This is a genomic window from Jeotgalibaca dankookensis (assembly GCF_002005405.1).
Lineage (GTDB): Bacteria > Bacillota > Bacilli > Lactobacillales > Aerococcaceae > Jeotgalibaca > Jeotgalibaca dankookensis.
Genome location: NZ_CP019728.1, coordinates 346029 through 403699 on the forward strand (window position 1 = coordinate 346029; position 57671 = coordinate 403699).

The 57671-nt window shown below is 36.9% G+C and carries 58 protein-coding genes, 2 pseudogenes, 1 riboswitch and 2 other annotated features (2 of these 63 cut by a window edge); of the genes and pseudogenes, 58 read left to right on the forward strand and 2 right to left on the reverse strand.

The genetic code is table 11. From position 1 onward, the window contains the following. The 20 genes from pepA to BW727_RS01770 form a co-directional block, all read left to right on the forward strand. On the forward strand, positions 1 to 612 hold the 3' portion of the coding sequence (gene pepA, locus BW727_RS01675; protein ID WP_062468450.1) for a glutamyl aminopeptidase. The gene continues 462 nt to the left of window position 1, outside the view; 612 of the gene's 1074 nt are visible here — the last part of the coding sequence; its start codon lies beyond the left edge, outside the window; its stop codon occupies positions 610 to 612. A gap of 10 nt (positions 613 to 622) precedes the next feature. After that, a complete protein-coding gene (locus BW727_RS01680; RefSeq protein ID WP_077795697.1) occupies positions 623 to 958 on the forward strand; it encodes a thioredoxin family protein in 336 nt (111 codons plus the stop codon). After that, positions 958 to 1572, forward strand: a complete 615-nt coding sequence (gene ytpR, locus BW727_RS01685) for a YtpR family tRNA-binding protein (protein WP_062468446.1) — start codon at positions 958 to 960, stop codon at positions 1570 to 1572. Before BW727_RS01680 ends, ytpR begins: the two co-directional genes overlap by 1 nt. 29 nt (positions 1573 to 1601) lie before the next feature. Continuing rightward, positions 1602 to 2054: a hypothetical protein gene (locus BW727_RS01690; protein WP_062468443.1), complete on the forward strand. Its 453-nt coding sequence runs from the start codon at positions 1602 to 1604 to the stop codon at positions 2052 to 2054. 121 nt (positions 2055 to 2175) lie between these two features. After that, on the forward strand, positions 2176 to 3507 hold the full coding sequence (gene murC / locus BW727_RS01695; RefSeq protein ID WP_062468442.1) for a UDP-N-acetylmuramate--L-alanine ligase: 1332 nt from the start codon (positions 2176 to 2178) through the stop codon (positions 3505 to 3507). A gap of 135 nt (positions 3508 to 3642) precedes the next feature. Continuing rightward, complete coding sequence (locus BW727_RS01700; RefSeq protein WP_062468441.1) at positions 3643 to 4098, forward strand: MaoC/PaaZ C-terminal domain-containing protein; 456 nt, start codon at positions 3643 to 3645, stop codon at positions 4096 to 4098. 20 nt (positions 4099 to 4118) lie between these two features. Further along, positions 4119 to 6770 (forward strand): DNA polymerase I, encoded by a 2652-nt coding sequence (gene polA / locus BW727_RS01705; protein WP_062468440.1) that lies wholly within the window; start codon positions 4119 to 4121, stop codon positions 6768 to 6770. Between the two features lie 17 nt (positions 6771 to 6787). Further along, on the forward strand, positions 6788 to 7639 hold the full coding sequence (gene mutM / locus BW727_RS01710; protein WP_062468439.1) for a DNA-formamidopyrimidine glycosylase: 852 nt from the start codon (positions 6788 to 6790) through the stop codon (positions 7637 to 7639). Positions 7640 to 7644: 5 nt separating this feature from the next. Continuing rightward, complete coding sequence (coaE, locus tag BW727_RS01715) at positions 7645 to 8241, forward strand: dephospho-CoA kinase (protein ID WP_062468438.1); 597 nt, start codon at positions 7645 to 7647, stop codon at positions 8239 to 8241. A gap of 55 nt (positions 8242 to 8296) precedes the next feature. Continuing rightward, positions 8297 to 8779: a transcriptional regulator NrdR gene (gene nrdR / locus BW727_RS01720; protein WP_062468436.1), complete on the forward strand. Its 483-nt coding sequence runs from the start codon at positions 8297 to 8299 to the stop codon at positions 8777 to 8779. After that, positions 8776 to 10185 (forward strand): replication initiation and membrane attachment family protein, encoded by a 1410-nt coding sequence (locus BW727_RS01725; RefSeq protein ID WP_062468434.1) that lies wholly within the window; start codon positions 8776 to 8778, stop codon positions 10183 to 10185. The genes nrdR and BW727_RS01725 overlap by 4 nt, the downstream gene beginning before the upstream one ends. After that, a complete protein-coding gene (gene dnaI / locus BW727_RS01730) occupies positions 10185 to 11111 on the forward strand; it encodes a primosomal protein DnaI (RefSeq protein ID WP_062468432.1) in 927 nt (308 codons plus the stop codon). The genes BW727_RS01725 and dnaI overlap by 1 nt, the downstream gene beginning before the upstream one ends. A 170-nt stretch (positions 11112 to 11281) precedes the next feature. Then, positions 11282 to 11497 (forward strand) — a binding site (T-box leader). 69 nt (positions 11498 to 11566) lie between these two features. Further along, a complete protein-coding gene (thrS, locus tag BW727_RS01735; RefSeq protein WP_062468430.1) occupies positions 11567 to 13501 on the forward strand; it encodes a threonine--tRNA ligase in 1935 nt (644 codons plus the stop codon). Between the two features lie 14 nt (positions 13502 to 13515). Next, entirely contained in the window at positions 13516 to 14724 is a 1209-nt protein-coding gene (locus BW727_RS01740) for an amidohydrolase (RefSeq protein ID WP_217994410.1), read from the forward strand. A 45-nt stretch (positions 14725 to 14769) separates the two neighbouring features. Then, positions 14770 to 14906: a sequence feature (ribosomal protein L20 leader region), on the forward strand. Positions 14907 to 14930: 24 nt separating this feature from the next. After that, positions 14931 to 15452, forward strand: a complete 522-nt coding sequence (infC, locus tag BW727_RS01745; RefSeq protein ID WP_062468426.1) for a translation initiation factor IF-3 — start codon at positions 14931 to 14933, stop codon at positions 15450 to 15452. Positions 15453 to 15477: 25 nt separating this feature from the next. After that, positions 15478 to 15678, forward strand: coding sequence for a 50S ribosomal protein L35 (gene rpmI, locus BW727_RS01750; RefSeq protein ID WP_062468424.1), 201 nt, complete (start codon positions 15478 to 15480; stop codon positions 15676 to 15678). A 52-nt stretch (positions 15679 to 15730) separates the two neighbouring features. Next, positions 15731 to 16090 carry a 50S ribosomal protein L20 gene (rplT, locus tag BW727_RS01755; RefSeq protein WP_062468422.1) on the forward strand — a complete coding sequence of 120 codons (360 nt, stop codon included), beginning with the start codon at positions 15731 to 15733 and terminating at the stop codon, positions 16088 to 16090. A 128-nt stretch (positions 16091 to 16218) separates the two neighbouring features. Continuing rightward, on the forward strand, positions 16219 to 17655 hold the full coding sequence (locus tag BW727_RS01760; RefSeq protein ID WP_062468420.1) for a protoporphyrinogen/coproporphyrinogen oxidase: 1437 nt from the start codon (positions 16219 to 16221) through the stop codon (positions 17653 to 17655). Between the two features lie 94 nt (positions 17656 to 17749). Beyond that, complete coding sequence (locus tag BW727_RS01765) at positions 17750 to 18478, forward strand: MBL fold metallo-hydrolase (protein WP_062468414.1); 729 nt, start codon at positions 17750 to 17752, stop codon at positions 18476 to 18478. A 21-nt stretch (positions 18479 to 18499) separates the two neighbouring features. After that, positions 18500 to 19513: a lipoate--protein ligase gene (locus BW727_RS01770; protein ID WP_062468413.1), complete on the forward strand. Its 1014-nt coding sequence runs from the start codon at positions 18500 to 18502 to the stop codon at positions 19511 to 19513. A gap of 45 nt (positions 19514 to 19558) precedes the next feature. On the opposite strand, the gene trpS is transcribed toward BW727_RS01770, so the two are convergent. Further along, a complete protein-coding gene (gene trpS, locus BW727_RS01775) occupies positions 19559 to 20542 on the reverse strand; it encodes a tryptophan--tRNA ligase (protein WP_077795699.1) in 984 nt (327 codons plus the stop codon). 312 nt (positions 20543 to 20854) lie between these two features. Between trpS and spxA the strand changes: the two genes are divergently transcribed. The 30 genes and pseudogenes from spxA to BW727_RS01925 all read left to right on the forward strand — a co-directional run. After that, positions 20855 to 21256 (forward strand): transcriptional regulator SpxA, encoded by a 402-nt coding sequence (spxA, locus tag BW727_RS01780; RefSeq protein WP_062468411.1) that lies wholly within the window; start codon positions 20855 to 20857, stop codon positions 21254 to 21256. A gap of 190 nt (positions 21257 to 21446) precedes the next feature. Further along, positions 21447 to 21602, forward strand: a riboswitch (adenosylcobalamin (AdoCbl) riboswitch). Positions 21603 to 21964: 362 nt separating this feature from the next. Further along, positions 21965 to 22309 (forward strand): BMC domain-containing protein, encoded by a 345-nt coding sequence (locus tag BW727_RS01785; protein WP_062468410.1) that lies wholly within the window; start codon positions 21965 to 21967, stop codon positions 22307 to 22309. A 19-nt stretch (positions 22310 to 22328) separates the two neighbouring features. After that, on the forward strand, positions 22329 to 22769 hold the full coding sequence (locus tag BW727_RS01790; protein ID WP_062468408.1) for a EutP/PduV family microcompartment system protein: 441 nt from the start codon (positions 22329 to 22331) through the stop codon (positions 22767 to 22769). Continuing rightward, a complete protein-coding gene (locus BW727_RS01795; protein ID WP_062468407.1) occupies positions 22769 to 23353 on the forward strand; it encodes a cob(I)yrinic acid a,c-diamide adenosyltransferase in 585 nt (194 codons plus the stop codon). The genes BW727_RS01790 and BW727_RS01795 overlap by 1 nt, the downstream gene beginning before the upstream one ends. A gap of 174 nt (positions 23354 to 23527) precedes the next feature. Next, positions 23528 to 24661 (forward strand): 1-propanol dehydrogenase PduQ, encoded by a 1134-nt coding sequence (locus tag BW727_RS01800; RefSeq protein ID WP_062468406.1) that lies wholly within the window; start codon positions 23528 to 23530, stop codon positions 24659 to 24661. Positions 24662 to 24703: 42 nt separating this feature from the next. After that, positions 24704 to 25030 (forward strand): BMC domain-containing protein, encoded by a 327-nt coding sequence (locus tag BW727_RS01805; RefSeq protein WP_062468457.1) that lies wholly within the window; start codon positions 24704 to 24706, stop codon positions 25028 to 25030. Between the two features lie 17 nt (positions 25031 to 25047). After that, complete coding sequence (locus BW727_RS01810) at positions 25048 to 25620, forward strand: ANTAR domain-containing response regulator (protein WP_062468404.1); 573 nt, start codon at positions 25048 to 25050, stop codon at positions 25618 to 25620. Continuing rightward, the gene (locus BW727_RS01815) at positions 25613 to 27064 is read left to right on the forward strand and encodes a sensor histidine kinase (RefSeq protein WP_062468403.1); all 1452 of its coding nucleotides are present in this window, start codon (positions 25613 to 25615) and stop codon (positions 27062 to 27064) included. Before BW727_RS01810 ends, BW727_RS01815 begins: the two co-directional genes overlap by 8 nt. 104 nt (positions 27065 to 27168) lie before the next feature. Beyond that, on the forward strand, positions 27169 to 28599 hold the full coding sequence (gene eutA / locus BW727_RS01820; protein ID WP_062468402.1) for an ethanolamine ammonia-lyase reactivating factor EutA: 1431 nt from the start codon (positions 27169 to 27171) through the stop codon (positions 28597 to 28599). 20 nt (positions 28600 to 28619) lie between these two features. Then, entirely contained in the window at positions 28620 to 29990 is a 1371-nt protein-coding gene (locus BW727_RS01825; protein WP_062468400.1) for an ethanolamine ammonia-lyase subunit EutB, read from the forward strand. Between the two features lie 26 nt (positions 29991 to 30016). Next, positions 30017 to 30934 carry an ethanolamine ammonia-lyase subunit EutC gene (eutC, locus tag BW727_RS01830; RefSeq protein WP_077795700.1) on the forward strand — a complete coding sequence of 306 codons (918 nt, stop codon included), beginning with the start codon at positions 30017 to 30019 and terminating at the stop codon, positions 30932 to 30934. A gap of 13 nt (positions 30935 to 30947) precedes the next feature. Beyond that, positions 30948 to 31601 (forward strand): ethanolamine utilization microcompartment protein EutL, encoded by a 654-nt coding sequence (gene eutL, locus BW727_RS01835; protein WP_062468396.1) that lies wholly within the window; start codon positions 30948 to 30950, stop codon positions 31599 to 31601. Positions 31602 to 31617: 16 nt separating this feature from the next. After that, on the forward strand, positions 31618 to 32154 hold the full coding sequence (locus BW727_RS01840) for a BMC domain-containing protein (protein WP_062468394.1): 537 nt from the start codon (positions 31618 to 31620) through the stop codon (positions 32152 to 32154). Continuing rightward, a complete protein-coding gene (locus BW727_RS01845; protein WP_062468392.1) occupies positions 32151 to 33626 on the forward strand; it encodes an acetaldehyde dehydrogenase (acetylating) in 1476 nt (491 codons plus the stop codon). The genes BW727_RS01840 and BW727_RS01845 overlap by 4 nt, the downstream gene beginning before the upstream one ends. A gap of 62 nt (positions 33627 to 33688) precedes the next feature. Further along, positions 33689 to 33973 (forward strand): BMC domain-containing protein, encoded by a 285-nt coding sequence (locus BW727_RS01850; RefSeq protein ID WP_062468390.1) that lies wholly within the window; start codon positions 33689 to 33691, stop codon positions 33971 to 33973. A 185-nt stretch (positions 33974 to 34158) separates the two neighbouring features. Beyond that, entirely contained in the window at positions 34159 to 34869 is a 711-nt protein-coding gene (locus BW727_RS01855; protein WP_062468388.1) for a hypothetical protein, read from the forward strand. Beyond that, on the forward strand, positions 34866 to 35501 hold the full coding sequence (gene eutD, locus BW727_RS01860; RefSeq protein WP_149025708.1) for an ethanolamine utilization phosphate acetyltransferase EutD: 636 nt from the start codon (positions 34866 to 34868) through the stop codon (positions 35499 to 35501). The genes BW727_RS01855 and eutD overlap by 4 nt, the downstream gene beginning before the upstream one ends. 4 nt (positions 35502 to 35505) lie before the next feature. Further along, positions 35506 to 36141, forward strand: a complete 636-nt coding sequence (locus BW727_RS01865; protein WP_062468386.1) for a hypothetical protein — start codon at positions 35506 to 35508, stop codon at positions 36139 to 36141. Beyond that, positions 36141 to 36416, forward strand: coding sequence for a EutN/CcmL family microcompartment protein (locus BW727_RS01870; RefSeq protein WP_062468384.1), 276 nt, complete (start codon positions 36141 to 36143; stop codon positions 36414 to 36416). Before BW727_RS01865 ends, BW727_RS01870 begins: the two co-directional genes overlap by 1 nt. Before the next feature lie 33 nt (positions 36417 to 36449). After that, complete coding sequence (locus BW727_RS01875) at positions 36450 to 37556, forward strand: ethanolamine utilization protein EutH (RefSeq protein WP_062468382.1); 1107 nt, start codon at positions 36450 to 36452, stop codon at positions 37554 to 37556. 13 nt (positions 37557 to 37569) lie between these two features. After that, positions 37570 to 38025 (forward strand): cupin domain-containing protein, encoded by a 456-nt coding sequence (locus tag BW727_RS01880; RefSeq protein ID WP_062468380.1) that lies wholly within the window; start codon positions 37570 to 37572, stop codon positions 38023 to 38025. Positions 38026 to 38129: 104 nt separating this feature from the next. Then, positions 38130 to 39251, forward strand: coding sequence for an oxidoreductase (locus BW727_RS01885; RefSeq protein ID WP_062468378.1), 1122 nt, complete (start codon positions 38130 to 38132; stop codon positions 39249 to 39251). Beyond that, positions 39248 to 40324, forward strand: coding sequence for an oxidoreductase (locus BW727_RS01890; RefSeq protein ID WP_062468376.1), 1077 nt, complete (start codon positions 39248 to 39250; stop codon positions 40322 to 40324). The genes BW727_RS01885 and BW727_RS01890 overlap by 4 nt, the downstream gene beginning before the upstream one ends. 734 nt (positions 40325 to 41058) lie before the next feature. Then, positions 41059 to 42171: pseudogene (gene ald, locus BW727_RS01895) on the forward strand (alanine dehydrogenase). A 110-nt stretch (positions 42172 to 42281) separates the two neighbouring features. Then, a complete protein-coding gene (locus BW727_RS01900) occupies positions 42282 to 42893 on the forward strand; it encodes a DUF975 family protein (protein ID WP_062468374.1) in 612 nt (203 codons plus the stop codon). A 297-nt stretch (positions 42894 to 43190) separates the two neighbouring features. Then, on the forward strand, positions 43191 to 44024 hold the full coding sequence (gene licT / locus BW727_RS01905; RefSeq protein ID WP_062468372.1) for a BglG family transcription antiterminator LicT: 834 nt from the start codon (positions 43191 to 43193) through the stop codon (positions 44022 to 44024). Between the two features lie 104 nt (positions 44025 to 44128). Next, complete coding sequence (locus BW727_RS01910; RefSeq protein ID WP_062468370.1) at positions 44129 to 46012, forward strand: beta-glucoside-specific PTS transporter subunit IIABC; 1884 nt, start codon at positions 44129 to 44131, stop codon at positions 46010 to 46012. A gap of 13 nt (positions 46013 to 46025) precedes the next feature. Next, a complete protein-coding gene (locus BW727_RS01915; RefSeq protein WP_062468368.1) occupies positions 46026 to 47459 on the forward strand; it encodes a 6-phospho-beta-glucosidase in 1434 nt (477 codons plus the stop codon). Between the two features lie 439 nt (positions 47460 to 47898). Further along, positions 47899 to 48510 carry a sugar O-acetyltransferase gene (locus BW727_RS01920; protein ID WP_062468366.1) on the forward strand — a complete coding sequence of 204 codons (612 nt, stop codon included), beginning with the start codon at positions 47899 to 47901 and terminating at the stop codon, positions 48508 to 48510. A gap of 139 nt (positions 48511 to 48649) precedes the next feature. Further along, positions 48650 to 48988, forward strand: a pseudogene (locus tag BW727_RS01925) (ABC transporter permease subunit); the annotation flags it as partial. Positions 48989 to 49102: 114 nt separating this feature from the next. On the opposite strand, the gene BW727_RS01930 reads toward BW727_RS01925, so the two are convergent. Further along, a complete protein-coding gene (locus BW727_RS01930) occupies positions 49103 to 50113 on the reverse strand; it encodes an amidase family protein (protein ID WP_062468364.1) in 1011 nt (336 codons plus the stop codon). A 188-nt stretch (positions 50114 to 50301) separates the two neighbouring features. Between BW727_RS01930 and BW727_RS01935 the strand changes: the two genes are divergently transcribed. The 8 genes from BW727_RS01935 to BW727_RS01970 form a co-directional block, all read left to right on the forward strand. After that, positions 50302 to 51651 carry a serine hydrolase gene (locus BW727_RS01935; protein ID WP_217994409.1) on the forward strand — a complete coding sequence of 450 codons (1350 nt, stop codon included), beginning with the start codon at positions 50302 to 50304 and terminating at the stop codon, positions 51649 to 51651. A gap of 253 nt (positions 51652 to 51904) precedes the next feature. Then, positions 51905 to 52270, forward strand: a complete 366-nt coding sequence (locus BW727_RS01940; RefSeq protein ID WP_062468362.1) for a DUF2620 domain-containing protein — start codon at positions 51905 to 51907, stop codon at positions 52268 to 52270. Between the two features lie 27 nt (positions 52271 to 52297). Then, positions 52298 to 53596 carry a YhfT family protein gene (locus BW727_RS01945; RefSeq protein WP_062468361.1) on the forward strand — a complete coding sequence of 433 codons (1299 nt, stop codon included), beginning with the start codon at positions 52298 to 52300 and terminating at the stop codon, positions 53594 to 53596. A gap of 73 nt (positions 53597 to 53669) precedes the next feature. Beyond that, positions 53670 to 54551 carry a phosphotriesterase family protein gene (locus BW727_RS01950; protein ID WP_062468359.1) on the forward strand — a complete coding sequence of 294 codons (882 nt, stop codon included), beginning with the start codon at positions 53670 to 53672 and terminating at the stop codon, positions 54549 to 54551. A gap of 19 nt (positions 54552 to 54570) precedes the next feature. Next, positions 54571 to 55659: a hypothetical protein gene (locus BW727_RS01955; RefSeq protein ID WP_062468357.1), complete on the forward strand. Its 1089-nt coding sequence runs from the start codon at positions 54571 to 54573 to the stop codon at positions 55657 to 55659. Between the two features lie 24 nt (positions 55660 to 55683). Then, a complete protein-coding gene (gene yhfZ, locus BW727_RS01960) occupies positions 55684 to 56607 on the forward strand; it encodes a GntR family transcriptional regulator YhfZ (protein ID WP_062468355.1) in 924 nt (307 codons plus the stop codon). A 25-nt stretch (positions 56608 to 56632) separates the two neighbouring features. Next, positions 56633 to 56995, forward strand: a complete 363-nt coding sequence (locus BW727_RS01965; protein ID WP_062468353.1) for a PRD domain-containing protein — start codon at positions 56633 to 56635, stop codon at positions 56993 to 56995. Between the two features lie 6 nt (positions 56996 to 57001). Continuing rightward, positions 57002 to 57671: the 5' portion of a YhfX family PLP-dependent enzyme gene (locus tag BW727_RS01970; protein WP_062468351.1), read on the forward strand. 488 nt of this gene lie beyond the right edge of the window; only the first 670 of its 1158 coding nucleotides appear in the window; it begins with the start codon at positions 57002 to 57004; its stop codon lies beyond the right edge, outside the window.

Consider the following 57671-nt stretch of genomic DNA (forward strand, 5'->3'; position numbering starts at 1 on the left):
CCCGGTGACGCCATTGTTCCACAAGCAGAAACCATTTGGACAGCCAATAAGAAAAAAATTATCGCTAAGGCCTGGGACAACCGTTATGGAAACGTAGTCGTTTTAGAAGCTTTAGAAGCATTGCAGGGTGAAGATTTACCCAATACCTTAATTGTCGGATCAAATGTGCAAGAAGAGGTCGGTTTAAGAGGGGCTAAGGGTGCGGTTAGCAAATTTAATCCGGATTTATTTTTTGCGGTCGATTGTTCACCTGCTAATGATATAAAAACGAAAAAAGATACATTTGGACATTTAGGTGAAGGGTTTCTTTTGCGCATTCAAGATCCTGGCATGATTACCTTACGGGGGATGCGTGAGTTTTTATTAGATACAGCAGAGACCCATCACATTCCGTATCAATATTTTGTATCAAAAGGTGGTACGGATGCTGGTGCTGCACATACGATGAATCAAGGTGTGCCGAGTGCAGTAATTGGAGTATCCGCACGTTATATTCACACGCATCAGTCTATGTTCCATATTGATGACTATGCAGCAGCTAAAGAAATGGTCATCCAAGTCGCTAAAACGCTTGATAAAAGTACCTATGAAACCATTATGAAACGCAATTAGGAGAGATTATGTGGAAAAATTACAAGCAAATCAACTAGAGGAATTAACTGCAGACGAAAAAACTGTTTTTGTTTTCACAACCTCTTGGTGTGGCGATTGCCACTATATCCGACCCTTTATGCCTGAAATCGAAGAAAAATTTGCTGACTTTACCTTTATAGAAGTAGACCGCGATGAACACCTCGATTTGGCCCAAAAAAATAATGTGTTAGGTATTCCAAGTTTCATTACTTATAATCGTGGAAAAGAAATCAGTCGTTGGATTAGTCCAAATCGTAAAACACAAGTAGAGATTGAACAGTATTTAACAGAGACAAACGAAAAAATCAAAGGGAGCAATAAATAATGTGGCTAAGTTTTTATAATAAAGAACATGTTGGAGATACCTTATTACTAACGAGCGGTGAAATTACCCGCGAGGAACTAGATACCCAGTCGTCCAAAAATGTAACACGTATTTTCAATCGTCAGACAGATGAAACAGTCAGTTATAACATTTTTGAGATTTCAAAAACATTTACACCCGATGGGAATGGTCCGGTCCTTTTAACAGAAGACCAAGTTGAAAAAGTAAATGAAATCATTAAAGATGCTGGGTTCACTGACACAATTACCCAAGACGCTTCACCAAAGTTCGTAGTAGGTTATGTGAAAGAATGTGTTCCCCATGAAGATTCGGATCATCTAAAAATCACACAAACAGAAGTAGACCATGGCGAAGTTTTACAAATTGTTTGTGGTGCAAGTAACATCAAAAAAGGACAAAAAGTTGTCGTTGCTAAGCCAGGAGCAGTTATGCCAGATGGCTTAATCATTTGGCCGGGTGAACTACGCGGCGTCGCGAGTCAAGGTATGATTTGTTCAGCCAAAGAATTACAAGTAGACAATCCAACCGGTAAAAAAGGGATTTTGGTATTAGATTCAGAAGCAGAGACGGGAAAAGCATTTTTCTCTGAGTAAGTAAGGGATAAAAGGAAGGAGAATGAACCATGGTTCATAAGCGAGGGACATTTCCAAATTATTTACAAAAAAAGCATGATGAAGACATAAAGATGCGCGATAAAGAACACGAACCACATGCATCGGCTTTTTCTGCGGGTAAGCTACATAATACGGAACCTTCCGTTCCTTTTTTACGGCAGCAGAAAGACGATTCTAAGCGTCCTCAATTGCACCATACAGAAGAAAATAATCGGTTCCGTCGACAATCAACACCTTTGTCACGCCAAACGTTTTCTTTTTATAAAAGTCGTCGACCTTTTAAACCAACCGATTATCCCTCTGTGTGGGATACCTTGCGCGAAGAGGAGAAACAAGCGCAAGCAATCAACTACGGGAGAATTAAAGAGCAACTATCTGTTTCAGCTGAAGACTTAATTTTAATTGAACGCAGCAAAAAACAACAGCTTTTAAATAAAAAATGGCGAATATCAAGTTCTTAATCTTTTTTTGAACCACAATAACCGTACTTGTTTGTTTTTATATTAATGCGTGGTATACTTTCTTAGTCAATTTTTCTTAGACTTCTTTGATGCTAGGGACTTAAAATAGTGGAGGAATAAAATGAATAACCAAAATATATATCACTTCGTTGGTATAAAAGGATCCGGTATGAGTGCCTTAGCCTTAATTTTGCATGGCAAGGGACAACAGGTTCAAGGATCTGATGTTGAAACTTACTTTTTTACTCAAAAAGGCTTGGATGATTTAAAAATACCTATTTACCCATTTAATGAAGAAAACATCAAACCAGGTATGACTGTTATTGCAGGAAATGCTTTTCCGGATACTCATGAAGAAATTGTGCGTGCGAAAGAATTAGGTCTTGAAGTGATTCGTTATCATAACTTTATTGGTGATTTTATAAAAAACTTTACCAGCATTGGAATAACGGGATCACATGGGAAAACATCAACAACCGGTCTTTTATCTCATGTACTTGGTGGGATTGAACCAACGAGTTATTTAATCGGTGATGGAACGGGATATGGTCGTGAAGACGCAGATTATTTTGTTTTAGAAGCCTGTGAATACCGCCGTCATTTTCTAGCCTATCAACCAGATTATGGTATTATTACCAATATCGATTTTGATCATCCAGATTATTATAAAGATATTCAAGATGTTGTATCTGCATTTGAAAGCTTTGCCTCACAAGTAAAAAAAGGACTCATTCTCTGCGGAGATGATCCTTATATGGATCAAATTCAAACAAACCTTCCAACTTATTTATACGGAACACAATCTAAAAACGATGTCGTTGCAAGTAACATCGAAAAAACAACAAATGGCTGTTTATTTGATGTGACAATTAAAGGTGACTTTTATGGTCGGTTTAGTATTCCGCTTTTTGGCAATCATAATATTTTAAATTCGCTCGCAGTTATTACCTTTACTTATTTAGAGGGATTACCAAAACAGGCTGTACAAGCACAATTAGAAACATTTGGTGGCGTAAAACGTCGCTTTACCGAAAAAGCTGTGGGGGATATGATTATTATTGATGATTATGCCCATCACCCGCAAGAAATTAAAGCAACCTTGGATGCGGCCCATCAAAAATATCCGAATAAAGAAATCGTGGCTGTTTTCCAACCACACACCTTTACACGAACCATTGCACTATTAGATGAGTTTGCTGAGGCTTTAAATGTGGCGGATGCAGTCTATCTGTGCGAAATATTTGCTTCTGCGCGTGAAAAAGGAGCTACTATTTCAGTTCAAAATTTAGCGGATAAAGTAGAAAAAGGTGCTGAGATTCTTACTTTGGAAAACCTCTCACCACTCCTTCAATATGAAGATGCAGTTATTCTATTTATGGGAGCTGGCGACGTTCAAAAATTTGGACATGCTTATGAAGAATTGTTAAGTCGTAGTATTAAACGCGTTAATTAAATGAGCTTGAACAGGCTGGGACCCGTGTCTCAGCCTGTTTTCTCGTCTATGCTAGAATGAGTAGGCTTGCTTTTATTCCCGCGCGTAGTTTGTTAAAATAGAAATAATGATTGAAACCGTGAAAGGTTGGATAAAATGGCTCTAAGAGATATAAAGATAGGCAAAACAATTGATGAAATTAAAGAAGGCGATTCCTTATCGGTTACCGAGATAATCGAAACAAAAGATATTCTCCTCTACTTAGGACTGACTAATGACACCAATCCCTTGTACCTCCAATATGACTATTCACAAGAAACGTATTATAAAAAACCGATCGTGCCGACTGTTTTACTGGTCGGGATTTTAACCAGTAACGTTTCCAAACACCTACCGGGACCCGGTTCTCATGTGGTCGATATAGAAATTAATATGGTTCAACCCGTCTATCATAACGCAACGGTGACATTTGATTTTAAAGTCAAACGCTTAGATAAACGCCGTGAACAAGTCATAATAGGGGTAGAAGGAAAAGATATTAAAGGCGAACCTTTGCTGCAAGCAGAACTAATCGTGATTGCACCAAGTAAATTAGCAATCGTAACAGAATAAAGAAGTGAGGATGTTGCAAAATGGCAGATAAAAAAAAGTTACTATTACTAGATGGCAGTAGTCTCGCTTTTCGATCCTTTTATGGATTGTTAGATTTAAATAATTTTAGAAATCAAAATGGACTTCACACGAATGCACTTTTTGGTTTTAACCGCATCTTAACCCGCTTATTTGAAGTAGAAAATCCTACTCATATGTTAGTTGCTTTCGATGCAGGGAAGACAACGTTTCGAACAGAGTTATTTGACGACTACAAAGGTGGCCGACAAAAAATGCCATCAGAGTTGGCAGAACAATGGCCCTATTTTAGTGTATTAATTGATGCAATGGGGAGTAAAACCTATGAACTCGCTAATTATGAAGCAGATGATATTATCGGAACCTATGCACGTCAAGCAGAAGCTGAAGGATTTGAAGTAGTCATTGTTACGGGCGATAAGGATTTGGTTCAGTTAGCAACCGATCAAACACGTGTTGATATAACTGTCAAAGGTGTTTCAGATTTGAAAGCTTATACCCCAGAAATTATCCGAGAAGAAATGGGAATTGAACCCTTACAGATTATTGATATGAAGGGCTTAATGGGTGATTCTTCTGACAATTACCCAGGCGTTACCAATGTTGGTGAAAAAACAGCTTTAAAATTATTAAAGCAATATGACTCAATCGAGAATCTATACGCACACATAGATGATTTGAAAAAGAGCAAGATGAAAGAGAATTTGATGAATGAAAAAGACCTCGCATTCTTATCTAAAGAGCTAGCAACGATCGATATCAACACACCAGTCTCTTACGATTTGGAAGAGTTTAAGGTTTCAGAACGCGATTTAGAAAAGCTAACAGCTTTTTATCGGGAAATGAACTTTAATAGCTTTTTACAAAATCTCGATCAAAGCGAAGGCGATAATTCAGAACACTTTGAAGATATTGCCTATCAAACGCTCGAAGAAATTACCGAAGAACATTTTAGTGAAGAGATGGCTTTATATATTGAAATGTTAGAAGATAATTATCATTATGGCAAAATCATTGGGATAAGTTGGGGAAATGAAACAGCTATTTATACAGCGAGTCTTGAAACTGTCACAGCCAGTGAAGCGTTTAAAAACTGGGCTAAAAATGAGCAGATGAAAAAAAACGTGTATGACGCCAAGCGTACAACGGTTATGTTGCACTACGCCGGTATCCAACTGAATGGGGTTTCTTTTGACACCTTATTAGCTTCTTACATTGTAAATACCAAAGACAGCGGCCGAGATATGGCACCTATTGCACAAGAATATGGCTATAAAGAACTGTCCTTAGATGAAACCGTTTATGGTAAAGGGGCTAAACAAGCCATCCCAGAAGATAAGACGATTATTTACGAACATATTGCTCGGAAAGTCGAAGCCATACAAACCATGCAACCACTTTTAATGGCGGAATTTGAAAAAGATGATTTGACTGAATTGTATTTTGAAATGGAATTACCTTTAGCGATAATTCTAGCAGAGATGGAAATGACGGGCATTACCGTCGAACCAGAACGACTAGAGAAAATGAAGGAAGAATTTTCGGTGCGTTTAACTGAAATGGAAAGGGCCATCCATGAACAGGCAGGGGAAGTCTTTAATGTAAATTCACCTAAGCAACTCAGCCTTATTCTTTTTGAAAAAATGGGTTTACCTGTCATTAAAAAAACCAAAACAGGTTATTCAACAGCTGTTGATGTTTTAGAAAAGTTAAGTGCAACAGCACCCATCGCACAAATGGTACTGGACTATCGTCAGCTGGCTAAACTGCAATCCACTTATGTAGAAGGTTTGTTAAAATACATTAAGCCGGAAACAGGTAAAATTCACACTATTTATACTCAAACACTTACACAAACAGGACGACTCAGTTCCAATGAGCCAAACTTGCAAAATATTCCTATCCGGATGGAAGAAGGACGTAAAATTCGACAAGCCTTTGTTCCGTCGCACCCAGGTTGGAAAATATATGCATCTGACTATTCACAAATCGAATTACGTGTTCTTGCCCACATTTCAGGTGACAAGCATATGCAGGAAGCCTTTTTAGAAGGACAAGATATTCATACCTCAACTGCCATGCGCGTTTTTGGTATTGAAGATGAGTCGGATGTGGATGGCAACGTGCGCCGTCAAGCTAAGGCTGTTAACTTTGGAATTGTTTACGGAATTTCTGATTATGGTCTATCGCAAAATTTAGGAATTACGCGTAAAAAAGCCAAAACCTTTATCGAACGTTATTTTGAGAAGTATCCTGGTATCCAAAAATATATGGTCGATATTGTCGAAGAAGCCAAGGAAAAAGGCTATGTTGAAACACTTTTCCATCGTCGTCGCTATTTGCCAGATATCCACTCGAGTAACTTTAATTTACGGTCATTTGCAGAACGAACCGCAATCAATTCACCAATTCAAGGGTCAGCAGCAGATATTTTAAAAGTTGCGATGATTCGGATGGATCAAGCGTTGAAAGAGCAAGGACTAAAAACCCGCATGCTTTTGCAAGTTCATGATGAGTTAATCTTTGAATGTCCAGAGGAAGAAATTCCTATATTAGAGAAGTTAGTACCAGAAATGATGCAAGGAGCAGTTGAATTGGCTGTACCATTGCTAGTTGATAGTAATTATGGAGATAGTTGGTATGAAGCAACATAGAAGGATGGTTTAAAATTATGCCAGAATTACCAGAAGTAGAAACAGTTCGAAAAGGATTGATCACCCTCATAGGTGGTTCAACGATTACAGGGGTGGACGTATTCTGGAACCGAATGATTACGCCCCCATTCTCGAGCGAAAAATTTCAAGAAGTATTAGTTGGAGAACAAATCCATACAATTGAACGGCGTGGAAAATATTTGATTTTTCTATTGGATCATTGGGCAATGGTCTCACATTTGCGAATGGAAGGAAAATTTGAAGTAACGCCGACAGATACCCCCTATAAAAAACATACGCATGTGGTTTTTCATCTGGCTGATAATCGCGATTTACGTTATTTAGATGTGCGCAAATTTGGGAGATTCAGTTTAATTCCGATTGAGAAGCGAGATGAATTTGAAGCGATTAAAAAACTAGGACCAGAACCGACTGCCTCATTTTTTAAGGTAGAGGCCTTTCAAGATTCGCTGTCGCGGACTGGTCGGGCGATTAAAACAACTATTTTAGATCAAGAAGTGGTTGCTGGAGTAGGAAATATTTATGCGGATGAATCGCTTTTTCAAGCAGCTATTAACCCTATGAAACCGGCTAATCGTTTAAATCAAGCAGAAGCAGAACGCCTCCACGAGGCAATTATTGATGTCATTGCCCGTGCTGTGGAAGCAGGCGGTTCTACAATTCGCACCTATAAAAATACCTTAGGTGAAGCTGGGAAATTCCAAGTGGCTCTAAAAGTCTATGGAAAAACAAACCAAGCATGTCCTCGTTGTGGAACAGCTATTGAGAAAACAAAAGTCGGCCAACGTGGAACCCATTATTGTCCACAATGCCAAGGTCCTATAAGTGATTACCAAAAAAAGGAGTGACTGGTGTGACCTATATTTTAGGATTGACCGGTGGGATTGCCACTGGAAAATCAACGGTTTCACGCTACTTAGCTGATAAAGGCATTCCCATTGTGGATGCTGACTTGATTGCACGAGAAGTGGTTGAGCCTGGAACAAAGGGACTAGCAGCTATTGCTGAAACCTTTGGGGAAGCTTATTTACTTACTGACGGTAGCTTAAATCGTAAAAAACTTGGTTCACTTATTTTCGCTGACGGTAAAAAACGACAAGAGCTTAATGATCTTCTTCAAAAGGATATTAAAGAAGCAATTAAAAACCAAGTAGAGCAGTTGAAAAAAACGGAAGCGGATGTGATTGTTCTAGATATCCCGCTCCTTTATGAAAATGAATATGCGGATTACTGTGATGCGGTAATGGTTGTTTATACAACTCCGGAAGTACAAATAGAACGTTTAATGGCTCGTAACCAGTTGAGCATGCAAGAAGCAAAAAATCGCCTTATGAGTCAGATGCCTATTGAAGAGAAACGCAAACGAGCCGACCTTGTTATTGACAACAATGGAAGTGTGTCAGAAACGTATAAACAGCTAGACAATTGGCTAGAAGCTCGTAAAAAGTAGCGTCTAATATGGTATACTAACCAAAAGTATTTTATAAGAAAGGGGTATGGAAGAGATGCAGTGCCCAAAATGCCACCATAATGGCTCTAAAGTTGTGGATAGCCGCCCCGTTGAAGAAAGCAACTCCATTCGGAGACGCCGGGAATGTGAAAAATGCCACCATCGTTTTACGACCTTTGAACGGATTGAGCAAACGCCATTACTAGTAATTAAAAAGAATGGAACGCGCGAAGAATTTAGCCGAGAAAAGTTACTGCGTGGCTTGGTTCGCTCGAGTGAGAAGCGGCCGATCAAATTAGAGCAACTAGAAGAAGTAGTCGATCAAGTAGAGCGCGACATACGAGCAACAGGAGAGAATGAAGTACCAAGTATGGTGATTGGTGAGTACGTGATGGCACATTTAGCTGAAATAGACGATGTTGCCTATATTCGCTTCGCGAGTGTTTACCGTCAGTTTTCTGATCGTGAAACGTTTTTGGCTGAACTCCAAAACTTGGAAAAGAAAAATAAATTAGAGGAAGAGGACGAAGCGGAATGAACTACCCTTGGAAAGAATTAAGCCCGAAGGATCCGCTCACCATTCAGCAAACTTGTTTTATTTCCGATATTGATAAAAAAGTAGTAACGTTTCTTTATCAACCAATCATTGGACCCTACGCTTATAGTTTATATATGACGCTTTTAGCTGACTTTGAAGGAGTCGGGCAGCAAAAAAACAAAACCATCCATTCAGAGTTTTTATCAGTACTAGGACTTGGAATCCCTGATTTTTATCAAGCACGCTCTCGATTAGAAGGTATTGGTTTGTTAAATACATATATAAGTGAAGAAAACGGGGAAAAAGAATATATCTATGAGCCGCTTATGCCTGTTACGAGTGAACAATTTTTTCAGGAAGACCTTCTACGGATGCTTTTACGTGAGCATGTAGGAGAAACAAAGTTGCATAATCTTCAAAAAAGATTTTCTTATCAACAGTTAGACAGTAGTAAACTTAAAAAAGTGACTAAGTCTTTTTTAAATGTTTATGAAGTTGCTACAAGCATCCATCCTTTAGATAAACAAGAAGGGTACACATTCATTTCATCTAAAAAGGGGAAAGCACCGCTTTTGAAAACGACTACTTTTAATCATGCCTATTTGAAACAGCTTTTGCAAAGCGAGTTTTTCACACCGGAATCACTAACTCGGGAGTTACGCCATACCATTGAGGTTCTGCATCAGTTGTATGGAATCGATGAGCAAGAGATGTCCCAGCTTATTCTAAGAGCGAGTCATCTAGAAACCGGTGCCGTAGACATACAAGAGTTAGAAAATTTAGCGGCAGATACGACTAATCAACCCGTTTTAAAACGCGTCCTTAAAGATAAACTTGAAACAGGAATGGAACAAACTGCTTCTCAACTAGAAAACCGCCGTACGGCTTTGGTCAAGGGCGGTTACAGTAAGCAAGAGGTGGATTTGGTGCTCTTAAGTGAGAAATTGTCGCCTTATAGCTTTATCGCTAATATTAAGGCGCAAAAAAAAGGAGAAGTGACTTCTAACGAGAAACGCTTATTGAATTTTTTATTGAGTCAATATAAAATGTCCACAGCGGTATTAAATATGCTAATTTATTATGTACTAGTTATTCAAGATGAACCCACTATTAATAAAGGAAAAGCTGAAACGATTGCGAATGATTGGATGCAATCCAATGTCAGCTTACCGGAAGAAGCGATTAATAAAACGAAACAATTTGTTGGCCAAAGGATCGCGGCCGCTGAAAAGCGTAGTGTTCGTCAGTATGGTAAAAATGTTGTCCGCAAAGTTGAAACTCTACCAGAATGGGCCAAAGAAGAGAGCCAACCGAAAGAAGAGCGTCTTCTTTCAGAAGAAGAGCGCAGAAGATTTAATGAGCGTTTGGAAAAGTTTCGAGGAGGAAGAAAGGCCGGGGATGATTAATGGATCATGTTGGAAAAGGGTTTCAAAATTTTATGAACCAACCCAATATTAGTGAACAATATGAAGAAATGGTCCGTTCAGTTCTGGCTGATCCGGACGTTCAACAGTTCTTTAATGAGCATCAAGAACGTGTTTCAAAAGAGATGATTTCTAACAGCTACTCTAAATTGCATGAATATGTACAAGAAAAAGAAAAGCACCAACGTGGTGAAGAGGGCCAGAACCCTGGTTACCAACCACAGTTAGCTATTAATGCTGGCTATATTGATGTGGTTTACGTACCAGATGCTACGACCATTAAGCGCGAACGTGAGAAAGAATTACGGGGTCGTATTAAATCAATCAACATTTCAAAAGAAGCACGTCATGCAACCATGGAGCAATTTGTCCAGACAGAAGAGCGATTGCCAGTATTAAGCGAGGCTTTTGATTTTATTGAAGCTTATGCAGAAAACCCAACTGGTCTTCATGAAGGATTATATATTTATGGTCCTTTCGGAGTGGGGAAAACATATCTTTTAGGGGCTATTGCTTATGAATTGTCTTTAAAAGGCTTTGTTTCGACCTTGATGCACTATCCTACTTTTACCCAAGAAATGAAGGCTTCTATTGCAGATAATAGTGTGCCTGAAAAACTCGATATGATAAAGAAAAGTGATATTTTAATGTTGGATGATATTGGAGCCGAAATTAATTCAACTTGGATTAGAGATGAAATCTTAGGAGTAATTCTCCAACATCGTATGCAAGAACATTTACCGACTTTTTTTACATCAAATTTAAATTTTAAAGAGTTAGAGAATCATTTTCGGATGGGTAACCGCGGGGATGACGAGCCGATTAAAGCTAAACGTTTAATGGAACGTTTCCGTTTTCTAGCTAAAGAGGTTGAAATGACTGGGAAAAATCGCCGTTTAGAACGATAAAGGGGATATTTGCCACTTTGAATCAATATTTAAAGTAAAAGTGGTAATTATTTTCAGATAATTCCCACTTTACCTTTTAATTTTCCAGCTAAGTGGGAATAATGACCGGATAATTCCCACTTTTAAGCCTTGCAATTTAAAGGAGTTCATGTTTTAATGTGACTATTATAGATAATTCTATGAGAAAGATATGCTGCATAAACAATCATTAGTTAGAGAGGGATGGCTTGGTGAAACATCTCAGTGATTTTATGTTTGTACCCCTTTCGAGAGAACAACTGAAATGAGTAAGTTGTTTCGGCCCGCACCGTTACCGCGCTAGGAGAGTTTCCCTATTTTAGGAAACAAAATTTGGGTGGAACCACGTCTAACACTACGTCCCATTTCTGGATCACTGTATCTAGGAATGGGATTTTTTTTGTATTTAGAAATAAAACGATGATGGAGGAAAAATCATGTCAGAAATTAAAATTACTTTTCCAGATGGCAATGTAAAATCATTTCCAAAAGGAACAACTGTGGAAGAAGTAGCAAAAAGTATCAGTAATAGTCTTGCTAAAAAGGCTTTAGCTGGAAAGTTTAACGGGCAATTAGTAGATTTTGTTTATCCGCTAGAAGAGAGTGGCCGTTTAGAAATTATTGGACCAGATCATGAGGATGCTCTGGGTATTTTGCGTCATTCAACTGCCCACTTAATGGCCCATGCCTTAAAACGTTTATTTCCAGAAATTCATTTTGGAGTTGGTCCCGCTATTGAATCAGGTTTCTACTATGACACCGATATGCCAGAGCAGTTAACAGAAAGTCAGCTCGCGGATGTTGAAGCAGAGATGAAAAAAATTGTACGCGAAAATTATTCAATCGTACGCCGTGAAGTTTCTCGTGAAGAAGCTTTAGAATTGTTTAAAGAAGACCCTTATAAAGTAGAATTAATTCGGGATTTACCTGAAGATGATATTATTACTGTCTACCAACAAGATGATTTTGTTGATTTGTGTCGCGGTGTCCATGTACCTTCTACTGGTAAAATCCAAGTCTTTAAACTTTTATCACTAGCAGGCGCTTACTGGCGAGGAAATTCCAATAACAAAATGATGCAACGAATTTACGGAACAGCTTTCTTTAATAAAAAAGACTTAGCTGAATTTCTGAAAATGCGTGAAGAAGCAAAAGAGCGTGACCACCGTAAACTTGGTAAGGAATTAGACCTTTTTATGATTTCCCAAGAAGCAGGATCGGGACTACCATTTTGGCTACCAAAAGGTGCGACCATTCGTCGGACACTAGAACGTTATATTGTGAACAAAGAAATTAGTCTGGGTTATCAACATGTTTACACACCAATTATGGCGGATGTTGAGCTGTACAAACAATCCGGTCACTGGGATCACTACCATGAAGATATGTTCCCACCGATGGATATGGGTGACGGAGAGATGTTAGTTTTACGTCCAATGAACTGCCCGCACCATATGCTTGTTTACAAAAATGATATTCATAGTTACCGCGAATTACCGATTCGGATTGCGGAGCTAGGTATGATGCACCGTTATGAAAAGAGTGGCGCACTATCTGGTTTGCAACGGGTTCGAGAAATGACTTTAAATGATGCCCATGCCTTTGTACGTCCGGATCAAATCAAAGATGAATTCAAACGAATTTTACAATTAGTTTTAGATGTTTATGATGACTTTAACATTACCGACTATCGCTTCCGCTTGAGCTACCGTGATCCTCAAGATAAAGAAAAATATTTCGATGATGATGCCATGTGGGAAAAAGCTGAATCCATGTTAAAAGAAGCCATGGATGAATTTGGTTTAGACTATTATGAAGCAGTGGGAGAAGCAGCTTTTTATGGTCCTAAATTAGATGTGCAATTCAAAACAGCTATTGGTCTTGAAGAAACCATGTCGACTATTCAACTTGACTTCTTATTACCAGAACGATTTGATTTGACTTATGTCGGAGAAGACGGCGAAAATACACACCGTCCAGTCGTCATTCACCGTGGTGTCATTTCAACGATGGAACGTTTTGTTGCCTACTTAATCGAAGAGTACAAAGGCGCTTTCCCAACTTGGCTAGCACCTGTACAAGGAACGATTATCCCAGTTAGTGCGGAACACCATGCAGACAAGGCCTACGAACTAAAAAATAAAATGGAAATGATGGGAATGCGTTTAGAAGTAGATGATCGCAATGAGAAAATGGGTTACAAAATACGTGCTTCTCAAACACAAAAAATCCCGTATCAAATTGTTATCGGGGACAAAGAAGTAGAAGAAAACACTGTAACTGTACGTCGTTATGGCTCAAAAGAAATGAACACCATGCCAGTTGACACATTCTTGATGACCATAGAAGATGAGATAAAAAACTTTAAATAAACGCTTGGAGGAGGATGAAAATGGTACGTGATAAACTAATGGCATTACTGGAAAGTAAAGAAGAGGAAATGATTGCTTTGCGTCGTTATTTCCATGAAAATCCTGAAGTTTCGTTTCAAGAAAAAGCAACAGCTGATAAAATAGCAAGTTTTTATGAGGGGAAAGATGTTTTAGTAGAGCGTCATGTTGGAAATGGTTATGGAATCGTAGTTACAATAGCCGGTAACGGCCCTGGCCGCACGATAGCATTACGGGCTGATTTTGATGCTTTACCTATCACAGAAGAAACTAACTTACCATTTGCATCCAAAAATCCTGGTGTCATGCATGCCTGTGGGCACGACGGGCATACTGCTTATCTCTTAATTCTAGCTGATTGTCTGATTTCCCTTAAAGATGAATGGTCAGGTACTGTTAAGATTGTCCATCAAAACGCGGAGGAAGTTGGTCCTGGCGGAGCCAAGAGTATGGTAGATTCTGGACGACTTGATGATGTGGATGAAATTTATGGCATCCATTTTTACCCGAATTTCGAAGTCGGGCATGTTCACTATGCGAAAGGCTGGGCTTACGCCGGGTGTAGCGAAATCGAAATAAAGATCCAAGGTAAAGGTGGACATGGCTCCATGCCTCATGTCAGCAATGATGCTATTGTAGCGGCATCATCATTTGTTATGAACTTACAAACAATCGTATCGCGCCGCATCAATCCATTTGATATGGCGGTTGTTACGATTGGTTCTTTTGAAGGCGAAGGGGTCAGCAATGTCATTAAAGACAAACTAACCTTGCTGGGTGATGCCCGTTATATGGATTTAGAGGTAGGGCAAAAGATTGAAAAAGAAACCAGAAATTTAGCCCGAGGTTTAGAAGAGAGTTATGGTGTTCAAGTAGAAGTAGACTATGCTTGGGATTACCCACCTGTTTACAATCATCCTGACCAAGTAGATATGGCTGCTCAAGCTTTAAAAACGAATGGATTAGGAGATTACTTGAAAGAGGTAACTCAAACTCCTCCCAATACTGGTGCAGAAGACTTTGGACAATACCTCTTAAAAATACCTGGTGCTTTCTTTGATATCGGGGCAAGTCCAGAAAACCAAGAAGAGCTGTATATGAATCATCACCCTAAATTTGATATTAATGAAAAAGCACTTCTAGTAGCCGCCAAAACGGTAGGTGACGTTGTTTTAGCAGCTTTAAATAAAGCAGACTCAAAATAAAGTTTGACAAAATAAGAAATACATAGTAAGATATAGCAGTTGAGAAAATCAAAGCAGAAGCACCCGCTTCTCGCCTAAGTTGACAGTTGTCCTTGGGCTAGATATGTACAAATTAGTGACAGTGAAATTCACTGTGACCTTGTGGCGGGTATCGGAGGAGATATCCGCCTTTTTCTGCGCTTTTCTCTCAAATATCATGGAGGTGAATGACCATAGCAAAAGATATGATGGTAAACGACGGTATCCGTGCTCGCGAACTTCGTGTAATTGGTAGCGATGGTGAACAAATTGGAGTGAAGTCAAAAGCTGAAGCACTTGAATTAGCAGAAGCTGAAAACCTAGATCTTGTCCTTATGTCGCCGAATGCAAAGCCACCAGTAGCACGTATTATGGATTATGGGAAATTCCGTTTCGACAAACAAAAACGCGAACGGGAAGCTCGTAAAAACCAAAAAGTTGTCAACGTCAAAGAAGTCCGCTTAAGTCCATCGATTGATGAAAATGACTACCAAACAAAATTACGTAGTGCACGTAAATTCTTGGAAAATGGAGACAAAGTGAAAGCTTCGATTCGCTTTAGAGGTCGGGCAATCACGCATAAAGGAATTGGACAAAAAGTCCTCGACCGCTTAGCGGCTGACTTAACTGAAGTGTCAACCATTGAATCATACCCACGTATGGATGGAAGAAGTATGTTTCTAATGTTGGCTCCAAAACACGAGAAGTAACCACTTATTTTAGGAGGAAAGACAAATGCCAAAGCAAAAAACACACCGTGGCTCAGCTAAACGTTTCAAAAGAACTGGTAATGGTGGATTGAAACGTTTCAGAGCGTTTACAAGCCATAGATTCCACGGCAAAACAAAAAAACAAAGACGTCACTTACGTCAACCAGCAATGGTTCATAAATCTGATATGAAACGTATCAGCCAACAATTATCACAAATGAAATAATTAAACTACGAAATAGGAAGAGGACATTTTGTTCTCATAAGGAGGAATCACCATGCCACGTGTAAAAGGTGGAACAGTAACACGCCAACGCCGCAAGAAAGTTCTAAAGCTTGCTAAAGGTTATTACGGTTCAAAACATACATTATTTAAAACAGCAAAACAACAAGTGATGAAATCTTATATGTACGCATATAGAGACCGTCGTCAAACAAAACGTAATTTCCGTAAATTATGGATTACACGTATTAATGCAGCAGCGCGTATCAATGGACTAAGCTACAGCAAGTTAATTCATGGCTTGAAACTAGCTGAAATCGATATGAACCGTAAAATGTTAGCAGAATTAGCTGTTAACGATGCAGCATCTTTTGCAGCAATTGCTGATCAAGCAAAAGCAGCTTTAAACAACTAATTAATTTATAAGCTACCTCTAATTAATAGAGATAGCTTTTTTTATTTGTCATAATTTGTTCACAGTTTTTCTTAACAAGATAGTATATGATTAAGCTGAATAGAAGATCAGTAAAGAAGGTGAGCAATATGGAACGAGCTAGAAATAGAATTGCCGTATTAGGGAGTGGCCTCAGCGGGTTAGTGGCTGCTTATCATATTCAAAAAATTATCGATTCTGAGCAATTACCGTTTGAACTCATCACTTTAGAACAACGTGACCAAGCAGGTGGCACTATTCGCACCATCCAAACAGAAATCGGACCGATCGATGTAGGCGCCAGCACTTTTGATATCCGCCAAGCAGATATTCGCCCCTTTTTAAAGGAGATTGGCCTCGATCAAGAGATTGAATACAGTTTAGACTGGAAATTTGATCGGTTCAACACCCAAGATTTTATAGAAGCCGATAAGGTGAGCTACCGTGGTATTCCTATTCATCTCAATGATTTGTTACAAGAGCGAGAGCTTTCTTTTAGTGATAAGGTTTCTGTTTTAGTAAATCAGACTTTTAATGGTATTAAGCAAAAGTCAACTATAAATATAACGACTTCTATATTTCTAGAAGACCGCTTTTGCAAAGCAGTCAGTACACTAATCGCCTACCCTAATTACCCTGAATATATCTTTGGTTCAATGGAGTTGTGCTCACCTTTCTTTTTTGATCAACATTTAATTCAATTATTTGGAGATAAGAGACGTACCCAGCAGTTAACGAAAATGGAACTAGAAGAACTTATTGATAATGGAAATAAAGAATTTCATCTTATCAATGGCTTGCATACTTTAGTCGACCAATTAGCGGGATATCTCTCAGACAGTATTTTAACCAATAAAAAAGTGACCGCATTGACTCAAATGGACGATGGTTTGTTTTTATTAACAGTTAACCAAAAAGAAAGCATTCGCGCTAATGTTGTTGTTTCCACTCTACCACTTTCCGAGTCTCACCACCTTGTAACCGAAAATAAACAGGCTCTGTTAGATTTCCCCAAACCTAATACCTCATCAATGGCCACTATTCTATTTCAGTTTAAAAAAGGAACGATTAGACGTTACCCAAAAGGAATCGGTTTTGTTGTTCCAAAGCGTAGTGCTTATCATATGACGCGGGCAACGTTTTTAAATAAAAAATGGCCGTCCTTGAAAGACACAGATTCCGATTATCTCTTGGTAGAAATTGGCAGAAGACAAGAAGATGCTATCGTTCAATTACTGGACGAAACTATATTAGAAATTATTCTTACAGAACTTCAGGAAATATTACAGCTTGAAGGCAGTTATCAATCTGCGCAGGTTTTTCGATGGAAGGATGCCGTTCCCCATTTATTAGCAGATGAAAGACAAGAACTTGAAAAATATTCAAAAGAGCATAAGAAACGTATTAACGATTTAGGCTTATTTATAGGAGGAAACGGCTTACATGGGTATGGCTTATCGAATGCGATTCTAGAAGGGCAACGGTTAGCTGACGAAGCGATTGCTTACATGAAAAAAAATACACAGATAGAAGTAGGGCAGGGGTAACCTCTGTCCTTTTTTCGAGCGTTTTAAGGAAATAACAGGTAAAAACGTGCTATACTGAGACTATGACCAGTTACGTTTAAGGAGGAATTTCTTGATGAAACTAACAATCTTAGGTTTTATGGGTGGATACCCAGCAAATGGAGTCGGAACCAGTTCTTATCTGCTTGAGTCAGCTGGCTTTCGTTTGTTAATTGATGCGGGGAGTGGTTCGGTTTTAGCTCTAGAAAAGCATATTGATCCGCTTGATTTAGATGCGGTTATTTTAACCCATTACCATGCCGATCATATCGCAGACGTAGGTGTTTTACAGCATGTTTTTCTATTAAAAAATGCACCTAATGTTAAAGAAGTACCAATTTATGGCCATACAGAATCTATATGGCATACAGTAAGAGAAAGTAAATCATCAAAAGCAATTGATTATTCAGGACAAGAAGCGATTGAGATAGGACCTTTTCATGTTGAGTTTTTAAAAACGATTCATCCTGTTGTTTGTTATGCTCTAGCGATTACGGAACGAGAAACTGAGAAAAAATTTGTATTTTCAGCTGACTCTGGGTATATGGAGCAGTTTATACCTTTTGCTAAAGATGCAGATGTCTTTTTAGCTGATACTAATTTTTTCAAAGAACAACAAAAATCTTCGGTGCATATGACGTCTGAAGAAGTGGGTGAAATTGCTGAAAAAGCTGGTGTTAAAAAATTGATTTTAACGCATCTCCCACCCAATGAAGACTGGCAAAGACTTCTGAGTGAAGCGAAAGAGGCAACACCAAATGTGAAAGTAATGCTAGCTGAAAACGATATGAAAATCATTATTTAATTCGAAGGGAAGAGTGTTCATATGTATTTTGTTGATAATCAAGGCCATTTAGATCCAAGTGTTAATATTGCTTTAGAAACATTTTTATTAAAAGAAAAAAAACTTGATGAGCCAATTCTATATTTTTATATTAATGAACCATCTATTATCATTGGTCGAAATCAGAATACGATTGAAGAAATTAATCAGGAATATGTAGAAGCTCATAATATCCATGTTGTACGTCGCATGTCGGGTGGGGGAGCAGTTTACCATGATCTCGGTAACTTTTCATTCTGTTTTATTACGGATGATGATGGTAATTCATTCCGTGACTTTGCTAAATTTACTGAACCTGTAATTTCTTTCTTACACAGTGTAGGGGTAAAGGATGCTGCATTGAAAGGTCGCAATGACTTAACCATCGGTGATAAGAAGTTTTCTGGCAATGCCATGTATGCAACGAATGGTCGAATGACCGCTCATGGAACAATCTTGCTTGATTCTGATTTAGATGCTATTACAGGAGCTTTAAAACCTCGTAAGGACAAGATTGCCTCAAAGGGAATCAAATCAATTCGTAGTCGTGTTACCAATATAAAACCTTTCTTAGATGAAGAGTATAAAGATTTAACGACTGAAGAGTTCCGTGATTTAATGTTATTATATATCTTTGACGTAGAAAAACGTGAAGACGTGAAAGAATATCATTTGACAGATGCAGATTGGAAACGTGTTTATGAGATACGCGAAGAATATTTCGGCAATTGGGATTGGAATTATGGTAAGTCTCCTAATTATGCAATCGAAACCCGTCGTCGTTTCCCTATCGGCGCCATTGACTTTGCCTTTAATGTAAGTGGTGGAAAAATTACTGAAGCAAAAATATACGGTGATTTCTTTGGGTTAGGAGAAATAAAAGACGTTGAAGAAGCGCTCGTCGGTACAAAATATACGAAAGAAGCACTGATTGAGAAATTTGATAGTCTCGATTTGAAAAAATACTTCGGCAATATTACCAGTGAAGAGTTAGTAACAGCTTTGTTTTCCGAATAATCAAAAAGGACGAGGGATAAATTAAATCCCTCGTCCTTTTTTTAATTAACGATTCAAACCAATAGCATTTTCCATACGCTTTAAAGTTCCGTTAGCATAATCGTTAGCACGTTTAGCGCCTTGATCTAAGATGTAGTCTAACTCTTCTGATGCCATTAATTTATAATAACGTTCTTGAATGGGTTCAAGAACAGCGATAACAGCATCTGCTAGCCTTTCCTTGAAATCACCATAACCACTATCAGCAAATTCTTCTTCGAGCTGTGGGATTGATTTTCCGCTAAAATTCGCGAAAATTGTTAGTAAGTTGGAAATACCTGGTTTATTCTCTTGATCAAATTCAATCACACCACTTGAATCTGTTTTCGCACTTTTAATTTTTTTACGAATCTGTTTAGGTTCATCTAGCATAGAAATAAACCCTTTTTGATTTGTATCTGACTTACTCATTTTTTTAGTTGGATCCTGTAAACTCATAATGCGTCCGCCGGCTTTAGGAATAAGCGGCTCTGGCATAACCAAGTCGGCATGATAGCGATTATTAAACCGCTGCACAAAGTCACGCGTTAGTTCTAAATGTTGTTTTTGATCTTCCCCTACAGGAACCAAATCAGCATCATAAAGAATAATATCTGCTACCATAAGAGGAGGATACGTTAATAAACCGGCAGACACAGCATCTTGCTTTGCAGATTTATCTTTATACTGGGTCATTCGTTCCAGTTCGCCAATATAGGTATTGCATTGTACAATCCAAGCTGCTTGTGCGTGAGCAGGCACTTCTGATTGGACAAAGATTGTTGATTTATTCGGGTCGACTCCGCAAGCAACATAGAGAGCTGCTAAGCCACGCGTACGCATTTTTAACTCTTCTGGATCCTGGGGAACCGTGATAGCGTGCTGATTAACAATACAATAAGTGGCATCATATTCATCTTGCAAAGCTACAAAATTTTTAATTGCACCTATGTAGTTACCAATCGTTAACATACCACTCGGTTGGGCACCCGAAAAAACTTTTTTCTTCAATTAAAATCACACTCCTATTTTCTACCATTCTATTATACCGTATTTTATGCCGACGTAACACCGTAAAAGCTAAATTACAAGTAAAACGCTTTAAATTATAATTATTATAAAGTATACGTATCTTAAATGTATAGGAACATATGTAAACCTTATTAAATAAACGTTCACGAAAAATTTTTGGGAATCGAAATGAACACAATGTGTACAAAAAGTGAAGTTTTTTCAAAAAAAGGTAGATATCTTGAGAGAAGTAATGTATAATGAATAACATAGAACAAGATAATTCACACAAGAGAAAGGGGAGATCCATTAATGGTTACTCTTTATACTTCACCTAGTTGTACTTCTTGCCGTAAAGCACGAGCATGGTTAGAAGAGAATAATATTCCATATACAGAACGTAATATTTTCTCGGAAGCATTATCTGAAATTGAAATTAAGGATATCCTTAAGATGACAGAAGAAGGTACAGAAGAAATTATCTCAACTCGTTCAAAAGCATTCCAAGAAATGAATGTGGACCTTGATGAAATTCCGTTGAACAACTTGTTTAAGCTTATCCAAGACAACCCAGGTTTACTTCGTCGTCCAATTATTCTCGATGAAAAACGCTTGCAAGTGGGCTACAACGAAGACGAAATTCGCCGCTTCTTACCAAGAGAAGTACGTGCAATGGAACTTAAAAAAGCTCAAGCTTTGGCAAACTTTTACTAATCATTACTTCTTAAATACAGAGAATAAGACTTTTGTCTTATTCTCTTTTTTTAAAAAAATATATTAAATTATATGAATGTAGTCCTAGTGTTTTATTAGCTGCAATAAATATTTTATAAAACAAATGTTTTAAAAAAATAGATTTAGCTTGCAAAAGAAAGAATACTAGACTATCATAGAAATTGATAGAAGTACCATTTCAAGACAACTGAGATGAGGAAGTTTGGTTAAATTCCAACACGGTCCCGCCACTGTAATCATATGAAGACATATGGAGTCAGGTCGTTATCTTAGCTTGCTAATCATGCATGCGTATCCTGTTTCGAGGTAAAACAGTATCGTAGTAGTCTATGTAATGGAGCATAGACTTTTTTTGTACCCAAAACAGCTTCATTTTTAGCAAAATGAGGGATTCTATCAAATTTTTTTAGAATTGTTCTTCAAAGGAGAAGAAAAATAGGCAATGAGGCCTATTCAATTCTAATTTTTAAATTTCTATAATCAATAACTATATAGTTTTTATGCTAAAGGGTTGAAAAGCTCTTTAGTATTTTTTTGTAAAAAAATGGTATTAAGTCTATGTCTTACTAGAAAAGTATTAAAACATTTCAGATATAACTTTTTCTCTGACCTTGACTTTTATTTTAATTAGAAATACTATGAACGTGTGTGTTGCACTTTCATTTTGTGAGTGAGGGGTCGAAAAAAATGAAAATCAAAGATAGAAAAATATTCGAATCTGTCCCTGGAAAACAAGTGACTTTAGCCCATATCATTGCAAATCCAGATAAACGAATTTTTGACAAATTAGGCTTGCAAAATGAATATCACCAAGCAATAGGTATTATGACTATTACACCAAGCGAAGTCTCGATTATTGCAGTAGATATTGCCAAAAAAACTGCTGCAATAAAAATTGGTTTTGTCGATCGGTTTAGTGGTTCTGTTTTTATATTGGGTGATATTGCTTCAGTAGAGATGTCTATGCAAGAAGCGATAAATTATCTACAGTACAAAATGGGCTTTAGTATTACAAAAATAACCCGTACTTAAAATTAGAGTAGGTGATCAATTGAAAAAAATTATGTTTATTGGCTCAATTGGCTGTGGGAAAACAACGCTTTGTCAAAGAATTATTGGCGATAAACTCCAGTATAGTAAGACGCAAGCGGTAGAATTTTATCCTAAAATGATTGATACTCCAGGAGAATTTATTCAGCATAGGAGATTCTATAATGCTTTACAAATGATGGCGGTAGAAGCTGAAATGATTGCGTTAGTATCTAATTGTCAAGAAGAGGAACAAATTTTCTCACCAAATTTTGCCCAAAACTTTATGAAACCTTCCATCGGAATTATAACTAAAATAGATTTATGTCAAGATGAAGATCAATTAAAAAATGCCGAGAAAAGGCTGCGGCTCGCGGGAGTAAATAAAATATTTAAAGTTTCTGCGTTTAAAAACTATGGTATGGAAGAATTAAGGGATTATCTAAATAAGGAGGTAAATTAATGCAAATCTATACAAGAACCGGCGATAAGGGGTATACAAGTGTTATCGGAGGAATGAAACTAGCAAAAGATGCAGACCGTGTAAAAGCATACGGAACTGTGGATGAATTGAATAGTATCGTAGGTATTGCAGCGAGCACTGACGGAATATCTTCTGAACTAAAAGAAGAATTAATGACTATTCAGCAATATTTATTCGATTGTGGCAATGACTTAGCTACTCCTCATGGTAAGAATCCTTATCGTGTAGATGAAAATCTAACTCTATGGCTGGAAAGTAGAATTGATGAGTATGCAGGAATACCTCCAACTGTTGAGTCCTTTATTTTACCAGGGGGAACAAAACTAGCTAGCTTGCTTCACTTTGCTCGAACAGTCGCTCGAAGAGCAGAACGAGAAATTGTTAGTTTCCAATGGACAAATGATATGAATAGTGAAGTTATGAGATTTATTAATCGTCTTTCCGATTATTTTTTTGCTGTTGCGAGAGTTGTAAACTCTCAAGACGGAGTAAAAGATGTTTTGTATGAAAGAAGCGGACGTGTTTTCCACACAGAAATTACAAAAGCAGATTTAAAAGATTAATGATGAGAGCGTTTAAAAAAGGTGTTGACAATCTTTAGTTGAAATAGTACATTAAGATGTAGTTAGAGCACAAAGGCGTGCCAATCAAATACGAGCAATGAAGCCGTAAGTAACAAAGTATCTATAACGATACTCTTTTACTTGTGGCTTTTTTTGGAGGAAGGAGGCTAGAAAATGAATAAAATTAGATTTGGAACTACTTTATACACAGGTGAGAATAGTTTGGAACGTCTATCCCAATTTGAAAACGAACGAGTGTTAATTGTGACTGACCAATTTATTGCAAAATCTGAAATTTTAGAGCGAGTTATAAACCATTTTTCGTCCAGTGTGGAAACAATGTTGTTTTCGGAAGTTGTTCCTGATCCGCCAATTGATACAATTGTATTAGGATTAGAAAAAACGAAACATTATCATCCAACGATGCTCCTTGCTCTAGGTGGAGGATCAGCAATTGATGCTGCCAAAGCAATGTTATATTTTGGTCTCCAAAGTAAAATTTTTGAAAAAATGCCTTTTATAGTTATACCAACAACTAGTGGGACAGGTTCAGAAGTCACCAATTTTTCCATCATAACAGACGCAGAGAAATCAGTAAAATATCCTCTAATCAGTGATGATATTTTACCATCAGAAGCTATCTTAGATGTCTCACTAGTGATGGGACTTCCTCCGTTACAAACAGCAGATACCGGGATAGATGTTCTAACACACGCTTTAGAAGCTTATGTTTCAACGCAAGCAAATGAAGTATCGGACATGTTTGCAGAAAAAGCTATTGTTTATGTGTTCGAATACTTAGAAAAAGCTTATAAAGACGGGGGTAACCAACAAGCTCGAGAAAAAATTCATATCGCGTCTACAATGGCTGGTATGGCTTTTAATCAGGTTTCTCTAGGTCTCAATCATGGGATTGCTCATGCGGCTGGAGCACGCTTCCATATACCTCACGGAAGATTAAACGGAATTTTGTTACCACATGTAATACGATACAATAGTGGAATGACAGAAAAAAACCCTCAAATATTTAATGAAACGGCCAAAAGATATACGAAGGTAGCAAAAAAATTAGGTTTAAGTGCAGGTACCCCACGGATGGGTGTTCGTAGCCTTACGAATGCTATTATTTCTTTACAAAAAAGAATGGATATGCCTAATAGTTTTTCAGAATGGGGAATCGATGAAAAAACATTTGAAGAGCACAAACGAAATATTGCACGAGATGCTCTTAAAGATCGTTGTACCATTACAAACCCAGTAAGAGTAGAACAAGAAGGTGTATTATTTATTTTAGAGCAGGCGTTTTAACTTGTGCGAATAAAGGAGGAGTACTCGGTGGAAATAGATCGAATTATTCAAGAGTATGTGCCGGGGAAACAAGTTACAGTAGCACATGTCATCGCAAAACCAGATTCTGAAATTTATGTTAAGCTAGGAGTTATGAACACACGAGAAGATGCTATTGGAATTATGACCATATCCCCAAGTGAGGCGTCAGTCATAGCCGTGGATATTGCTACAAAAGCGGCAGACATAGAAATTGGGTTTGTCGACCGTTTTTCCGGTTCGGTAGTTATCACTGGAGATGTATCATCCGTTACTGTTGCGTTGAAAGAAGTTTTGGAAACGATGGAAGTAGTTTTAGGTTTTAACCGTGTAGAATTAACGATTAGCTAAAATAACGAGGTGTTACAATGAGTGGAAGAATCATTATAGTGGATGATGAACCAATTACAAGACTAGATATAAAGGATATGCTCGAAACAGCTGGGTACGAAGTAGTAGGAGAAGCTGCTGACGGGTTTGAAGCAATACGGGCTTGCCAAGAAAAAAAACCAGATCTAGTTATTATGGATATTAAAATGCCAATTCTTGATGGATTGACGGCTTCTAAAAAAATAGTTGAAGAAGGGACTGCATCGGGTATTATATTGCTGACAGCTTATAGCGATAAGCAGTATATTATTAAAGCAAAACAATTCGGGGCCCTAGGTTATTTAGTAAAACCGCTTCATGAACAATCTTTATTACCAATGGTTGAGCTTTCCTTAGCAAAAGGAAATGAATTTAAGGAAATGTCTAAAGAGTTAGAGCGGTTATCTAAAAAACTGGAAGAACGAAAAATGATTGAAAAGGCAAAAGGTAAGTTAATGCAAATAGAAAATATTACCGAAGAAGACGCTTACACGAAAATACGCAATATAAGTATGGAGAAGCGTGTACCAATGATTGAGGTAGCTGAATTAATGGTGATGTTAGATGAATAATAATCACTACGATGAAGATATTCAAGAAATTTGCAAAAAATATACTCAACTCAGTAAAGTGGAAATCCAATACTTAGAAAATCAAGCTGAAATCATATTAACAAACCGTACCTTTGATGAATTTGATGTTTTTATTGATGTACGGAATGTATTTACCGGTGAAGCAATTGTAGTATCTCACCGAAAGCCATCAAATAACCCTTCTATTTACGAAAAAAGAGTAGTAGGAAAAACAGCTTATCGTAAAGATGAACCAGGACCATTGCGAACTTTAGAAACTTCACAGAATTCGATTGGTTTATACGCTCGTAGTCAAGAAGGATTGTTAATAAAACAAACAACATATCCTATTCAATATAAAGATAAAACGATTGCCGTATTGATTGTTGAAAAAGATCTTAGCAATGATATTAAGGCAAATTTTGATGTATCTAATCTAGATCGGTCCTATGAAGAAGTTAGTGCAGTAATTGAAGAAATGGAAATTATTGATCAATCTATTACTAATTATATTGATGATGCTATCCTTATTTTTGATGAAAATGGTTTGTTACAACATCATAATAAAGCTGCAAATGAATACTATCAAAATTTTGGATATTTGAATGCGATTAATGGTTTGCATTATGATAACTTAGCTCTTGATTTAACAACTTTTGAACATATTCGTGAATCTGGTACTCTCGGTAAACCGGAAGCTTTCAAATCAAGAGAAATAAAGTTTGATGCTTATTATTTTAAAATTAAAACTATTTATCTTCCCTCTAAAGGAATCGTTATTCAGATTATGAAAGATATTAGTGATAAAAAAGCAAAAGAATCCCGTATTATTTCAGAATTAGTAACTATTCAAGAGATACATCATCGTGTTAAAAACAATTTACAGACTGTAGTTTCACTTTTACGTCTGCAAGCAAGAAGAGCAGAAAGTCCAGAAGCTAAGAAAGTACTAAATGAAAGCGTAAATCGAATCCTTTCGATCGCAGCAACACACGAACTGTTATCAAAACAAAAGGAAGACGATGTACAGCTGAAAATGGTATTGGATGTAATTATACAAAACCTAACTCGTTTTTATGCAGAAGGTCCTGATGGAATCCCTGTTCAACTAACAAGTGAAATTGACTCTTCAATCATTTTAGAGAGTAATAAAGCAGTAACTATAGCACTAGCAACGAATGAACTGATCCAAAATTGTTTTGACCACGCTTTTGAAGGAATAAAACAAGAAAATGCTCATGTGAAAGTAGAAGTCACTCAAGAAAACGAATTTATTCAAATTATTATTGAAGATAATGGGTCTGGATTCATTTTTGAAGAACGATCCCAACATAATTTAGGGCTACAAATTGTAACCAGTTTTGTTGAAGGAAAGTTAAATGGAATTATTAGTACAGATTCAAAATCTCAAGGGACAAGGTTCAGAATTGCTTTTAAAAATTAAATACAATAACCCATAACGATGAAGTTATGGGGAAAGCAAAGACGCTTAATAAGGAACCCGCCAGGGTACCTTTATTAAGCGTCTTTTTTCAAAGGAGTGATAATATGGCAGAAAAGCTACTGAGCGTTGGAATTGATATCGGGACTTCTACTACTCAATTAGTTCTATCAGAATTATATATCGAAAATATGGCATCAGCTTTTACCATTCCAAGGATATCAATTACGGATAAAAAAGTTATTTATAAAAGTGATATTCTTTTTACGCCTATTTTAGAAAACAACCTGATTGATAGCGAGAAAATCACTAAATTTGTAGAAGAACAATATCAAAAAGCAAAGATTAGTAAGAAAGACATTCAAACAGGAGCTATTATCATTACTGGAGAGACAGTTCGTAAAGAAAATGCAAGAATTGTAGCAGAAGCTCTAAGTGGTTTTGCTGGAGATTTCGTAGTTGCAACTGCTGGTCCCGATTTAGAAAGTATTATTGCTGGTAAAGGAGCAGGGACTCATTCCTATTCTACTCGCTATCATACAACTACTGTTAATTTTGATGTAGGTGGAGGAACGACCAATATGGTTTGCTTCCATGACGGAGACATCGTTGATACAGGTTGTTTTGATATTGGTGGAAGACTCATTAAAGTGAACAAACAAGAAGAAATCACTTATATTTCTCCAAAATTAACACAAATTATTAAGAAGGAAGGATTACAGCTCCGCCTTCATAGCAAAATAGACTTGACTGATTTAAATAAGCTACTATCTATTATGGTTCAAGTTTTAGAAAATAGTTTGGGTGTAGGAAAAAAAAGTCCTTATTACGATCTTCTTATTACAAATAAAGATTTACAAACGGAACGTAAAATTGAATATATTTCCTTTTCAGGAGGTGTTGCCGATTATATCGAATCAGGTATAAGCCAAGATGTATTTAAATATGGTGACATTGGGATTTTATTAGGAAAAAAAATTGCTGGTTCAAAATTATACAATCAATTTGAAGTAATTCCAAGTGTGGAAACGATTCGAGCAACGGTTGTTGGAGCAGGCTCTCACACAACAGATATTAGTGGAAGCACCATTACTTATAAAGAACATGTGTTACCTCTTCAAAATATTCCGGTATTAAAATTGTCACAAGAAGAAGAACACACAGATGATTTATCTGTATTGCCAGAAATAATTGAATCGAAATTAAACTGGTTTGAAATGGAAGGCGAACAACAAATTATTGGTTTGGCATTAGATGGGGCTAGAAATCCAAGCTACCTCTATATTCAAGATTTAGCTAATGTATTGATAAAAGGTTTACAAAAGGTGATCGATAAAAAAGATCCCCTTGTTATCTTGCTAAAGGAAGATATGGCGAAGGCCTTGGGTCATAGTTTATATGCCCAGCTTCCGAAAGATTATCCGTTTGTTTGTATCGATAGTATTCATGTAAGAAATGGTGATTATATTGACATTGGTAATCCAATTGGGGATGGTTCAGTACTCCCAATTGTTGTGAAAACTCTTGTATTTAACTAGATAAAAAGGAGGATATATTTATGATTCTAAAAACGAAACTTTTTGGCCGAACATATGAATTTAAATCGGTAATGGAAGTTATGGGAAAAGCGAACGAAGAAAAATCAGGTGATCAACTTGCGGGTGTAGGAGCTGAAAACTCAGAAGAAAGAGTTGCCGCTAAAGTAGTTCTTTCTAATCTAACATTAAATGATTTATTTAATAATCCAGCTGTTCCGTATGAACAGGATGAGGTAACAAGAATTATTGTGGATAATACAAATCTTCGTACTTTTGAAAAAATAAAAAACTGGACTGTATCTGATTTAAGAGAATGGCTCTTAGATTTAAAAACAACGAACTATGATATTCACAGGATTTCTAATGGATTGACAGCTGAAATGATTGCTGCAGTCGCAAAAATAATGGGGAACATGGATTTAATCATGGCTGCTAAAAAAATTATTGTTACTAAAACAGCAAATACAACCATTGGTGTGCCAGGAACATTTTCAGCCCGCCTCCAACCAAACCATCCGACAGATAATATTGATGGAATCATGGCAACTCTTATGGAAGGATTATCCATGGGAATCGGTGACGCTGTTATTGGTCTAAACCCAGTAGACGATACAACAGAAAGTGTAAAACGTATCCTTCACAAATTTGATGACTTTATAAATGAATGGGAAATTCCAACACAACACACCGTATTAGCACACGTATCTACTCAAATGGAAGCAATGGAGCAAGGTGCTCCAACTGGATTAGTTTTCCAATCGATTGCCGGATCTGAAAAAGCTAATACTGCTTTTGGTATTAGTGGTAGCATGATTCGTGAAGCTAATGATATGGCTCTAAAAATGGGTACCGCTGTTGGACCAAATGTCATGTACTTCGAAACAGGCCAAGGTTCTGAGTTGTCTTCAGATGCAAACCACAATGTCGACCAAGTAACAATGGAAGCAAGATGTTATGGATTTGCTAAAGAATATGATCCCTTTATGGTAAATACAGTAGTAGGATTTATCGGACCTGAATATTTATACGACTCACAACAGGTAATCCGAGCAGGGCTAGAAGATCATTTCATGGGTAAATTAAGTGGAATTTCTATGGGAGTTGACGTTTGTTATACAAACCATATGAAGGCAGACCAAAATGATGCTGAAAACTTGGCCGTTCTACTTGCTGTTGCAGGGGTAAACTTTATCATGGGTATCCCTAATGCGGATGATGTTATGTTGAACTATCAAACAACTGGATTCCATGAAACCGCTTCAATACGTCAAATGTTGGATTTACGTCCTACAAAAGAATTTGATGAATGGATGGAAAAAATGGGTTTTAGCGAAAATGGCCGTCTGACCGAAAGAGCTGGAGATGCTTCAGCGTTCTTGAAACACAACTAATCATATTCTAAAAGGAGGCAAATCTAGTGGAAGAATTGAATTTGAAAGAAATGATCAAATCTATTTTAAGTGAAATGGTAGAAGAATCACCAGCTGCAGCACCAACTGTACCGACTCCATCAATTGCAACAACTAAAGAAAAACCAGCAGAGACGAAATCAGGTTCTGAGATAGAAGAAGGTTTTATTCCGGACATAACCGAAGTAAATATCCGAAAACAATTTTTAGTTCCGAATGCAGAAGATCCAGAAGGATATAAAAAAATGAAGACCTTCACGCCAGCCAGATTAGGTTTATGGAGAGCTGGAACACGTTATAAAACTGAACCAGCGCTTCGTTTCCGTGCAGACCACGCAGCCGCACAAGATGCCGTGTTTTCTTATATAAATAAAGATTTAGTTAAGGAAATGAACTTCGTTGCAACAGAAACACTTTGCGGTGATAAAGATACATATATTACACGTCCTGATTTGGGTAGAAAGTTTAGTGAAGAAGAAACACAAAAAATAAAAAATACTGTTAAACCAAATTCCAAAGTAGTTGTAATAGTAGGAGACGGCTTAAGTTCTGCAGCGATTGAAGCAAATATTCCAGATATCATACCTTCTATTCGTCAAGGATTGAAAATGCATGGATTAGACTTTGGTGATATCCTTTTCGTTACACACTGTCGCGTACCAGCAGAAGATGCGATTGCTGAAATTACCGGAGCAGAAGTAGTTTGTCTACTGATTGGTGAACGTCCAGGATTAGTAACAGCTGAATCAATGAGTGCTTATCTAGCATATAAACCGACTGTAGGAATGCCAGAGTCACGCAGAACAGTAGTTTCAAATATTCATCAAGGTGGAACCCCTGCTGTTGAAGCGGGTGCTTACATAGCTGACATCATCAAAAAAATGTTGGATGTGAAGAAGTCCGGTCTTGAATTAAGAGAAAAATAAAGGAGGATTCCAGATGAAAAACGATCGTCTAGGCTCTAATGTTCTAAGTGTCAAAATCATTCCTAATGTGGATGATGCACTAGCAAAAGAATTAAATCTAGAATCTAATCAAAAGAGTTTGGGAATTATTACGTCTGATTGTGACGATGTGACTTATGTAGCACTCGATGAAGCAACAAAAAAAGCAGCAGTTGACGTAGTTTATGCAAAAAGTTTGTACGCAGGTGCAGCAAATGCAAATACAAAATTAGCTGGTGAAGTGATTGGGATTTTGGCTGGACCAAGTCCTGCAGAAATTCGTAGTGGACTAGATGCAGCAATTGAAGTGATTGAAAATGGTGCTAGCTTCTATAGTGCCAACGAAGACGACTCCATTGTTTACTTTGCACATTGTGTTTCCCGTACTGGGCTACATCTTTCCAAAGAAGCAAATATCTCTGAAGGTGGAGCAGTTGCTTACTTGATTGCACCTCCATTGGAAGCATTTTATGCATTGGACGCTGCTTTAAAAGCAGCTGATGTTGAAATGGGTGTTTTCTACGGACCACCTACAGAAACTAACTTTGCAGGTGCCTTGTTAACAGGTTCTCAATCAGCCTGTAATGCAGCTTGTGATGCGTTCGCAAAAGCAGTTCAATTTGTAGCTGATAATCCAACTGGATACTAGTAGGCGGTGGAAATAAATGGCAAATAAAGCTTTAGGTTTAATTGAAGTTAGAGGAATGCTGGGAGCTGTTTTAGCAGCAGATGCTGCCTTGAAAGCTGCAAATGTCGAGCTTCTAGGAAACTATTCTATTCGTGGTGGTTTAACCACAGTAGAATTATTGGGTGATGTTGCTGCTGTATATGCAGCTGTGGAAGCAGGTGTTGATTCAGTGAAAGATATGAATTTGTTGATATCCAGTCATGTGATTCCACGATTGGATGATCAAGTAGAACGTATGTTGATGAAAAAAGATGAAGTCAGCAATAAAGATTCAGAAGTTGATTCGTTGGAAGAAGAGGAAAATCAGTTAGAAGATGAATCAACGAAAGAAGAACATACAGAAAATCCTCCTGAAGTACCTGAAGAAACAGAATTAGAAGAGATGAAAGTGGTAGATTTACGATCACTGGCATACAAACTGAATATTGAAACGTTGACAAAAAAAGAAATTAAATATGCTAATAAGGCTGAATTAATCAGAGTATTAGTAAAGGAAAGGATGGAGGATAAATGAATCTAACTGATAAAGACCTTTTGTCCATTCAAGAGACGAGAGATCTCATCAAGAAGGCAAAAGAAGCACAAAAAAAATTAGCAGAGCTATCCCAAGAAGAAATTGATACAATTGTTAAAGTAATGGCAAAAGCAGCGTATGATAATCGTGTGAAATTAGCTAAAATGGCAGAAAAAGAAACAGGGTTTGGCAGATGGCAAGATAAAGTCTTAAAAAATGCTTTTGCTTCCCGTGATGTTTTGAATGCCATTAAAGATATGAAGACCATTGGTGTGGTCAATCATGATGAAAAACTGAAAGTAATGGAAGTTGCTGTACCAGTAGGAGTGATTGCTGGATTAATTCCTTCTACAAATCCTACTTCGACTGCCATTTACAAAGCGTTAATTTCGGTTAAAGCAGGAAATTCGATTGTATTCTCACCGCATCCAAGTGCTTTGGAATGTATTCGAGAGTCAATTCGCTTAATGGATGAAGCAGGTAGAAAAGTTGGCTTACCAGAAGGAACTTTAGGAGTAATTACTCAAGTAACGATGCAAGCAACTCATGAATTGATGACTCATAAAGATACAAACCTTATCTTAGCAACTGGCGGATCTGCGATGGTACGTGCAGCCTATTCTTCTGGTACACCAGCAATTGGTGTAGGACCCGGAAATGGCCCAGCATTTATTGAACGAACTGCAGATATTCCAAAAGCTGTCAAACAGATTATGGATTCAAAAACTTTTGATAATGGAACCATTTGTGCATCTGAACAGAGCATTATTGTAGAAGAAGTTAGCAAGAAAAAAGTTGTGGATGAATTTAAACGACAAGGAGCTTATTTCCTACCTAAAGAAGATGCTGAGAAACTTGAGAAATTCATACTCCGTCCAGATGGTAGAATGAACGCTAAAATTGTTGGACAAACTCCACAGACTATTGCAGACTTAGCTAAAATTAAAATACCAGCTAATACAAGAGTGTTGATTGCTGAAGAAACACGTGTTGGTCTCCATGCACCTTATTCAAGAGAAAAATTAGGACCAATCTTAGCATTCTATACTGCTGAAACATGGGAAGCTGCTTGCGATTTATCTATTAAGATCTTGATGCAAGAGGGTGCCGGACATACAATGGCAATCCATTCTACAGATGATGCAGTGATACAAGAGTTTGCTCTTCGTAAACCAGTTTCACGCTTATTAGTAAATACATCAGCAACTTTAGGTGGAATTGGTGCAACAACTAATATTTTCCCTGCATTAACATTAGGCTGTGGTGCAGTTGGTGGAAGTTCTACTTCTGACAATATTGGACCTCAAAACTTGTTCAATATGAGAAGAATTGCTTGGGGAGTCCGTGAGTTAGAGGACCTTCGAGGAGAAGATGTATTTGAAGAAGATTCAAAAGATATCAATGAAACAGACATGGACAAGGATCAGTTAGTAGATCTATTGGTAAAACGTGTCCTAGAAAAGTTACAATAAGCAACACTTAACAGATGGTTTCAAAAATTAAAAAAACAAACAAATATTAGGAGGAAAATAAAATGGCAAGTACAAACGCATTAGGAATGATCGAAACTAGAGGATTAGTAGCAGCAGTAGAGGCAGCAGACGCAATGGTGAAAGCAGCTAACGTAACGTTAGTTGGAAAAGAGCAAGTCGGTGGCGGACTCGTAACTGTAATGGTTCGTGGAGATGTTGGAGCAGTTAAAGCAGCAACAGATGCAGGAGCAGCAGCAGCAGAAGCAGTTGGAGAACTAATCTCTGTACACGTAATTCCACGTCCACATATGGAAGTAGACGCAATTCTACCTAAGTACGAAGGATAATAAGGACAAAGCAAATCGAATGTTAGAGAATGATCGTTAGGTGTAACGGTAAATGGAATGAGCCGTTCCCGAGAAAGTAGCAAGTATCGAGAAGCGAGCACTCAGTCCTTATCAGGAGCCTAAAATAGAAGGCTGAGGCATATCTAATATGTCCCAGCCTTTTCTTTAACTAAGGAAGTGAATAAATGGCAATTTTAACAGAAAGTACGATCCGAAAATTACTACGGACTACTGATTTAAAGCAAACAAAAGTGTTGCATTTAGAGCCAGGAACAATTATTACTCCTTCTGCAAAAAGTTATTTGAATGATATTACAGTGATCTATCGTAATCTATTGGAAGAAGTAGAGGAATCTGCTAAGGAAACCATTGATCAGATAGATACAAGGAAAGATTCACTCAAATCATATAACCGACAAGGACAAGAAGTTGCCCACAATCACTTTACATTAAGTTGGAATATAAAATTGGAAAAACTATTGAGCACAGTCCTATTTGGACAGCAACTTAGTCATACTAAAAAAGAAATCCAACTTACTGCAGAATTGGACACGATTGTCACTGTATTAGAAGATTTCCGTAGATTAATTTTTTATGAAAATTACTGGGAAAAATGTCACATAGATGAAGAAAAATTTGGAGAACAATTTGATAAGATAAAAGAACAATTTTCACCCGGAACCTTTATTCCGAAGTATACAGATGGAGAAGTTGTCCTGATGCTTTATGGATTGTATACGGATATTCGTGAGTTAGAATTGTATGCTTCATCTTGTTTCCAAAATTACCTACTCTTCGATGACTATTGTGGTTTAGTAGAAAGATGCCGATTTATGGCAGAATATGTTTGGTCCTTGATGATCAATCGAATAGAAGGGAATGGGAGGAGAGAATGAATATTTCATTTGATCAATTAGTAGAAAAAGTCGCAGAAAAAATTAAAAACAGTATGCAGCAAACATTTGAGATAGAAGCTAGTGGAAGACACGTACACCTTTCCCGTGAAGATATTGATACTTTATTTGGAAAAGGATATGAATTAAACCCAGCTAAATTCCTATCTCAACCAGGGCAATTCGCTTCGAGAGAACGAGTCACTTTGGTTGGTTCAAAAGGAGTCCTACATAACGTTATCGTACTAGGACCCGCTCGTGGTCATAGTCAAGTTGAAATTTCTTACACAGATGCAAACGTGTTGGGAGTAAGAGCACCTTTACGAAATAGTGGGAATATTGACGGAACTCCAGGAATCATGATTATGAATGGAACCAAGCAAGTTATATTGGAAAAAGGATTAATCGTGGCTAAGCGACATGTTCATGTTCAAGATAAAGATGCAAGTATATTGGGTGTCAAAGACAAAGAAATTGTACAAGTCGAAGTGATGAGCGAGCGACCATTGATATTTGATGATGTGACGATTCGTGTCAGTCCTCATTTTGAAACATTTATGCATATTGATTTTGACGAAGCAAATGCTTGTGGATTTAAAAAAGGTACAAAAGGGCGCATCATAAAAAAGGACTGATGACATGGAACAAATTGAAAAAATAATCCAACTTGTCACTGATCGCTTAATGGATGAGTTATTACAAACAAAGACTCAAATTACGACAGGACCGACTTTTACGATCCTAGGTAAATCAGAGGACTATATTGTACGATACTATAAACAAGGTGGCTATCAAAACCAAGTGGGAACAGATTTTGATTCTCCAGAAGTTTTGGTAATAACAGAAATGCCATTGTTTATGTTAACAAGACTTTCTCACCTAACTCCAAATAATCCTACAGAAGAAGCAATATTAAATCGGTTATTAAAACAGCAACCGATCATTGTTCTGGAAGAAGGAATAGAATACATGCAAAAGAAATCACACATTTCCAAGAGCATGATTCCTACTTTTGAAAAAGCGAAGTTAGAACTACAAAAATGGGGCGTTAAGTTTGTTCAACCTCAATACTTTCAAAATGATGTTGTAACTGCTCGAAACGAGCAAGTGAGTACTCCACCGAAGAAAAAACAATTGATTACGGCAAGAACCATCCAAAGCTTGAATTTACATGAAGGAGATATTTTTGAAGTAACCCCTCATATGATAGTAACGGCTTTAGCAAAGGATTACTTGAAGGATCAAAACATTTTGATTGAAAAGAGGGATGCCTAATGTTAGTTGGAAAAGTAGTAGGAAGTCTATGGGCAACCCGAAAAGATGAAAAACTAAATGGCTTAAAATTTTTACTAGTAGAAAAACAATTGAACGAAACCGAAGTCAGCCCTGAATTAGTAGTGGCGGTAGACCATGTAGGCGCCGGTGTTGGAGAGCAAGTGCTCATCACGACCGGAAGTTCTGCACGGATTTCTTTTGAAAATCGTACACTACCTGTTGACATGGTCATTGTTGGAATCATTGATTCCGTTGAATATCCAAAAGAAGAATAACAAATAATAGAATAGAAATGAGGGATATAAAGCATGAGTATTAATGAAATAATTATTTGGATTATGGCTATTATCATGGTTTTAGGTGCTTTTGATAAAGCATTTGGTAATAAGTTTCAGTTAGGTGAACAATTTGAAGAAGGATTAATGGCAATGGGTGCTTTAGCACTATCCATGGCCGGGATCATTGTATTAGCACCAAAACTTTCTGATTGGCTGAGCCCAATTGTTGTTCCATTGTATGAACTAGTAGGAGCAGATCCAGCGATGTTTGCGGGTACGTTACTTGCAAATGACATGGGTGGTTTCTTCTTAGCTCAACAAATGACTACAGACCCAGAAATTGTCTTATTTTCAGGTGGTATTTTAGGTGCAATGATGGGTGCAACCATTGTTTTCTCTATTCCAGTAGGACTTGGTTTAATTGAAATGAAAGACCGTCCTTATTTAGCTCAAGGAATTCTTTGTGGAATTGTAACCATTCCATTCGGAGCAATGGTATCTGGTTTGTTGATGGGAATTGGTATGGGTAAAATTTTGGTAAACTTAATCCCAATTATTATTGTTGCAATTTTGATTGCATTAGGATTATGGAAATTCCCTAGCAAAATGATCAATGGCTTTACCATGTTTGGTAAACTGATTGTTGCTGTTGCAACACTTGGTTTAGCAGTTGGTGGTTTAGATTGGCTTGTAGGCTTCAAATTGTTCGAAAATCAAGACTCTCTAGGAGTAGCTTTTGAAACGGTAGGAAGTATTGCTATCACATTAGCAGGTGCTTATGGATTAGTACTCATTATTACTAAACTTTTCAAAAAACCACTGATGAAGTTTGGTAATTTATTAGGAATTAACGAAATTTCTGCAGCAGGATTGATTGCTTCTTTAGCAAATAATATTGCGATGTTCCAAACCGTTAAGAACATGGATAACAAAGGGAAAGTAATTAATATTGCTTTTGCTGTTTCAGCATCCTTTGCTATTGGGGATCACTTAGGCTTTACTGCCGGTGTTGCACCTGAAATTATCATGCCAATGATTGTTGGAAAACTAGCAGGAGGAATTTCTGCAGTTCTTGTAGCTATTCTTATTACGAAAAACATGAAACAAACCGAATCTGTAGTAGAAGACGTAGCGTAAAGGAAGGTTTCTTATGAAAGTTATAAATAGAAATGATATTGAGAGACTCGTTCGTGAAGTTATTTTAGAAGAATATTCAAGAGGGGGAGATACCGGTCGTCATCTTGATAAAGAGAGCGGTGTGATGTCCATCGAACTACCTATGTTTGATGTAACAGAAGAACATCGTTTAGATACCGGTAATCCAGAACATCAAGTCTATACAAGAGATCTAGTAACGGTAGAAGAGAGTCCACGCTTAGGGCTAGGATTAATGGTTATGAAAGATACAACCTTTGATTGGCACTTAGGATACGATGAAATCGACTATATGATAGAAGGAACCTTATCTGTTATCATTGATGGCAGAAAAGTAACCGCCGGACCGAGAGAAATCATGTATATTCCTAAAGACTCTGATATTCAATTTTCAGTTGAAGGAACAGCGCGCTTTATTTATATTACCTATCCAGCTGAGTGGAACGGATAAAAAAGTCTAGTCCTGCCGATGAGTTCATCGGATGAACAAGTACAAAAGCCAGGGCAGATTTGCTCTAGTTTTTGTGCTTTTTTAATAAAAAAGGAAGTGACTGCATGCAAAATGAAAAAATAAAGGAAGTATTTGAATTTCCTTGTGGATTGAACATTGAGAATCGGATTGTGCTTGCTCCCATGTCAACGGATAGTGGAACAGAAAAAGGTGGACTTTCTACGGAAGACGTTGATTTCATTTTAAAAAGAAGTGAAGGATTTGGAATGGTTATTTTAGGATCTCACAGTGTATCTCCAAGTGGGAATGCTTTTAAACGGGGGTGGAATATTTATAACCCTGCAAACGCTCCTATTTTAACAAAATTAGTAGAGAAGCTACATGAGAAAAATGTAAAGGTTGTTATCCAAATATATCATGCAGGAAGATTAGCACAACCAGCTTTTATTGAAGGAAAGCAACCAATCGCGCCTAGTCGAATACCTGCCAATCGAAAATTTGCTTCTTATCCTAGAGATATGACAGAAATTGAAATTCAACAAACCATAAAAGACTTTCGTGTTGCTTGTGAGATTGCTATGGAAATAGGCTTTGATGGTGTTGAATTACATGGGGCTAATACCTACTTGCTTCAACAATTCTATTCTGCTCATTCAAATCGAAGACAAGATAGATGGGGTGGCAGTAGAACAAAACGGATGACCTTTTTGATTGAGGTAGTGGATGCCTGTATCAAGGCAATAAAAGAAAAAGCGAAGCGACCTTTTTTATTAGGCTACCGTTTTTCACCTGAAGAGTTAGAAACCCCAGGCATAAGAATGGCAGACACCAAAATTTTATTGACAGAATTGACAAAATTACCATTAGATTATGTACATATCTCTTTAAGCAATTACCAAAAAAAGTCTCAAGAAGGTCTAAATATTATCGAAGAATTAAATCAAGTGATTCCACCATCCATTCCGTTTATCGGTTGTGGAAATATTCAAACGCCCAAAGAAGTAAAGGAAATTTCTGAAATGGTTTCTTTATTTTCAGTGGGAAATGCTACCCTTTCAGATCCGTTATGGGCAAAGAAAATTTTACAAGGAAATCATGATATAAAAACTTCTATGGGAATGAAAGATCAAAAGAGTCTAGCAATCCCTCTTCCTCTATGGAAAAGTATGCTGAAAGCTCCTTTAGTATTCTTTAAAGAGGATCTAGCAAAGGAGGCTAAAAAATGAAAAAGTGGGAAACAGCTTATGTATTTCCTGGAGGATTAGAGCTTCGTAATCGATTAGTTTTTGCACCTATTTCTACGATGTCCAGCTCCAATATTGGTCTGTTGAGTGACAAAGAAATTCAATTTTATAAGTCACGTGCACAAAACATGGGACTAGTCATCTTAGGTTCTGCGAATGTTTCTAAAGAAGGAAAAGCTTATGATCATAATGTAACGATTTCTCATGATGCAGCCATTCCTAATTTAAAAACCTATAATAAAGAGATTCATGAAACGGGCGCCAAATCTATTATCCAACTTTATCATGGAGGAAGTGCTACCCAATTTCTTCCGAGTCAAAAGGATGTTTATACGGTTAGCACTTTTTTTGATGAGCGGTATGACAAAGAAAAGCAGTATCATGAATTGACGGAAACAGAAATTCTGCAAACTATAAATGATTTTGGAAAGGCAATTCATCGTGCCATTCGTGCTGGCTTTGATGGGATTGAGATTCATGGGGGAAATCCTTTCTTAGTTCAACAGTTTTTATCTCCTCGAACGAATCGAAGAAAAGATTTTTGGGGAGGAAACGCACAAAAACAGTTTCGTTTTTTAGAAGCGCTTTTAAAATTAGCAAATGAAATCAAAGAAAAAACAGCTAGTCCTTCATTCGTTATTGGAGTTCGACTAGCTACGGAAGAAAATGCAGCAGATGGAATTACTTTTCAAGAAACTTGTCGGCTTGCTGAAAAGATTTCCAAATTATCGGCAGAGTATATTCATTTTAATCAGAATGATCTATTTGAAATACAAAATGAAGAGATAAAAGTATCGGTAATAGAAAAAGGGATAGAACATTCAATTTGTTTGATTGGTAATGGCTCTGTAGATACAGAAGAAAAAATTGCGAAAGCTTTAGAGGTTGTTCCCTTAGTTTCTATCGCAAGACCCCTTGTTCTGCATCCAACGTTCCCAGTTGATACCAATCTACCAAAGACAGTCGAAGAGCTCTCAAAAGACCAGCTACTCATCCCAGATGGACTATGGGGAAGTATCAAAGAATCTCCAGACTGGTATTTTGGCACGCAATAATGAATCAAGATACTTTAAGTATAAGATAAACAGTTTTATTCTGTTTATCTTATATTTTTTAGTCTTATTAGACTAAAGATCTTACAATTCAAGTGTTTTATGAAAAACCATTAAAATAAACAACATTATTATTTGAGTCTAGAAATGGTTATTAATCTAATACGTAAAAACAGGATTACTGAAAGGTTATTTAGCTTCCATTTTTTTGAAGTTTGGATTGATTAACAGAGATCGTGACTGTTGTAATAGTAGGCACTCGCATCATTTTTGAAAAAAATAAGATAATAAATTAATAGTATATAGGGATTGGTAAACACTTAGGATGAAAGGGTCTTTGAAAAAGACAAATATTGTATAAATATGTATCAATATCCTTTTGTATTGATAAAAAACACTGAAAAACAGGGGTTATTTTTTGATTTTTTTTCAAAAAATAGTATGTATTAAAGTAAAGTTATTAAATTCACAATTATCCGATACAATGACTTGCGAATAAGCATGTAATTTTTTGAATCAATATTAAATATCCAGAATGAGTAAAGCAGTGTTGTGGTACAAAATGATTAGGTTATCCAGGACAAGCAAGAAGACGTAAAAGTTTCGAATACTAGATCGACGGGACGTCTGGATGCAGCCACTTGATAAAATACTTATTTTGAACAAAGCGTGTTTGCAATATAAAACAGAATGATTTGCTAATTGGATAGTTGAAAACAAAAATCGGAGGAAAATTTATGTTAATCGGTATACCAAAAGAAGTTAAAAATAATGAAAGTCGCGTAGGAATTACGCCTTTAGGAGTAGAATTACTAGTTCAAAACGGTCTCGATGTGATGGTGGAGAAGAATGCAGGAACAGCTGCAGGTTTTGAAGATAGCGCCTATATAGAAGCAGGAGCAAAAATGGAACCATCTGCTGAAAAAGTATAGTCAGGAGATATGGTTATTAAAGTAAAAGAACCACTGGAACAAGAATTCAAGTATTTCCGTGAAGGATTAATTCTTTTCACATACTTGCACTTAGCAAACGAACCTGAACTAACAAAAGCATTAGTTGATTCTGGTGTAACGGCAATTGGTTATGAAACGATGGTTGGAGAAACTGGCGACTTACCAATGCTGAACCCAATGAGCGCGATTGCTGGACGTTTATCAGTACAAATTGGTGCACATTTCCTAGAACACCAATATGGCGGTAAAGGTGTCTTAGTTGGTGGAGTACCTGGAGTTAAAAACGGAAAAGTTGTTATAATTGGTGGTGGAGTTTCTGGAAGAAACGCATTACAAATTGCACTTGGTTTAGGTGCTCACGTAACTGTTCTAGATGTAAAACCAGAAGTTCTAATCGAAATTGAAGAATTATACGGTAATGAAGTTATTACGTTGATGTCTAACGAAGTAAATATTGCTAACGCAATTCAAGATGCAGACATCGTAATTGGTGCGGTACTCATTCCTGGACGTAAAGCTCCAACTCTTGTAACCGAAGAAATGGTAAAAGGAATGGAACCTGGTTCTGTTATTGTTGATATCGCAGTAGACCAAGGTGGAATCTTCGAAACAGAAGACCACACAACGACTCATGATGATCCTGTTTACTTAAAACATGGCGTATTGCACTATGCAGTACCAAATATGCCTGGTGCAGTAGCAAGAACTTCAACGATTGCTTTAACAAATTCAACCTTGCCATATGCAGTGAAAATTGCGAATAAAGGTATTTTGGAAGCATCTGAAGGAGACGATACAATCCTAACAGGTTTCAATACGTACAAAAATAAAGTTACGAATGAAGGTGTAGTTGAATCACTTGGATTAGACTTCGTAGACATTAATGATTTGATCTAAACTTGTATAAAGTAAAGCACTGCAAGGCTGAGCCCTTGTAGTGCTTTTTGCTATATAAAAACAATGTATACTTTGCTACAATAAGAAGAAAGATATAAGGAAGTGAAAAAATGAATAGAGTTCACCTAAAACAAAATGCTAAAGAAACAGTCAGACGTAATTATATACCTTGGTTATTAGTCGGTATTATTACAATCGTTTTATCCTATGCAAATTCTCAAAATCAAGTATCATCCGATTTCGATCCAACTTCCTATTTAGATATTCGTGTTCGTTGGTTAAATCTCTTACAACTGATTCTAACGGTGCCTTTAACAAGAGTCGCAATTGACTTAACCGATGGTGTCTATCAAAATGCCACCGATAGTCTATTCCGAAATGCACAATGGGTTCGTGATATTGGTGCTATGTTATTAGTAGGTATCTATACAACCCTATGGACTTTCTTGTTTATCATCCCTGGAATTGTTAAAGGATATGCCTACTCGATGGTTCCCTATATTCTAGCAGATGATCCTAATATAGGAATTTCAGATGCGATCAAATTAAGCCAAGATATGACATATGGATTTAAAATAGATTTATTAATAATGGACTTTTCTTTTATCTTGTGGAATATTGCCAGCGCCTTTACATTTGGTTTAGTCGGTTTATATGCCGTCCCTTATCAAAGTGCAACTTGGGCACAGTATTATGTATTTCTATCAGAACGCAATGAGTAAAAAGAATTAGGGAGTTTTCCTAGTTCTTTTTTGTTTATTGGTTCAAGTAGCTGAAGATAGATGGTTCACTTGAACCGATTAGAAATTAAAAAGCCGAATACGCATCAAGTAGCTATGAGCAGCCTTCATAATCTACTTTTAAACTAAGAAAATACTCCTACAAAAAATAATGTTATCATTGACAACGCTTTATAATTATGTTGTAATGAAAACTGAAGTTAGATTGTTACTGGTTATGCAGGCTATACTAACAAAAATAACTGTATCTAGATGCAAGGTTCTCAAGGAGATAGAATATTGAAAGTCATAAAAGTAATAAACAACAATATCGTAAAATCTTTTGATCACGAGAACAATGAAGTTTTAGTAATGGGAAAAGGGATTGGATTCCAAAAAAAACCAGGAAATTCAGTCAACCCCGAACTGATTGAGAAAGTTTATGTAAGTAGTAAAGACTTAAATTCAAATAGGTTAGCTCAATTACTTTCCGAAATTCCAATTGAACATATTCAACTAGCAAATGAAATCATTAGTTTTGCAAAGGCTTCACTTGGTAAAAAATTAAATGATAATATATTTTTGACGCTGACCGATCATGTAAGTTATGCAATTGAACGATATAATAATAAAATTCCAATTAAAAATGCATTGCTTTGGGAAATTAAGCGTTTTTATAATCATGAATACTTAATTGGAAAAGAAGCTCTTAGCATGATCAAAAGTAAATTAGGAATAGACTTACCCGAAGATGAAGCTGGTTTTATTGCTTTGCATATTGTTAATGCAGAGTTGGACATGGCACAAGTCAGTCAAGTAACTGAGATGACTAAAATTATCCAAGATATCACTAATATCGTTCGTCTCCATTTTCAGGTAGATTTAGATGAATATTCATTGAATTATGAACGGTTTATCGTCCACTTAAAATTTTTTGTGCAAAGATTATTTACGGGTGTCGATTTATTAGAAGAAAATGATTCTAGCTTCTTATTCTTGATTAAAGAAAAGTATCGAGAAGAATATCTATGTGCTTTAAAAATTAGGAAGTATATCATGAATCATTTTGATCGAGACTTGCAAGAAGATGAAATAATCTATCTCACCATTCATATCAAGCGAATTACAAATTAAATATAAACAGGATTGTTACTGCGAAAAGCAGGCTATACCTAAATAAACCTTTATGTGAAGGTTTGTTTAGGTATTTTTTTATGAAAAATTAGGAGGGAAATCAAATGAATTATTCAGAATTAGCAAAAGTAATTGTAACAAAAATTGGCGGAGAACAAAATGTGAATAGCTTAACTCATTGCGCCACAAGACTTCGTTTTCATTTAAAAGATAATAAACTAGCAGAAACAAGTGCTTTAAAGAATACGCCTGGTGTTATGGGAGTTACGCAAAGTGGAGGGCAATATCAAATTATTATTGGTAGTGATGTAGGGAGTGTATACAAAGAAATCATTCAACAAATACCTTCTTTACAAACAGAACACACACAGATTTCTAAGGATGATGATGATCGTAAACTAGTTGCAAAAGTGATTGACACCATAACCGGAATCTTTACACCTATTCTTCCAGCCATCACAGCTGCTGGGATGTTAAAGGCAGTATTAGCATTATTAGTAGTATTTAAGGTGTTTTCAACAGACAGTCAATCATATCAAATCATTAATTTAATGGCAGACTCAGCCTTTTACTTTTTACCTATTCTTCTAGCTATTTCATCTGCACAAAAATTTAAAACAAATATTTATTTAGCAGCAATGATTGGAGGAGTTCTTCTTCATCCAGCATTTGTACAAATGGTAGCAACATCAAAAGAAACTGGTGAGGCAATTCAATTATTAGGATTACCTATTTCTCCAGTTAATTATTCTTCAACGGTTATTCCAATTATTCTTTCTATCTGGTTTATGTCATATGTCGAACCGATTGCTGATAAAGTATCTCCAAAAGCAATTAAATTCTTCAGTAAACCATTACTTACGATTGCCATTGTCGGAACAATAGCTTTGACCGTTTTGGGTCCGGTTGGTTTCTATATCAGTAATTTAATTTCTAGCGGAGTCTTGGCTCTAGAAAGTGTAGGAAGCTGGATTGTTCCCACTTTATTAGGAGCACTTACTCCGTTGTTAGTTGCAACTGGAACTCATTATGGAATCGTACCGATTGGGATTAATAATCGTTTAACAAATGGATATGATACTATTGTATACCCAGGAATGTTAGCATCTAATATTGCTCAAGGGGCAGCATCAGTAGCCGTTGGAATCAAAAGTAAAGATTCAAAAATTAAACAATTAGCTTCTTCTGCGGGTCTAACTGCGCTGTTTGGTATTACCGAGCCTGCTTTATATGGAGTTAACTTACGATATAAAACTCCTCTTTACGCAGCAATGATTGGAGGAGGATTCTCTGGTTTATTTATGGGAATTACTGGAGTACGTAATTTTTCAGGAGGATCTCCTGGATTGTTGACACTCCCAAGCTATATTGGAGAAGATACACTTCGTCACTTGACAAATGCTAGTATTGGAGCAGCAATCGCATTTGTGATTACCTTTGCGGTGACAATGGTTATCTACAAAGATCCGATTGAAGAAATGGTAGTAGAAAATGTAGAGAAAGATCAACCAGAATTAAAGATCCTATCGGGAAATAATGAAACACTCGTATCACCTTTAGTCGGACAAGCAGTTTCTTTAACAGAAGTTCCGGATGAAATGTTTTCTGCTGAAATTTTAGGAAAAGGAGTTGCAATTAAGCCATCTGAAGGATTAGTCGTATCACCTTTTTCCGGTACGATTACTGCAACCTTTGATACAAAACATGCCATAGGAATTACTAGTGATCAAGGAACAGAGTTATTGATTCATGTAGGAATTGATACAGTTCAGCTAAATGGAGAAGGATACGAATGCTTTGTTGAAAAAGGAGATCATGTTGAAACGGGAGACTCGTTAATTCAATTTGATTTAAAAGAAATTAATAGAAAAGAATTTGAAACAATTACACCTATTGTCATTACAAATTCGAATGAATATGGGGATATTATTTCAATAGAAGGAAAAGAGGTAGCAATAGGAGATAAGCTTTTGCAGGTGATTAGATAAAGGAGGAATAAAAATGGTTTTAAGAAAAGATTTTTTATGGGGTGGAGCAACAGCAGCCAATCAATGTGAAGGTGGTTTTAATGAAGGTGGGCGAGGTTTAGCGAACGTAGATTTAATTCCTACAGGAGAAGAACGCCGCAAAATTATAAGAGGCCAGAAAAAAATGTTTGAATTTGAGGATGGCTATTTCTATCCAGCAAAAGAAGCAATTGACATGTATCATCATTACAAAGAAGATATTGCACTTTTTTGCGAAATGGGTTTTAATGTGTATCGTTTATCGATTGCTTGGTCACGTATTTTTCCAAATGGAGACGAGCAAGAGCCAAATGAAGATGGGTTGAAATTTTACGAAGATTTATTTAAAGAATGTCACCGTCATGGTATAGAGCCTTTAGTGACGATTACTCACTTCGATTGTCCTATGCATTTAATAGAAGAATACGGTGGATGGCGTAATCGAAAAACGATTGAATTCTACGAACGACTTTGCCAGGTTATATTCAATCGGTACAAAGGCTTAGTTAAATATTGGTTGACTTTTAATGAAATTAATATGATTCTCCATGCTCCATTTTTAGGCGCAGGATTGTATTTTGAAGAAGGTGAGAATCAAGAACAAGTCAAATATCAAGCAGCTCATCATGAATTGGTTGCAAGTGCGTTAGCTACCAAGATTGCTCATGAAGTGGACCCAGAGAATCAAGTAGGTTGTATGTTGGCAGCGGGAGAATATTATCCGTACACTCCAAATCCAGAAGATATTCTTTTAGCTCAAAAAAGAGATCGAGAGAATTACTTCTTTATTGATGTACAATCACGTGGAGCGTATCCAGCATATGCTTTGAAAGAATTAGAACAAAAAGGTATTCAGATAACAATGGAATCAGGGGATACCGAATTATTAAAGGAACACACAGTAGACTTTATATCATTTTCTTATTATTCATCCCGAGTTGCTTCTGCTGATCCGGAAGTCAAAAAAACTGCTGGGAACTTATTCGCAACTGTCAAAAATCCATATTTAAAAACAAGTGAATGGGGTTGGCAAATTGACCCTCTAGGTTTACGAGTTACAATGAATTCTTTATATGACCGTTATCAAAAACCTCTCTTTATTGTGGAAAATGGTCTTGGTGCTGTTGATGAGCCTGATAAAAATGGTTATGTAGAAGATGATTATCGAATTGACTACCTCGCTCAACACTTACAGGTTATGAAAGATGCGGTTGAGTTAGATGGTGTTGATTTGCTAGGCTATACTTCTTGGGGCTGTATTGATTTAGTGAGCGCTGGTACCGGAGAAATGAAGAAACGCTATGGTTTCATTTACGTGGACCGAGATAATGAAGGAAAGGGAACATTAAAGCGCTATAAGAAAAAATCATTCTATTGGTATAAAAAAGTGATTGCTACAAATGGGGAAGATTTATCACTAAATATTTAAGATAGATAGAAGGAGGCAGAACTGCTATAAGTTCTGCTTTTTTGTTTGTAATTTATAGAAAAAAGGTGAATTGACTTTTATTTAGTTTATAAATTGAAATACGCATCAAATAGAGAATAAATCGACTCTCACTTGATCTGCAAACGCTTATTCGGATCAAGTAGAGAATAGATCAACGCTCACTTGATCCGCAGACGGCTCATTCGGATCAAGTAACGAAGAAACTGACGCTCACTTGATCCGCAAACGGCTCATTCGGATCAAGTAACGAAGAAACTGACGCTCACTTGATCTGCAGACGCTCATTCGGATCGAGCAGCACCAAAAGTGGACTAGTTTGTAGTTTGATCCATAAATTCTCTATTCAAAGAAAACATGGCTACTTTCTACTTCATTAGTAGTATCATAATAGTATAAACAAAAAATGGAGGGAACTCATATGAATCATGAAGAAAGAATGCATACAGGAGATCTGTACTTACCGAATGACGAAGAGCTAATGAAGAAACAACTACAACACTTGGATCGCCTTTATGATTTCAATCAAACGCGCCCAACAGAACAAGATAAAAGGCAACAGATGCTAAAAGAAATGTTTGCTGAGATTGGAGAAGGTTGCTATATTGAACCACCATTCTATTCGAATTTTGGTGGGAAACATGTCCATTTTGGGAAGAATATTTATGCCAATTTTAACTTAACATTAGTCGATGATACACACATTTATGTAGGGGATTATACAATGTTTGGCCCTAATGTGGTTGTTGCTACTGCGGGACATCCTATCCTACCTGAGCTCCGAGAGAAATCATATCAATATAATTCATCGGTACATATCGGTAAAAATTGCTGGATAGGTGCAGGAGTGATTATCCTTCCCGGTATCACAATTGGAGCCAATGTAGTGATTGGTGCTGGAAGCGTAGTAACCAAAGATCTACCGGACAATATTGTAGCAGTAGGAAATCCTTGTCGTATTCTTCGAAAAGTAAACCAGCATGATGAAGAATATTATTTTAAAAACAGGAAAATAAATACTGAGAAACTATAAATCATTTCAAAAATTTGTTCTATGCGAATTAACGTGTGGTGATTCTAGCTACAATTCTGCTATACTAAAAGTAGCAATAAAATGTAAGCGTTTCAAAATTGTCAACTAAAGGGAGATCATCCATGCAAAAAAAACCATTGTTGCAGCGCTTATGCAAATATCACCATCGATAGAGGAAGCTGCAGCCAGTTTGGGGAGTGGACAAGTTAATACATTCTTCCGAATCACAGTCCCTATGATGATGACTGGAATTATCTCAGGTGCAATCCTCAGCTGGATTACTATGCTTAGCGAGCTTTCCACTTCGATTCTCCTGTATAATGTACGCACACGAACGATGACGGTTGCCATCTATACGGAAGTCATCCGTGGGAACTATGGAATTGCCGCAGCATTGTCCACCATTTTAACTCTTTTCACGGTCGTTTCTTTATTGATATTTATGAAAGTTACCAACAGCGACGAAATTACCATGTAAATGAACTAGAAAAAGTCCTTATTTCTTTGGAAAGAGGGACTTTTATGTGTACTGGTAAATTTACTTATCAAGGAGAAGAAAAGTCTATATGAATTTAACTCGCAAAGGTCACCATCAAACAAATTCATCAGGAAAATAATTTTCAATATTTTGGAAATACTTTTTTAATAAGGGATCCTGAGAAAGGGCGATTGTTTTTGCGAATTCCAACATCGCTTTTACTTTTGGTAAGGTTGATTCACAAAGGAGTACATATCCACAAGCAAAGTCTTTTGTTGGCACAACCAAAGCAGTGGCATCAACCATATTCGCAACGCGAATCAAACCTTTTCCCGAAGACTGTTGGGAACGATTCGCTTCATATCCTAAATGTCCCAGGACAGTATCGCCAAACCCTAGAAAATCTACTGGACCTTCTTTGGAAATCAAGAAGTCGCACTCGGATAAGTTTTCTTTTAAGAATTCAATAAGTAGTTCCCGTTCGCCAAATAGGTTAGGAGTCTGAACGATTTTTACATTTTTTGCTACATCTAAATCATCCAGAGGACCTGTTGCAAAAATCCTAGGGGAAGCAATGGTTTTTGTATCTTCCAATGGAAGCACACACTGAATTGCATGTAAAATAACTTCAAATTCTCGACTCATAAATCCGATAGAAGCGTGAAAACCAATTCCATCGGTTGAGGTTGAGGAAAATTTTTCTAAATGTTCTTGTTCAATGATCGGGCTAATAAAGCCAAATAATTGAACAGCCATCGCAGGTGCAAGTACTGAACCGCCCCCATCTGTACCAATCCCTAAATCATTGATTCCTAATAGAACATTGATAGCTGTTCCACTCGATGAACCAGTCATTGGGCGACCACTTATTGGATTGATTAAGGATACATCAATAGCTCGACCTCCCATACTAGCTTTGTCCAATGTATGCAAAATATAGCGAAAGGTTTCTAATTGTTCAATCAAATGACGAGGAATGTGGCTTTTATTTTTTACGCCCATGTAACGACTTCCTACTGAATACTTTTCTAAAGCGCGAGGATATACTTTCTCTACACTTTCGTAAGGGTCTTTCATAGCAATAAAGGTTTGATTTGCTGCTTGGATCCATTCATTAAGTTCCATATTTTTCACCTCTCTATTTATCTTATAACCTACTATCAACTTTTAAAAATGTTTTGTCAAATGTGTGTAAGCCCTTGCAATTATAACCTATGTGTTTTAGTATGAATTGTATACTACTTTACGTTTCAATGTACAAAAAAATGTAAATTGAAGCATAAAGTAATAAAAAATAGAAAGGAAGATAGAATATGAAATTAAGAATGGCAACAGGGGCAATTCTTGCAGGAGCTGTATTTTTATCCGGATGTCAGCCCACAGATCAAGAAGGCGGTGAGTCGCAGAGTTCTGTGACAGAAAGTTCAGTAATGGAGAGTCAATCTTCAGAAGAACAAGTGACTGATAACCAATTGAAAGAGGGCTCAGCTGAAGAAGCAAACATGGATGAAGAAACGCTTGCTGAAATTGATCAAATTGTTGAAGCCGCTATGGAAGAAAAAATTATTCCAGGAGCAGTGGTATTTATTGCAAAAGACAATACCATTGTAAAAGAAACGGCATATGGCTATGCTCAGAAATTTGATATGGGTGAAGAATTAAGTGAGCCAATTGAAATGACAACTGATACCATATTTGATTTAGCATCCGTTACAAAAGTAATGGCAACTACGCAAGGAATTATGAAATTAGTTTCTGAAGGTGAAATATCTGTAGATGATCAAGTAGCTATGTACGTACCTGATTTTAGTAAAAATGGAAAAGAAGAAGTTACGATTGCCGACTTACTGACTCACACATCCGGATTGACGCCATGGGAACCTACGTATTTAACTGCGAAAAATCGAGAAGAAGTATTGGACTACATTAATGATTTACCATTAGAATATGAAACTGGAACGGATCGAAAATATAGTGATTTCAGTTTCATGACGCTAGCCTTTATTTTGGAAAGCATTACAGATAAACGTTTGGATGAATATCTACAAGATGAGATTTATGGTCCGCTTCAAATGGAAGATACCCTATTCAATGCTGCCGAAAATACAGAGCAACCGATTGCCGCAACGTCATGGGGAAATCCTTATGAATATAAAATGATTGAAGATGATGAGTTTGGCTATACAGTGCCAGAAGATCCAGAAATGTTTGATGGCTGGAGAGAATATACGTTAGTTGGTGAAATAAATGATGGAAATGCTTTCTACGCAAATGAAGGGATTGCTGGTCATGCAGGATTATTTTCTACTGCTAAAGATTTAGCGGTTTTAGGACAGACCATGTTAAATGGAGGAACCTACGGCGATGTAGAGTTATATAGTCAAGAAGTTCTCCAAACATTTACTAGCCCACAACGATTCGATCAAGGATATGGATGGGAATTGAATAAAGAGTGGTACATGGGTGACCAACATTCTGACCAAACGTTTGGCCATACTGGTTTTACGGGAACTCAAGTAATCTTTGATCCAGAATATAACGTACAAATTATTATATTAACCAATAAACAAAATAACGGACAAAAAGAAGATGGCTCCTATGCTAGTACGGGACAGTTATCTCAAGACATATCCAATAAAGTATACGAATCGATAAAAAAATAAAAAATTAGCATAAGAAGTGTCCGAAAAATAGAGTATCATAAGCCCACTTCAAAGTAGTTTGCTTTTTACAGTTTCTACTTTGAAGGGAGTTTATCAATCAGGACCTATACGGACACTTTTTTTATTTTTTTAGAAAACCCTTGCAATCTAAAAATACATGGGGTAAACTTACTTATAAGAAAAGGTTTTCAATATATACCAATGTACAAAAAAATGTATATTGATGTATCTAGAAAAAGAAAGGAAGGAAAAAATGAAAAAAATTGTAGTAGGCGGTCAGATTGACAAAAAAGAAGTTGCAGAATTAGTAGAAAAGTATGCACAAGGGAAGTTTGAAGTAGAGACCAAAAGTGATTTGGAAGCAGCGATGGCACTTAAAAATGGTACAGCTGATTATTACTTTGGCGCTTGTAATACAGGAGGAGGCGGTGCTCTAGCAATGGCAATCGCACTTGTAGGTAGACCGAAGACCGCAACCGTTTCTATGCCAGGAAAAATTATGCCCGAAGAAGAGATCCGCGAGCAAGTTACGTCAGGAAAAATTGCATTTGGTTTTACAGCACAACACAAAGAGAACGTGATTCCCATTCTAATGGATGAGTTATCGAAATTATCATAATATTATAATGTTAAGGAGTGAGTGAGTTTGGATATTATACAATTAGTTGTTGTAGGGGCATTAGGTGCTCTCGCTGCTATCTTATCAAATACGGGGATTGCTGTATTTAACGATGGTCTTCGTCCCGTTATGCCAGAATACTTAGACGGTGTCATTAGTAAGAAAGAATTGGCAGCAACCAGTTTCGCAGTCAGTTTTGGATTGGTAATCGGGTTTGGTATTCCCGTTTCCATTGGAGCAAGTATTATTTTAGTTCATAGTTTATTATTGATGACCGATATTATTGGTACATGGACTCCAGACGGTAAAAAAGGAATGATCATAGCCGGGGTCATCGGTGCCGTTTATGGTATCGCATTAACATTAGGCTTACAAGCAGTTGTTGACTTATTCGCAATGTTACCGGTTGATGTATTAGGTGCTCTTGGAGCAGTTGGAGCCCCAATCGTTATTGGATTTGCAGTGTTCCCAGCAGTTGCAGTTGCGTATCAACATGGATTTAATAAAGGTGCGATCACCTTAGCAACCAGTACATTGGTATTATTTATTGTAAAACGTTTCGGAACATTCCAATTAAATGAACAAACGTCTTTCACATTATCTGCAGAAGGAATGGCTCTTCTAGTAGGAATGATTTTCATGCTCATCTTTGCAGTTCAAGTAAAAGGCGAGTCAGAAGACAATCAAAACCTAGTAAGTATTTTTGTTGAACGGGTTACTCGCATTAAGAAAAACTGGATTATTCTTTCTATTGTTGGTGGTTTAGTTGCATCTGCAACCAGTTTAACCATTATTGCTGGAGATCCAATTTCCTTGAATTTATTAAGTGAAGGTAAATTCGGTGAAGCAGCACTTGCCGCTTTTGCTAGAGGAATTGGTTTTATTCCATTAGTATTCTCTACCGCTATTGTTACCGGTGTATACAGTCCAGCTGGAACCACATTTGTATATGTAGCAGGAATTTTGCTTCATGGAAATCCAATCTTTGCTTTCCTAGCTGGTGCAGCTATTATGTTTGTAGAAGTAAACCTATTGAATGCAGCTGCCAAAGGATTGGACCGTTTCCCAGGTGTTCGTGACATGGGTGAACATATCCGTACCGCGATGAACCGCGTCTTGGAAATTGCCCTTCTAGTAGGTGGAGCGATGGCAAGTGAACAAATCGCACCAGGTATTGGATTCTTCTGGGTATTTGGAGCCTATCTGATGAACCGTACTGCTAAGAAACCATTAGTGGATATGGCAGTTGGCCCTGTAGCTGCAATCGCCTTAGGAATTATTGTAAATATTCTTTATGTATTGGGACTTTTTGCCCCAGTCGTTTAAAAATTAAACAGAGGTGCTGGACCATATTGGTTTGGCACCTTCCCTTTTTAACACAGAGAAAGGAATGAATAAAATGCCTCTAGTTGAAGGAATCACCTATGCACATGAACATACAACAATCGACCTCTCATCTTTAAAACATACTGAAGATACCAATCTAAACTGTTTTGAGGAAACGGTGAAAGAATACAAGAAGTTATACGAAAAAGGGGTTCGAAATGTAGTTGATGTTACCGTTCGAGGAATGAAACGCAATCCTGAATACGTACAACGAGTAGCCGAAGCTTCTGGAATGAATATTTTGCAATCCACTGGATGGTATCAAGATAAGTTTTTACCAGAATACATTTATGAAAAATCTGTAGAAGAATTAGCGCAGATGATGATCGACGATATCCAAAAAGGAATCGACGGAACTTCTATCAAAGCGGAACTGATTGGTGAAATTGGAACGAGTAAAAACGAAATGACAGAGCGAGAACGGAAAGTTTTTGAAGCTGCCGTCTTCGCTCAAAAAGAAACCGGAGTTCCCATCACTACTCATACGACACTAGGTACGTATGGAAAAGAACAAGTTGAATTTTTTAAAGAGCAAGGTGCAGATCTTTCTAAAATTGTCATAGGTCATGTTGACCTTACCGGAGATACCCAATATGTATTGGACCTTTTAAAAGAAGGAGTGTACGTAGAATTTGATACGGTTGGAAAAGAAAACTACATGCCCGATGCAACTCGTTTAGAAATGTTAAAATCAATCGAAAAAGCTGGCTATACCGATAAAGTTTTTCTTTCAATGGATATTACTCGCCGATCACATTTGGAGTATAAGGATGGATTAGGTTACAGTTTCTTACTAGACTCCTTTATTCCCTTGCTACGTGAAGGCGGATTATCAGAAGGATTTATCCAAAAAATGCTAGTTCACAATCCTCGTGCATTTTATCCATCTTATTAAATAGGAGGTATCTGACTAAATGAAAACTTATCCATTAAAAAGCATTACCGTAGAAGAAGCAACAGAAAAACAATTTGGCTTAGTAGATGCCATCACGCAAGTTTTTGAAGGAAAAGATATCTTAACAAGAGGCGACTTAGGCGTCGTACCTGGATATAATCAACCGATTACTACTCATAAAGTAGAAAAAGTACTGGCTCGTTTTTTTGACGCAGAGGCTGCCATGCTCATTAGAGGAGCCGGAACGATGGCAATCCGGTTGGCTTTACATGCAGCTTTACCAAGGAATGCGACTTTATTAGTTCATGAAGCGCCCGTTTATCCAACGACACAGGTGACATTGGATATGTTGGGAATTAAAACAGTAGTAGCAAATTTTAATGATGTAAAAGAATTACAAAAAGTATTAGAAAACGAAACGATTGATGGTGCGTTAGTACAATTAACGAGACAAAAACCAGATGATTCTTATGATAGTCAAGCTGTTATTGAATGCATTAAAACATTTGCACCCAATCGACCCATCATTACGGATGATAATTATGCCATCATGAAAATTTCCAAAATTGGCTGCGAGCAAGGAGCCAATCTTTCTTGCTTCTCGACCTTTAAAGTATTAGGACCAGAAGGAGTCGGATGCATTGTAGGAGATCAGAAGTATATTGATATTCTTCGCAAAGAAAATTATTCTGGTGGTCTACAAGTTCAAGGGTTCGAAGCACTAGACGTATTACGTGGAATGGTTTATGCTCCAGTAGCACTTGCTTTGTCTGCTAAGGTTACTGATGAAGTATGCACGCGTTTGAACGAAGGAGAAATACCGGGTATTAAAAAAGCTTTTATTGCGAATGCACAATCAAAAGTCATTTTAGTAACCTTTAACAAGCCCATCGCACAAAAAGTATTAGAACAGGCTGAAAAACTTGGATCTGCACCTAATCCAGTTGGCGCTGAATCAAAATATGAAATCGTACCGATGTTCTACCGAGTGTCCGGAACTTTCCGTGCTGCTATCCCTAATGTAGAGACCAATACGATTCGTATCAACCCCATGCGTGCTGGAGCAGATACCATTATACGAATTCTCAAACAAGCAATGGAAGTGTAATATTAAACGAAAGTAGATAAAATTATGAATAAACACTTTTACCAAAAAAAGGGTTTGGCAATTGAACAGATTGCTAATGAACTTTATCAATTAAAAAAAGGCGATCGGATGCCCAACATTAGCGAATTTCAAACGCAATTTTCACTATCCAGAGGAACCGTGCAGAATGCATTAAAATTTCTCAAAGAAGAGCAAGCAATCGAAACAGAAAGCAAAGGGCACTTAGGAACTTATCTCAAAATGATTAACCACCAAGTCCTATTACCATATATTTCGTCTCGCCAACTTTCTGCAACGATGCCTTTACCATATTCGCGATTATATGAAGGATTGGCCACGGGTTTATATACCGCTTTTCGCGATAAAAATATTAAGCTAAATTTAGCTTATATTCGTGGATCGGAAGAACGGATTCGCGCCGTAGAAGAAGGCGTTTTTGATTTTGCAGTTGTATCACGATTTGCAGCACAATATGAAATCGATAAAGGCAGAGCGATTAAAATAATTATGCAGTTTGGTGAACAAACGTATTTATCTCGTCATGTTTTACTTTTCCGACAAGGGGTTGAACAAATCATGAGAGATGGATTACGAGTAGGTATTGATACGGACTCATTAGATCATAAGCTTTTAACCAATGAAATCACTGAGGGGTTTGATGTTGAGAATGTAGATTTACCAAGTAATCAATTAATTTATGGTCTACGTGAATCACAAATTGATGCAGGAGTTTGGAATTATGATGAAATTATCGATAAACGTTTGGAAGATGTACAATTTACTGAATTACCGGTAAAGAACCATCATAAGGAAATGAGTGAGGCGGTGATTATTTGTCAAAAAGAAAATACACTGGTTTCCTCTACCTTAAAACGTACATTAAATGTTAATCAAATTCGTGATATTCAGTCACAAGTAAAAAATGGACACATGACCCCACGATACTAAAACATGCGAACAAAGGAGAATTTAGATGATTCAAGAAAAATTAACGATTTTAAAAGAAAATGATGTCATAGATGGGACCACTTACGAGGATATGCAAGTAGCGTTGAATTATTTGAAGCAAGAAAATGTCATTACAGAAGAAGATGAAGCGGATACGTTTATCACGCATTTAGCGATGGCGACTTCTCGTCAGCGGAAAAATGAAGAGCAAGTAGATTCTGTTGATCCAATGATTAAACAAGAAATTGAAGCAGCGCTAGAATATAAAAAAGCTGTTGCAGTATGGAAGCAACTATCTGAGAAAATTGACGTTGATTTTCCGAAAAATGAAGATGATTATTTTTATCTTCATTTAGTGACGCTTCTTCAAAACAAGAAAGAGAAGTGATACCCTATGTTTATGAAGAAAACAATAGAACGAAATCCGAACCTAATTAATACCGCTATTCAACTACATCAATTAGGAGAAATTCAACCGGATACTTATGTATTAGATGTAGATACTATTTTAAAAAATGCGCGACTTATTCTGGATGAAGCTAATAAACAAGGAGTAGAATTATACTTCATGCTTAAACAAATTGGACGAAATCCTGATTTAGCGAAATTGCTAATCGAAGCTGGGTTCCCGGCAGCAGTCGTCGTTGATTTTCGTGAAGCAAAAACGATGATGGCAAATCATATTCCTTTAGGAAATGTTGGGCATTTAGTGCAAATCCCTACTCATTTATTAAGAGAAATCATGGAATATGGTACCCAGTACATTACCATTTATTCACTGGATAAATTAAAAGAAATTAATCAAGTAGCAAAAGAATTAGGAATAACTCAAAAAGTATTAGTCCGTGTAGTGGATGAAGGGGATGCGCTATATCCAGGTCAATATGGAGGATTTGAGTTAAAGGACCTTTCTAAGTATATTGAGGATTTTAAAAAAATGAAGCATATCGAAATCGCTGGAGCAACTTCATTCCCTTGTTTCCTTCAAAATACAAGAAAAGATATATTGGAAAAAACAAATAATGCAGATACCATCTTAAAAGCACAAAATCTATTGTTGGATG

Coding starts and splice junctions, on each gene's coding strand:
- ytpR (WP_062468446.1), top strand. CDS start 958: ATGTGGCTAAGTTTTTATAATAAAGAACATGTTGGAGATACCTTATTA.
- BW727_RS01690 (WP_062468443.1), top strand. CDS start 1,602: ATGGTTCATAAGCGAGGGACATTTCCAAATTATTTACAAAAAAAGCAT.
- murC (WP_062468442.1), top strand. CDS start 2,176: ATGAATAACCAAAATATATATCACTTCGTTGGTATAAAAGGATCCGGT.
- BW727_RS01700 (WP_062468441.1), top strand. CDS start 3,643: ATGGCTCTAAGAGATATAAAGATAGGCAAAACAATTGATGAAATTAAA.
- polA (WP_062468440.1), top strand. CDS start 4,119: ATGGCAGATAAAAAAAAGTTACTATTACTAGATGGCAGTAGTCTCGCT.
- mutM (WP_062468439.1), top strand. CDS start 6,788: ATGCCAGAATTACCAGAAGTAGAAACAGTTCGAAAAGGATTGATCACC.
- nrdR (WP_062468436.1), top strand. CDS start 8,297: ATGCAGTGCCCAAAATGCCACCATAATGGCTCTAAAGTTGTGGATAGC.
- BW727_RS01725 (WP_062468434.1), top strand. CDS start 8,776: ATGAACTACCCTTGGAAAGAATTAAGCCCGAAGGATCCGCTCACCATT.
- dnaI (WP_062468432.1), top strand. CDS start 10,185: ATGGATCATGTTGGAAAAGGGTTTCAAAATTTTATGAACCAACCCAAT.
- thrS (WP_062468430.1), top strand. CDS start 11,567: ATGTCAGAAATTAAAATTACTTTTCCAGATGGCAATGTAAAATCATTT.
- BW727_RS01740 (WP_217994410.1), top strand. CDS start 13,516: ATGAAAATGGTACGTGATAAACTAATGGCATTACTGGAAAGTAAAGAA.
- infC (WP_062468426.1), top strand. CDS start 14,931: ATGACCATAGCAAAAGATATGATGGTAAACGACGGTATCCGTGCTCGC.
- rpmI (WP_062468424.1), top strand. CDS start 15,478: ATGCCAAAGCAAAAAACACACCGTGGCTCAGCTAAACGTTTCAAAAGA.
- rplT (WP_062468422.1), top strand. CDS start 15,731: ATGCCACGTGTAAAAGGTGGAACAGTAACACGCCAACGCCGCAAGAAA.
- BW727_RS01760 (WP_062468420.1), top strand. CDS start 16,219: ATGGAACGAGCTAGAAATAGAATTGCCGTATTAGGGAGTGGCCTCAGC.
- BW727_RS01765 (WP_062468414.1), top strand. CDS start 17,750: ATGAAACTAACAATCTTAGGTTTTATGGGTGGATACCCAGCAAATGGA.
- BW727_RS01770 (WP_062468413.1), top strand. CDS start 18,500: ATGTATTTTGTTGATAATCAAGGCCATTTAGATCCAAGTGTTAATATT.
- spxA (WP_062468411.1), top strand. CDS start 20,855: ATGGTTACTCTTTATACTTCACCTAGTTGTACTTCTTGCCGTAAAGCA.
- BW727_RS01785 (WP_062468410.1), top strand. CDS start 21,965: ATGAAAATCAAAGATAGAAAAATATTCGAATCTGTCCCTGGAAAACAA.
- BW727_RS01795 (WP_062468407.1), top strand. CDS start 22,769: ATGCAAATCTATACAAGAACCGGCGATAAGGGGTATACAAGTGTTATC.
- BW727_RS01800 (WP_062468406.1), top strand. CDS start 23,528: ATGAATAAAATTAGATTTGGAACTACTTTATACACAGGTGAGAATAGT.
- BW727_RS01810 (WP_062468404.1), top strand. CDS start 25,048: ATGAGTGGAAGAATCATTATAGTGGATGATGAACCAATTACAAGACTA.
- BW727_RS01815 (WP_062468403.1), top strand. CDS start 25,613: ATGAATAATAATCACTACGATGAAGATATTCAAGAAATTTGCAAAAAA.
- eutA (WP_062468402.1), top strand. CDS start 27,169: ATGGCAGAAAAGCTACTGAGCGTTGGAATTGATATCGGGACTTCTACT.
- BW727_RS01825 (WP_062468400.1), top strand. CDS start 28,620: ATGATTCTAAAAACGAAACTTTTTGGCCGAACATATGAATTTAAATCG.
- eutL (WP_062468396.1), top strand. CDS start 30,948: ATGAAAAACGATCGTCTAGGCTCTAATGTTCTAAGTGTCAAAATCATT.
- BW727_RS01840 (WP_062468394.1), top strand. CDS start 31,618: ATGGCAAATAAAGCTTTAGGTTTAATTGAAGTTAGAGGAATGCTGGGA.
- BW727_RS01845 (WP_062468392.1), top strand. CDS start 32,151: ATGAATCTAACTGATAAAGACCTTTTGTCCATTCAAGAGACGAGAGAT.
- BW727_RS01850 (WP_062468390.1), top strand. CDS start 33,689: ATGGCAAGTACAAACGCATTAGGAATGATCGAAACTAGAGGATTAGTA.
- BW727_RS01855 (WP_062468388.1), top strand. CDS start 34,159: ATGGCAATTTTAACAGAAAGTACGATCCGAAAATTACTACGGACTACT.
- eutD (WP_149025708.1), top strand. CDS start 34,866: ATGAATATTTCATTTGATCAATTAGTAGAAAAAGTCGCAGAAAAAATT.
- BW727_RS01865 (WP_062468386.1), top strand. CDS start 35,506: ATGGAACAAATTGAAAAAATAATCCAACTTGTCACTGATCGCTTAATG.
- BW727_RS01870 (WP_062468384.1), top strand. CDS start 36,141: ATGTTAGTTGGAAAAGTAGTAGGAAGTCTATGGGCAACCCGAAAAGAT.
- BW727_RS01875 (WP_062468382.1), top strand. CDS start 36,450: ATGAGTATTAATGAAATAATTATTTGGATTATGGCTATTATCATGGTT.
- BW727_RS01880 (WP_062468380.1), top strand. CDS start 37,570: ATGAAAGTTATAAATAGAAATGATATTGAGAGACTCGTTCGTGAAGTT.
- BW727_RS01885 (WP_062468378.1), top strand. CDS start 38,130: ATGCAAAATGAAAAAATAAAGGAAGTATTTGAATTTCCTTGTGGATTG.
- BW727_RS01890 (WP_062468376.1), top strand. CDS start 39,248: ATGAAAAAGTGGGAAACAGCTTATGTATTTCCTGGAGGATTAGAGCTT.
- BW727_RS01900 (WP_062468374.1), top strand. CDS start 42,282: ATGAATAGAGTTCACCTAAAACAAAATGCTAAAGAAACAGTCAGACGT.
- BW727_RS01910 (WP_062468370.1), top strand. CDS start 44,129: ATGAATTATTCAGAATTAGCAAAAGTAATTGTAACAAAAATTGGCGGA.
- BW727_RS01915 (WP_062468368.1), top strand. CDS start 46,026: ATGGTTTTAAGAAAAGATTTTTTATGGGGTGGAGCAACAGCAGCCAAT.
- BW727_RS01920 (WP_062468366.1), top strand. CDS start 47,899: ATGAATCATGAAGAAAGAATGCATACAGGAGATCTGTACTTACCGAAT.
- BW727_RS01930 (WP_062468364.1), bottom strand. CDS start 50,113: ATGGAACTTAATGAATGGATCCAAGCAGCAAATCAAACCTTTATTGCT.
- BW727_RS01935 (WP_217994409.1), top strand. CDS start 50,302: ATGAAATTAAGAATGGCAACAGGGGCAATTCTTGCAGGAGCTGTATTT.
- BW727_RS01940 (WP_062468362.1), top strand. CDS start 51,905: ATGAAAAAAATTGTAGTAGGCGGTCAGATTGACAAAAAAGAAGTTGCA.
- BW727_RS01950 (WP_062468359.1), top strand. CDS start 53,670: ATGCCTCTAGTTGAAGGAATCACCTATGCACATGAACATACAACAATC.
- BW727_RS01955 (WP_062468357.1), top strand. CDS start 54,571: ATGAAAACTTATCCATTAAAAAGCATTACCGTAGAAGAAGCAACAGAA.
- yhfZ (WP_062468355.1), top strand. CDS start 55,684: ATGAATAAACACTTTTACCAAAAAAAGGGTTTGGCAATTGAACAGATT.
- BW727_RS01965 (WP_062468353.1), top strand. CDS start 56,633: ATGATTCAAGAAAAATTAACGATTTTAAAAGAAAATGATGTCATAGAT.